The organism is Pseudonocardia sp. NPDC049154, assembly GCF_040648315.1.
Classification (GTDB): Bacteria; Actinomycetota; Actinomycetes; order Mycobacteriales; family Pseudonocardiaceae; genus Pseudonocardia.
In genome coordinates this window covers 1-45,717 of sequence record NZ_JBEZDN010000059.1, presented here as the reverse complement: position 1 = coordinate 45,717, position 45,717 = coordinate 1, and the positions used below count along the sequence as shown (strand labels likewise).

Annotated in this window: 51 protein-coding genes and 2 pseudogenes; 21 read left to right on the top strand and 32 right to left on the bottom strand. The window is 74.0% G+C overall.

Features of this window, described 5'->3' with window-relative positions:
• Positions 1-1,121 precede the first annotated feature (1,121 nt).
• Together AB0B41_RS25210 and AB0B41_RS25205 are read right to left on the bottom strand one after the other, a co-directional pair.
• The gene (locus AB0B41_RS25210; RefSeq protein WP_358207418.1) at positions 1,122-1,514 is read right to left on the bottom strand and encodes a pyridoxamine 5'-phosphate oxidase family protein; all 393 of its coding nucleotides are present in this window, start codon (positions 1,512-1,514) and stop codon (positions 1,122-1,124) included.
• 207 nt (positions 1,515-1,721) lie between these two features.
• The gene (locus AB0B41_RS25205; RefSeq protein ID WP_358207415.1) at positions 1,722-2,234 is read right to left on the bottom strand and encodes an antibiotic biosynthesis monooxygenase; all 513 of its coding nucleotides are present in this window, start codon (positions 2,232-2,234) and stop codon (positions 1,722-1,724) included.
• A gap of 180 nt (positions 2,235-2,414) precedes the next feature.
• On the opposite strand from AB0B41_RS25205, the gene AB0B41_RS25200 reads away from it, so the two are divergent.
• Positions 2,415-3,917, top strand: coding sequence for a PLP-dependent aminotransferase family protein (locus tag AB0B41_RS25200; protein WP_358207413.1), 1,503 nt, complete (start codon positions 2,415-2,417; stop codon positions 3,915-3,917).
• A 200-nt stretch (positions 3,918-4,117) separates the two neighbouring features.
• Here the strand turns inward: AB0B41_RS25200 and AB0B41_RS25195 are convergent.
• Positions 4,118-4,348 (bottom strand): annotated as a pseudogene (locus tag AB0B41_RS25195) (helix-turn-helix domain-containing protein); the annotation flags it as partial.
• Between the two features lie 58 nt (positions 4,349-4,406).
• Between AB0B41_RS25195 and AB0B41_RS25190 the strand changes: the two are divergent.
• On the top strand, positions 4,407-5,162 hold the full coding sequence (locus AB0B41_RS25190) for a class I SAM-dependent methyltransferase (RefSeq protein ID WP_358207411.1): 756 nt from the start codon (positions 4,407-4,409) through the stop codon (positions 5,160-5,162).
• A 197-nt stretch (positions 5,163-5,359) separates the two neighbouring features.
• Positions 5,360-6,091, top strand: a complete 732-nt coding sequence (locus AB0B41_RS25185; RefSeq protein ID WP_358207408.1) for an alpha/beta hydrolase — start codon at positions 5,360-5,362, stop codon at positions 6,089-6,091.
• Between the two features lie 231 nt (positions 6,092-6,322).
• Here AB0B41_RS25185 and AB0B41_RS25180 read toward each other — a convergent pair whose 3' ends face one another.
• Entirely contained in the window at positions 6,323-7,612 is a 1,290-nt protein-coding gene (locus AB0B41_RS25180; RefSeq protein ID WP_358207406.1) for a DUF222 domain-containing protein, read from the bottom strand.
• A gap of 334 nt (positions 7,613-7,946) precedes the next feature.
• On the opposite strand from AB0B41_RS25180, the gene AB0B41_RS25175 reads away from it, so the two are divergent.
• Positions 7,947-8,393 (top strand): hypothetical protein, encoded by a 447-nt coding sequence (locus AB0B41_RS25175; RefSeq protein ID WP_358207404.1) that lies wholly within the window; start codon positions 7,947-7,949, stop codon positions 8,391-8,393.
• A 279-nt stretch (positions 8,394-8,672) separates the two neighbouring features.
• Here the strand turns inward: AB0B41_RS25175 and AB0B41_RS25170 are convergent, their stop codons facing one another.
• Positions 8,673-9,347 (bottom strand): hypothetical protein, encoded by a 675-nt coding sequence (locus AB0B41_RS25170; protein ID WP_358207402.1) that lies wholly within the window; start codon positions 9,345-9,347, stop codon positions 8,673-8,675.
• Between the two features lie 214 nt (positions 9,348-9,561).
• Here AB0B41_RS25170 and AB0B41_RS25165 point away from each other — a divergent pair, with 214 nt between their 5' ends.
• Together AB0B41_RS25165 and AB0B41_RS25160 are read left to right on the top strand one after the other, a co-directional pair.
• Entirely contained in the window at positions 9,562-10,290 is a 729-nt protein-coding gene (locus tag AB0B41_RS25165; RefSeq protein WP_358207399.1) for a DUF4389 domain-containing protein, read from the top strand.
• A 17-nt stretch (positions 10,291-10,307) separates the two neighbouring features.
• Complete coding sequence (locus AB0B41_RS25160) at positions 10,308-10,544, top strand: SHOCT domain-containing protein (RefSeq protein WP_358207397.1); 237 nt, start codon at positions 10,308-10,310, stop codon at positions 10,542-10,544.
• 23 nt (positions 10,545-10,567) lie between these two features.
• Here AB0B41_RS25160 and AB0B41_RS25155 read toward each other — a convergent pair whose 3' ends face one another.
• The 14 genes from AB0B41_RS25155 to AB0B41_RS25090 all read right to left on the bottom strand — a co-directional run bounded on the left by AB0B41_RS25155 (position 10,568) and on the right by AB0B41_RS25090 (position 22,760).
• A complete protein-coding gene (locus tag AB0B41_RS25155; protein WP_358207395.1) occupies positions 10,568-11,545 on the bottom strand; it encodes an NAD(P)H nitroreductase in 978 nt (325 codons plus the stop codon).
• Positions 11,546-11,556: 11 nt separating this feature from the next.
• Positions 11,557-11,727, bottom strand: coding sequence for a hypothetical protein (locus AB0B41_RS25150; protein WP_358207392.1), 171 nt, complete (start codon positions 11,725-11,727; stop codon positions 11,557-11,559).
• A gap of 101 nt (positions 11,728-11,828) precedes the next feature.
• Entirely contained in the window at positions 11,829-12,695 is an 867-nt protein-coding gene (locus AB0B41_RS25145; protein WP_358207390.1) for a universal stress protein, read from the bottom strand.
• Between the two features lie 117 nt (positions 12,696-12,812).
• Positions 12,813-13,463 carry a hypothetical protein gene (locus AB0B41_RS25140; protein ID WP_358207388.1) on the bottom strand — a complete coding sequence of 217 codons (651 nt, stop codon included), beginning with the start codon at positions 13,461-13,463 and terminating at the stop codon, positions 12,813-12,815.
• Positions 13,464-13,566: 103 nt separating this feature from the next.
• Entirely contained in the window at positions 13,567-14,358 is a 792-nt protein-coding gene (locus AB0B41_RS25135; protein ID WP_358207386.1) for a hypothetical protein, read from the bottom strand.
• Between the two features lie 90 nt (positions 14,359-14,448).
• The gene (locus AB0B41_RS25130; RefSeq protein WP_358207384.1) at positions 14,449-14,913 is read right to left on the bottom strand and encodes a hypothetical protein; all 465 of its coding nucleotides are present in this window, start codon (positions 14,911-14,913) and stop codon (positions 14,449-14,451) included.
• Positions 14,914-15,029: 116 nt separating this feature from the next.
• Positions 15,030-15,575, bottom strand: a complete 546-nt coding sequence (nbaC, locus tag AB0B41_RS25125) for a 3-hydroxyanthranilate 3,4-dioxygenase (protein ID WP_358207382.1) — start codon at positions 15,573-15,575, stop codon at positions 15,030-15,032.
• A complete protein-coding gene (locus AB0B41_RS25120; protein WP_358207380.1) occupies positions 15,572-16,003 on the bottom strand; it encodes a RidA family protein in 432 nt (143 codons plus the stop codon). Before AB0B41_RS25120 ends, nbaC begins: the two co-directional genes overlap by 4 nt.
• Complete coding sequence (locus tag AB0B41_RS25115; RefSeq protein ID WP_358207378.1) at positions 16,000-17,337, bottom strand: NAD(P)/FAD-dependent oxidoreductase; 1,338 nt, start codon at positions 17,335-17,337, stop codon at positions 16,000-16,002. The genes AB0B41_RS25120 and AB0B41_RS25115 overlap by 4 nt, the downstream gene beginning before the upstream one ends.
• The gene (gene kynU / locus AB0B41_RS25110) at positions 17,330-18,673 is read right to left on the bottom strand and encodes a kynureninase (protein WP_358207376.1); all 1,344 of its coding nucleotides are present in this window, start codon (positions 18,671-18,673) and stop codon (positions 17,330-17,332) included. Before kynU ends, AB0B41_RS25115 begins: the two co-directional genes overlap by 8 nt.
• Positions 18,670-19,686: an amidohydrolase family protein gene (locus AB0B41_RS25105; RefSeq protein WP_358207374.1), complete on the bottom strand. Its 1,017-nt coding sequence runs from the start codon at positions 19,684-19,686 to the stop codon at positions 18,670-18,672. The genes kynU and AB0B41_RS25105 overlap by 4 nt, the downstream gene beginning before the upstream one ends.
• On the bottom strand, positions 19,683-20,543 hold the full coding sequence (locus AB0B41_RS25100) for a tryptophan 2,3-dioxygenase family protein (RefSeq protein WP_358207371.1): 861 nt from the start codon (positions 20,541-20,543) through the stop codon (positions 19,683-19,685). The genes AB0B41_RS25105 and AB0B41_RS25100 overlap by 4 nt, the downstream gene beginning before the upstream one ends.
• A 49-nt stretch (positions 20,544-20,592) precedes the next feature.
• A complete protein-coding gene (locus AB0B41_RS25095) occupies positions 20,593-20,949 on the bottom strand; it encodes an STAS domain-containing protein (protein WP_358207369.1) in 357 nt (118 codons plus the stop codon).
• Positions 20,946-22,760 (bottom strand): SpoIIE family protein phosphatase, encoded by a 1,815-nt coding sequence (locus tag AB0B41_RS25090; protein ID WP_358207366.1) that lies wholly within the window; start codon positions 22,758-22,760, stop codon positions 20,946-20,948. The genes AB0B41_RS25095 and AB0B41_RS25090 overlap by 4 nt, the downstream gene beginning before the upstream one ends.
• A gap of 194 nt (positions 22,761-22,954) precedes the next feature.
• Between AB0B41_RS25090 and AB0B41_RS25085 the strand changes: the two genes are divergently transcribed.
• Positions 22,955-23,137, top strand: a complete 183-nt coding sequence (locus AB0B41_RS25085; RefSeq protein WP_358207364.1) for a hypothetical protein — start codon at positions 22,955-22,957, stop codon at positions 23,135-23,137.
• 27 nt (positions 23,138-23,164) lie between these two features.
• Here AB0B41_RS25085 and AB0B41_RS25080 read toward each other — a convergent pair whose 3' ends face one another.
• Entirely contained in the window at positions 23,165-24,577 is a 1,413-nt protein-coding gene (locus AB0B41_RS25080; RefSeq protein WP_358207362.1) for an amidase family protein, read from the bottom strand.
• 213 nt (positions 24,578-24,790) lie between these two features.
• On the opposite strand from AB0B41_RS25080, the gene AB0B41_RS25075 reads away from it, so the two are divergent.
• Positions 24,791-25,174 carry a hypothetical protein gene (locus tag AB0B41_RS25075; RefSeq protein ID WP_358207359.1) on the top strand — a complete coding sequence of 128 codons (384 nt, stop codon included), beginning with the start codon at positions 24,791-24,793 and terminating at the stop codon, positions 25,172-25,174.
• Positions 25,175-25,178: 4 nt separating this feature from the next.
• On the opposite strand, the gene AB0B41_RS25070 is transcribed toward AB0B41_RS25075, so the two are convergent.
• Entirely contained in the window at positions 25,179-26,348 is a 1,170-nt protein-coding gene (locus AB0B41_RS25070; RefSeq protein ID WP_358207357.1) for a DUF3500 domain-containing protein, read from the bottom strand.
• Positions 26,349-26,444: 96 nt separating this feature from the next.
• Between AB0B41_RS25070 and AB0B41_RS25065 the strand changes: the two genes are divergently transcribed.
• Entirely contained in the window at positions 26,445-27,299 is an 855-nt protein-coding gene (locus AB0B41_RS25065; RefSeq protein WP_358207355.1) for a hypothetical protein, read from the top strand.
• A 6-nt stretch (positions 27,300-27,305) separates the two neighbouring features.
• Here the strand turns inward: AB0B41_RS25065 and AB0B41_RS25060 are convergent, their stop codons facing one another.
• Positions 27,306-27,698, bottom strand: coding sequence for a YccF domain-containing protein (locus tag AB0B41_RS25060; protein WP_358207353.1), 393 nt, complete (start codon positions 27,696-27,698; stop codon positions 27,306-27,308).
• A 257-nt stretch (positions 27,699-27,955) separates the two neighbouring features.
• Between AB0B41_RS25060 and AB0B41_RS25055 the strand changes: the two genes are divergently transcribed.
• On the top strand, positions 27,956-28,636 hold the full coding sequence (locus AB0B41_RS25055; protein ID WP_358207350.1) for a VOC family protein: 681 nt from the start codon (positions 27,956-27,958) through the stop codon (positions 28,634-28,636).
• Positions 28,637-28,646: 10 nt separating this feature from the next.
• On the opposite strand, the gene AB0B41_RS25050 is transcribed toward AB0B41_RS25055, so the two are convergent.
• Together AB0B41_RS25050 and AB0B41_RS25045 are read right to left on the bottom strand one after the other, a co-directional pair.
• The gene (locus AB0B41_RS25050; RefSeq protein ID WP_358207348.1) at positions 28,647-30,113 is read right to left on the bottom strand and encodes an MFS transporter; all 1,467 of its coding nucleotides are present in this window, start codon (positions 30,111-30,113) and stop codon (positions 28,647-28,649) included.
• Positions 30,114-30,191: 78 nt separating this feature from the next.
• Positions 30,192-31,112, bottom strand: a complete 921-nt coding sequence (locus tag AB0B41_RS25045; RefSeq protein ID WP_358207345.1) for an AraC family transcriptional regulator — start codon at positions 31,110-31,112, stop codon at positions 30,192-30,194.
• Positions 31,113-31,265: 153 nt separating this feature from the next.
• Between AB0B41_RS25045 and AB0B41_RS25040 the strand changes: the two genes are divergently transcribed.
• Positions 31,266-32,348, top strand: coding sequence for an aldo/keto reductase (locus AB0B41_RS25040; RefSeq protein WP_358207343.1), 1,083 nt, complete (start codon positions 31,266-31,268; stop codon positions 32,346-32,348).
• A gap of 21 nt (positions 32,349-32,369) precedes the next feature.
• On the opposite strand, the gene AB0B41_RS25035 is transcribed toward AB0B41_RS25040, so the two are convergent.
• Positions 32,370-32,744 (bottom strand): hypothetical protein, encoded by a 375-nt coding sequence (locus tag AB0B41_RS25035; RefSeq protein ID WP_358207341.1) that lies wholly within the window; start codon positions 32,742-32,744, stop codon positions 32,370-32,372.
• A 53-nt stretch (positions 32,745-32,797) separates the two neighbouring features.
• On the bottom strand, positions 32,798-33,379 hold the full coding sequence (locus AB0B41_RS25030) for an AAA family ATPase (protein ID WP_358207339.1): 582 nt from the start codon (positions 33,377-33,379) through the stop codon (positions 32,798-32,800).
• Between the two features lie 60 nt (positions 33,380-33,439).
• Here AB0B41_RS25030 and AB0B41_RS25025 point away from each other — a divergent pair, with 60 nt between their 5' ends.
• The 4 genes from AB0B41_RS25025 to AB0B41_RS25010 all read left to right on the top strand — a co-directional run bounded on the left by AB0B41_RS25025 (position 33,440) and on the right by AB0B41_RS25010 (position 37,109).
• Positions 33,440-34,909: a protein adenylyltransferase SelO gene (locus AB0B41_RS25025; RefSeq protein ID WP_358207336.1), complete on the top strand. Its 1,470-nt coding sequence runs from the start codon at positions 33,440-33,442 to the stop codon at positions 34,907-34,909.
• A gap of 12 nt (positions 34,910-34,921) precedes the next feature.
• Positions 34,922-35,098 (top strand): hypothetical protein, encoded by a 177-nt coding sequence (locus tag AB0B41_RS25020; protein ID WP_358207334.1) that lies wholly within the window; start codon positions 34,922-34,924, stop codon positions 35,096-35,098.
• A 652-nt stretch (positions 35,099-35,750) separates the two neighbouring features.
• Complete coding sequence (locus AB0B41_RS25015) at positions 35,751-36,575, top strand: lipase (protein ID WP_358207332.1); 825 nt, start codon at positions 35,751-35,753, stop codon at positions 36,573-36,575.
• 33 nt (positions 36,576-36,608) lie between these two features.
• The gene (locus AB0B41_RS25010) at positions 36,609-37,109 is read left to right on the top strand and encodes a methyltransferase domain-containing protein (protein WP_358207329.1); all 501 of its coding nucleotides are present in this window, start codon (positions 36,609-36,611) and stop codon (positions 37,107-37,109) included.
• Between the two features lie 12 nt (positions 37,110-37,121).
• On the opposite strand, the gene AB0B41_RS25005 is transcribed toward AB0B41_RS25010, so the two are convergent.
• Genes AB0B41_RS25005 through AB0B41_RS24985 form a run of 5 tightly spaced genes read right to left on the bottom strand, consistent with a single transcriptional unit; the run spans position 37,122 to position 41,849 of the window.
• A complete protein-coding gene (locus AB0B41_RS25005) occupies positions 37,122-38,492 on the bottom strand; it encodes an MFS transporter (protein ID WP_358207327.1) in 1,371 nt (456 codons plus the stop codon).
• Between the two features lie 22 nt (positions 38,493-38,514).
• Complete coding sequence (locus AB0B41_RS25000; protein WP_358207325.1) at positions 38,515-39,609, bottom strand: NtaA/DmoA family FMN-dependent monooxygenase; 1,095 nt, start codon at positions 39,607-39,609, stop codon at positions 38,515-38,517.
• On the bottom strand, positions 39,579-39,851 hold the full coding sequence (locus AB0B41_RS24995; protein WP_358207322.1) for a hypothetical protein: 273 nt from the start codon (positions 39,849-39,851) through the stop codon (positions 39,579-39,581). The genes AB0B41_RS25000 and AB0B41_RS24995 overlap by 31 nt, the downstream gene beginning before the upstream one ends.
• Positions 39,852-39,864: 13 nt before the next feature.
• Positions 39,865-41,046 carry an acyl-CoA dehydrogenase family protein gene (locus tag AB0B41_RS24990; protein ID WP_358207320.1) on the bottom strand — a complete coding sequence of 394 codons (1,182 nt, stop codon included), beginning with the start codon at positions 41,044-41,046 and terminating at the stop codon, positions 39,865-39,867.
• Positions 41,043-41,849, bottom strand: a complete 807-nt coding sequence (locus tag AB0B41_RS24985) for a haloalkane dehalogenase (RefSeq protein ID WP_358207318.1) — start codon at positions 41,847-41,849, stop codon at positions 41,043-41,045. The genes AB0B41_RS24990 and AB0B41_RS24985 overlap by 4 nt, the downstream gene beginning before the upstream one ends.
• Before the next feature lie 20 nt (positions 41,850-41,869).
• Between AB0B41_RS24985 and AB0B41_RS24980 the strand changes: the two genes are divergently transcribed.
• The 3 genes and pseudogenes from AB0B41_RS24980 (at position 41,870) to AB0B41_RS24970 (ending at position 43,466) form a co-directional block, all read left to right on the top strand.
• Complete coding sequence (locus tag AB0B41_RS24980; protein WP_358207316.1) at positions 41,870-42,235, top strand: hypothetical protein; 366 nt, start codon at positions 41,870-41,872, stop codon at positions 42,233-42,235.
• Positions 42,219-43,039: pseudogene (locus tag AB0B41_RS24975) on the top strand (ABC transporter ATP-binding protein). The gene AB0B41_RS24980 and the pseudogene AB0B41_RS24975 overlap by 17 nt, the downstream one beginning before the upstream one ends.
• 88 nt (positions 43,040-43,127) lie before the next feature.
• Positions 43,128-43,466, top strand: coding sequence for a DUF3140 domain-containing protein (locus tag AB0B41_RS24970; protein ID WP_358207313.1), 339 nt, complete (start codon positions 43,128-43,130; stop codon positions 43,464-43,466).
• An 8-nt stretch (positions 43,467-43,474) separates the two neighbouring features.
• On the opposite strand, the gene AB0B41_RS24965 is transcribed toward AB0B41_RS24970, so the two are convergent.
• Positions 43,475-43,696, bottom strand: coding sequence for a hypothetical protein (locus AB0B41_RS24965; protein WP_358207311.1), 222 nt, complete (start codon positions 43,694-43,696; stop codon positions 43,475-43,477).
• 195 nt (positions 43,697-43,891) lie between these two features.
• Between AB0B41_RS24965 and AB0B41_RS24960 the strand changes: the two genes are divergently transcribed.
• The 3 genes from AB0B41_RS24960 (at position 43,892) to AB0B41_RS24950 (ending at position 45,605) form a co-directional block, all read left to right on the top strand.
• The gene (locus AB0B41_RS24960; protein ID WP_358207308.1) at positions 43,892-44,086 is read left to right on the top strand and encodes a hypothetical protein; all 195 of its coding nucleotides are present in this window, start codon (positions 43,892-43,894) and stop codon (positions 44,084-44,086) included.
• Positions 44,087-44,225: 139 nt separating this feature from the next.
• On the top strand, positions 44,226-44,792 hold the full coding sequence (locus tag AB0B41_RS24955) for a hypothetical protein (RefSeq protein ID WP_358207306.1): 567 nt from the start codon (positions 44,226-44,228) through the stop codon (positions 44,790-44,792).
• Positions 44,793-44,939: 147 nt separating this feature from the next.
• On the top strand, positions 44,940-45,605 hold the full coding sequence (locus tag AB0B41_RS24950) for a hypothetical protein (RefSeq protein WP_358207304.1): 666 nt from the start codon (positions 44,940-44,942) through the stop codon (positions 45,603-45,605).
• Positions 45,606-45,717: the final 112 nt, after the last annotated feature.

Here is a 45,717-nt window from a genome sequence, read left to right as displayed (position 1 = left end):
CGCAGCTCGACCCGGCCGCCAACTGGTTCGCCTGGGACGCGCAGCGGAAGTTCCTCACCGCGGGCGGAACGCTCGGCGCGATGACCGCGGAGCGTCGACCACCGACTCGGATCCAACGGTAGCCGGATCATGATCGCCAGAGGGTGCGTCGATCGTGCCGAGGGGAACGTCCTTGAACACGCGAAACTCGACGGCTGCTCGGTCAGATACCCGGGAGGTGCTCGCGTCACCATGCAACGCCGGCCACCACGAGGAGCACGGGGAGCCCGTCGCGATCTCGCCCGCGCTGGTGACCGAGCTTACGTCGCCGGCCTGGTCCGGTGTTTCCCGTCGGTAGGGTCGTCGTCCTCGCAATCATCGTCCGCGCGTGCTCGAGACAGGGCTCCCTGCTGCACTCGAGCGCGCCGCGGGCCCCCGAGACGATTGACCGGCCGGCCCCCCACGAAGAGCGAGCCGCACGTGAACCTGCTGACCGCCTTCGGCGAACACGGTGGCCTGCGACGCAGGCGCACCTCGATCGACCACGTCGATCAGAGGTACGACCAGCACGCCGACGAGGTCGGCCCGCGCCTCGGCGCCGCGGTGGCCGCGGCCTGGGTCCGTGGCCGGCCATCGGAGAGACGGCCGACCGCCTCGGCAGGTGCGGTTGCGGACGCCGCCGGCGCGTCCACCACGACACCGAGGCGCTGAGGCACGTGATCATCCCCGGCGGCGCAGACTGCAGCGGGTGGCGAGTGCTCGGAGTCCCACCGATTGGTACCGACACCGTTCCGAGCGCGCGCTCTCGGCCGTGATGATGCCGCTGCCCGGCGGCCCCACCGAGCTCCGGTCGGACTCACTCACCACGCATCGTCTCGTCGTACCGATGCGCCTGGACGAGGCGGTCGACCCGGGCCCCTACGACCTAGAGGAAGGGGTAAGTCGGGCCGTCCTGCGCGGCTTCAGCCGGCCTCGGGGACTACTCACTGTCGCCAGGGTGCTCGACCTGCACGCGAATCTTGGCTGCCAAGCGCAACCGGCATCCCCCCGTGATGACGCGGCATGTCATAGATAGGTAGTCCATCTGCGACGTTCGAGGATCATCGATCGAAGTACCCTCATCACGGGCTCACGACTGCAACCTACGACAACGGGCCGACGCAACGGCCCGAAAGCTGGGTGAGTGCAATCGCGATTGTGTAGCCGTCATAGTCGGGCGCCCATGGCGGAGGGAGGCGCCCATCGAGTTCCGCGAGTCGTGCGGCTGCCGCGACGAGGTACGCTTGACCAACGCCTAGGACGCTCCACCGCGTTCGGCTCGTGAAATCGACATGGTCGACCTGGAAAGCGAACACGGCACCTCTGGATGCTGCTGTTGCCTTCGTAAGGCTGCCGGTGCGGAAGATAACCTCCTCATCTTGCAGCAGGAAGGTAACCGGATGTGCGGCAGGCATCGCACGCTCGGTGTGCACCACCCGACCAAGGTTGACAGTTGCGAGCAGCCGCAGGCAATCGGCCCGCCCGATCAACCTCATGGATGCTTCGCAGTCCGCAGATATGCGAGTCTCCGTCATGACCATTATTCGTCCTGAATATGCAGACTTCGTTTAATGCTCGAAATCGCACGGCGGGGCTCACCTCGGATATGCGGCGCTGATTCGGCACGCAGTGGGACCAAGGCAGCTCCGTCGCGACCATCGCCATTCCGGGAGCCCCCTTCCCCCGTCCCTGTCGGTGGGGTGTCACCTGGCGGCGGGTACAGACTGGGGCGCGGCACCGTTGTTCACTGCATCCGGGGAGAGGTCCTTAAACACAGCGAAGCTCGACGGCTGCTCACCCAGAACCGGGAAGTGGAACCCGCACTTCGGGCACTGCTCGGCGAGGACCGCCTGCTCCTGGGCCAGCTCGTAGGCCTTATCCTGCAGCTCGTTACAGCACGGACAGATTCGCAGGAGACGAGTCCCGACCAACTCGAAGTTGGTGATGATGTCTTCCATGATCGCGCCGTTCGCGGCCCACGCCTTGGCGTGCTTGTGATAGGTGTCCATGTGCCAGTCGTAGAGCGCTTCCTTGCTCGCCCAGAAGCTGCACTCGTTGAACCACGTCGGGTCGTCCGGGTGCTCCCACCAGGTGAGGTGCAAGAAGCCGGGCAGCTTCATCAGGTGATGGCGGGTGTCGCCGAAGACGACTTTGAACTTCTCGTAGGCGTCCGGGCTGGAGAAACGCACGCGCTGCATGCTCAGGTAGATAGGCACAGGTCAACTCCTGTTCGGGCGGAACCGGCCGCGGCCGGGCGGTCAACAGGTCGTGGGCGCAGTGCTGGCTCTCGTCGTTGCCGCTTGAGCGACTACGCTCGTCCCGACCTGTTGGCTCCTGACGCTAGCCAAGAGTGACGGGTCCACCAGAGCCAATCGCGGGACAGCTGGAGGAGCCACGTGTCATCTGCGCGAAATACAGCTGCTCGCGGCAGGGCCAATTCAAGGTCGGCCGCGGTCCCGGCGTACAAGGCCCTCTACGAGCAGCTCCGCTCTGGCATCCTCACCGGGCAGCTTGCGGCAGGGACCCGGTTGCCTCCCAGCCGTACTCTGGCCACCGAGACTGGTCTGTCGCGCAACACCGTTCTTGCCGCGTTCGAACAGCTCCAGGCAGAGGGCTACATCATCGGCCGTCAAGGCTCGGGGACCTACGTCGCCGACCTGTTGCCCGAGCAGCTGCTTGCCACCTCGGAGCCGCCGAATCGGTTGGCCGCCGCCTCACCGCCGTCGGCAGTCACGACTGCGAAGCTCTCCGCCCGCGGAGAGCGGCTCGCGCTGGCCCGTCGCGTCCCGCTACCCTCGGTGCTGGGGCGTGAGCCGCGGGGCACCTCGTTCCTCATCGGTCTGCCCGCCCTCGACGCCTTTCCGTTCGAGACCTGGGGGAAGCTCTACTGCGAGCGGCTTCGAAAGTCCGGGCCCCGGCTGATGCGGTACGACGATCCGGCCGGCTACCGACCGCTGCGCGAGGCGATCGCCGGCTACATCAGCACGGCGCGCGGCATCCATTGTCTAGCCGACCAGGTCATCGTCACCAGCGGCTCACAGCAGGCCCTCGAGTTCTGTGCCCGGATCTTGCTCGACCCCGGTGATGCAGCGTGGATCGAAGATCCCGGTTACCTCGGGGCCCGTGCGGCGCTGGTCTCGGCCAGCGCTCGGATCATCCCGGTGCCCGTCGACGAGAACGGGCTCGACGTTACGGCGGGACAGGCACTGGAGCCGAACGCTCGCCTGGCCGCGGTCACGCCCTCGCACCAGTTCCCTCTCGGCCACACGATGTCCCTGGAGCGGCGCCTCGCCCTCATCGACTGGGCTGGCCGCAACGACTCCTGGATTGTGGAGGATGACTACGATGCCGAGTTTCGCTACCTCGGCAGGCCGCACGCGGCGCTGATGGCGATCGACTCCCACCAGCGCGTGATCTATGTCGGCACCTTCAGCAAGGTGCTATTCCCGAGCCTGCGACTGGGCTACGTCATCGCACCACCCGACCTGGTCGACGGCTTCCTGGCCGCACATCTGTCGACTGATATGCACGCCCACGTCATCGACCAGGCCGTTGTCGCCGACTTCATCGAGCAGGGCCACTTCGCTCGCCATCTGCGGCGAATGCGAGTGCTACACCGCGAACGTCAACAGCAGCTGGTCCGGCTGGCCGAGCCTCTCAGCGAGAACCTGCGCCTCGCTCCCTCGGACGGCGGCCTGCACCTCGTCGGCTGGCTCGCCGACCACCGCGACGACCGAGCGGTCGCCAAGGCCACGCTGCGGCAAGGGGTGCACGTCTGGCCCTTATCAACCCACTACCTGCGGTCCGAGGCCAAGCCGGCAATTCTGCTCGGCTACGCCGGCACCACGGCCGAGGACATGCGCCGCGGCATCGCCACGTTGTCCGCGGTACTGAGCTGACCGGGCCCAGGTCCGCCGCCTGCGGCGTCGACGTGACCTGTTTTGGTCAGGATCGCCGGACCGCGACGGCCGCGGGAAGTGCGCGCCCTGACGCACAGCACGTGCGCTCGTCGCAGTGTCGCTGAGTTGCTCGGGAGGGCACGAGTCGAGGCGCACGATCGCTGATCCGACTGGCCTCCGCGTCCGAGGACACGCACCCGCTATGCCTTGCCGGCGGCCTGTGCACGCCATGCGCCGGGCGTGAGCCCTCTCTCGCGCTCGAACGCTCTGATGAACACGCCCGCATCCGGGAAGCCGACCTCATGGGCGATGTGGGAGACCGGCCAGCTGGCGTAGCGCGGGTCGGCGAGCAACAGCCTCGACCGTCGAAGTCGCTCTTCGCGGATGAAAGCCGCCGGGCTCGACTCGGCAGCGGCGAAGGCTGGACTAAGCCTCGGGCGGGACCGGTGGTCGCTCGGGCGCGGGCGTGGCGGCGGTTACGGTCGGCGGATGTCGCAGCTCCCCGATCCCGTCCGGGCGCGGTCCTTCGGGGCCAGCGCGGAGGCCCACGCGGCGCACCGCCCCGGCTACCCCGACCCTGCGGTGGACTGGGCCCTCGGCACCGTGCGGGGACGGGTGCTCGACCTGGCCGCGGGGACGGGGAAGCTGACCGCGAGCCTCGTCGGCCGGGTCCGCGAGGTGGTCGCCGTGGAACCCGATCCCGCGATGCTCGCCCTGCTCCGCACGGCCCTGCCCGATGTCGAGGCCCGCGAGGGGACCGCCGAGCGGATCCCGCTCCCGGACTCGTCGGTCGACGCCGTCCTGGTCGGGCAGGCCATCCACTGGTTCGACCCCGACCACGCGTTCCACGAGATCGCCCGGGTGCTGCGGCCGGGCGGGGTGCTCGCCGGGCTGTGGAACGCCGAGGACGGCCGCGTCGAGTGGGTCCGCGGCTACCACGAGGCCCTCGCCGACGGACGACCCGAGCAGGGGGTGCCGCGGGGAGGCGATCGGCCGGACCTCGACGCCGGCCCGGGGTTCGGCCCGGTGCACACGGCCGCCTTCGAGTACCGGCGCGCGACGACCGTCGACGGCCTGGTCGCCACCCTGAGCACGCACTCGTGGGCGCTGGTCAGCACCCCGGCGGACCGGGACGCCGCCTTCGACCGGATGCGCCGCTACCTCGCGTCGCGGCCCGAGGTGCCCGCGGGCGGGTTCGAGCTCCCGATGGTCACCCGGGTCCTGCGGACCGTGAGGCGGTGGTGATCAGCTGCTCACGGAGGCTTCCGCGAAACTCGTCGGCGACCAGGGCGAGCACTGCTAACTTCTCGGAGGCCGTGCGAGAGAACGAGGAGGTGGTACCCGTGGACGCAGTGTCGACAGGGGTGCTCCCCTCCGGGGTCACGGTCGGGCGATAGGTCGTCCGGGAGCGCCGTTCACGCGCACTCCCGAAAGGCACGACCGTGCGATTCACCTCCGAACAGCGCCTTGACGACGGCGTTCTCGAACGCGAATTCACCCTCGACGAGATCCCCGGCATCCTGTGGACGCCCGGATCCGCATCCGCACCGGCCCCGTTGATCCTGCTCGGCCACCCCGGCGGACTGCACAGGATGTACCCCCGACTGGTTGCCCGGGCCCGACACTCCGCGGCGGAAGGCTTCGCCGCGGCCACCATCGAACTCCCCGGGAGTGGTGACCGGCCCCGCTCTGCCGCTGCCGAGGAGGCCCGCGCCGACCTGCGCCGGGCGCTCGAGGCCGGGGAGCCGGTCGACGACGAGGTCGTCGACCGGCTCGTCCTCCCGTTGGTCGAGAGGGCGGTCCCGGAATGGCGGGCTGCCCTCGACGCCCTCCTCTCGCTGCCCGAGATCGGCGGCCCGGTCGGGTACGCGGGAGGGGTGATCGCCATCGGCATCCGGCTGGCGCTGGTCGAGCCGCGCATCTCGGCCGCCCTTCTGTTCGCCGGGAGTCACGTGCCCCGCAGGATGTTCGAGGAGGCCCGGCAGGTCACCATTCCGCTGCAGGTCCTGCTGCAGTGGGACGACGAAGGAAACGACCGGCTGATGGCCCTGGACCTGTTCGACGCCTTCGGCGCCAAGGAGAAGACGCTGCACGCCAATATGGGCGGGCACACCGGCGTTCCCCCGTTCGAGGGGGACGACGGGACCCGCTTCTTCGCCCGGCACCTGAGGTGAGCCCGGACCGTCAGGCCGGCAGCGGAAGGTAGGCGGTGTCGGCGAATGTCGCAACGCTCCCGACCCGATGACGGCCGCAGTGGGGTTGGGGGCGTGCTGCTCGACCAGCGCGAACTCAGCCGCTGAGTCGACCTGACGAGCGGCTGCGCAGCGGCACCACCGAGTGCGGGCAGGCAGGACTCGGCGGCTTCTCAGCCATCAGAGTTCGCACCTTGCCAGAACAGCAGCGGTTCATCCCACCGGTGTCAGTACCGGTGGTGGTCGTCGGCGGGGTGTGCGGCTGCGGTCGATCCAGCTCGGCGGGAGGAACTCGGGTAGGCCGTCGGGCATCCGGATCTCCCAGTGGGAGTGGTGGATGAGCCGGTGGTGGACGGTGCAGAGCATGACCAGGTTGCGCAGGCTCGTCGGGCCGCCGTGTTGCCATTCGCGCACATGATGGATCTCGCACCAGGAGGGTGGGCGGTCGCAGCCGGGGAAGGCGCAGCCGCCGTCGCGGACGGTGACCGCGCGGCGCAGCCCGTCGGGGACGATGCGGCCGATCCGGCCGACGTCGAGCGGGACGCCGGTGCCGTCGAGCACGACCGGGATGACCCCAGCGTCGCAGGCCAACTGGCGCAGGGTCTGCGGGGTGAGCCGGCCGCCGAACTCCAGGGACGCCGAGGACGCGCGCCGCTCCAGGTCTTCGAGGCGGACGGTGACGGTGAGCTGCGGGCGGCGGCCGCCGGTCTCGGGCAACCGCCCGCGGGACAGCACCTGCACACACACCTCGGCGAGCGCTTCGGCCTGCCGTTCGGCGGTGGTGCGCTGGTCGTCGGTGTCGCGGGGGGCGGCGCCGGCGTCGACCGCGGCGGCGATGGCGTCGAACATCGCCGCGTCGTCGAAGCGGCCGCTCACCTTGCCGCCCGATCTGGTGCGGAAGCGGGAGATGCGGAGTTCGTTGAGCTGCGCGGGCGGGGAGTCGTCGGGCTCGGGCCCGTCCTGGTCGAGGATCTCGATCAGCTGCGTGCCCCAGGTGTGCAGCTCGGAGGGCGTGTAGATCCCGGCTTTGCCGGCGAGCTGGACCTCCGCGCCGGCCCAGGTCTCCGGATCGAGGCGGCGGGCCGGCCCGCTGGCCAGTAGCCGGGCGATGACTTCGACGTGCCGCAGGCCGGCCTCGCCGCAGGCGAACACGGTCGCGGTGGCCGGCAGCCGGGCCGGCGATGCCGTCCCGTCGAGGCCGATCTGGGCGCAGACGTTCTCGGCGGCGAGCACCCGGCGGCGGGCCTCGAAGCGTTCCCAGCCGAGCAGGTCGGCGAGCGCGCCGGTGGGGGAGCGGTAGCCGCGTTCGGCGAACACACCGCGCCGCTGGAGATCGGCGGTGGCGTTGACCACGGCCCGGTCCAGGAAGCGTCGGGCCTCTTCGTAGGCGCGGACCGCGTCGATGACCTCGTCGGCCGTGGCGGTGGGTCCGGCGGCGTCGACCAGCTGCGCGATGGCCTGCTGAAGGCGGTCGCGCCCGGTGCCGACGGCCCCTGTGTCCATGCCCCGATCATACTCGAACCGATGTTCGAAAGATGGGCCATCGTCGCAGGCCAGTGACCGTTCGCCGCGTGGTGACGATGTCTTCCGAGCAGGGACTCGGGTGGCGCGACCGCTCGTCATGCTTCACTCACCGCTCGCTGCGAGAAGATCCACGTCTCGGCCCGCCCGCACAGCAGCCCCGGCCGCGCCCCCGGCGAGAACTCGACCTGGCCCCCGAGACACGACGGGCCTGTACGTACCTCTCCGTATTGGGCGAGCCGCGGGGCGCGCCCACCCTGTCCGGTGCGCCCCGGCCGGCCGACCGGGGCACGGACGCACCACGAGGAGGCGCACCATGCTGGGTGATCGACTGGGCGAGTCCGCCGGCAAGATCACGAGCGTCCGCATCCTCCCCTCGGAGGGGGAGCAGGTCTGGCTCGAGGTGTCCTTCCAGGGCCGCGGGAACCTGCTGGGCCAGGAGATCACGGACACCGGGACCTACCGCCAGACGATCCGGCGCGGCGGGGTCCTCTACGGCGAGGGCCACGTCCTGATGATGTCGCCGGCCGGTGATCTCGTCGACTGGGTCGGCGGTGGCGTGGGCCGGCCGACCGGTCCGGGCTACAAGGCGAGCTACGGCGTCTTCGGTACCGCGCAGACCAGGTCGGAGAAGCTCGGGCGGCTCGGCGAGGTCGCAGACGTGATCGAGTACGAGGTCGAGGAGGACGGGAGCTACCGCTGGACCATGTGGGAGTGGACCGGCGGCGGACTGACCGAGTCGCAGGCCGCGGCGGCCCGGTAGCCGCGAGGACGAGGGCCGGGACGTGTGCGCGTCCCGGCCCGCTCCACGCCTGAGGTGAGGTCACCCGACGTACCCGCACATCTCCCCAGTGGTGGTCACGACGGTCTACGCCGCACTCGACGCTGGCGATCTCGAGCCCCTTCGGTCGCCGGCGGCACGGGCGACGCCGTGACCGCGGGCGTCGGAACGGGTGCGGTCCGCTCGGCCATCCGCCAAGGCAGGTCCTGCGACGGCAGGAGCGGGAGTCGTGACGACCGCGCCGCCGCAGGCGGGCGGTCCTCAGGCCCGCCGGACGACGGCGGCGATCCCGGCGACCAGCGCGAAGAGCGGGAAGACCAGGGAGCTGCTGTAGGGCAGGCCGATCGCCAGGGTGGCGACGAGCGAGGCCCCGGCCAGGACCAGGGCGACGATCCCGACCGCCTTGGGCAGTAGCGCGCCGCGCAGCGACAGCACGCCGGCCGCGGCCATCACGCCCAGCGCGGGCAGGTAGGTGCCGGTGGAGATCTGGTCGGCGAGGACCGCGGCGGTCGCGCTCGCCTCGGTCGTGTACATCGACTGGTCCATGGCGCCCGGGGCACCGCCCGCGGCCACGTACCGCATCAGGACACCGACCGACGTGGTCGCCAGCAGGGCGATCGACGACCAGCGCAGCGCCTCCACCCAGCCCGGACGCGCCGGCGCCGTCGCGGCGGCCCGGCGGCAGAGGCCGAGGGTGAACAGCGTCGTCGCGATCACGGCGACCAGGCCGAGCCCGGCGCCGAGCCGGATCAGCAGCTCCGGGTTCATGTTCTCGACGATGAACGCCCCGGGCTTGACCACCTGGTCGGTGAAGGTTCCGGGGCCCTGCGCGAGGAACGCCGTGGCGCCGCCCGCCGTCAGCGCGGCGACGATGCCGGCCCACCCCCAGCCGGTGGTGCGGGCGGTGGTCGCGGGGGCGGCGAGGGTGCTGGTCATGGCGGGTTCTCCCTGGTCCGGAGGGTGTCTCGGGGTCGTGACCACACTGTCCGAACCGGGACCGCCCACCCAGGGCGCCAACTCTTCGATCTTGTGCGGCCAGCCTTCACCGCCGGGTGGTGGTGGCCTCACCCCGACCGCGGGTCCTCCGGCCCCGCGAGCCGGGTCCGCGGTCCCTGCCGGGGGAGCCCGCACCGCGCCGACGCTGGCCGCCATGACGGACACCGTGTACCCGGTCCGGGTCACCGGGCGGCTCGAGGGCGAGCCGTCGCGCTGGCTGTGGCTGCTCAAGTGGCTGCTGCTCGTGCCGCACGTGATCGTGCTGGCCGTGCTGGTGTTCGCGTGCTGGGTCGTGACGGTGATCGCGTTCGTCGCGATTCTCGTGTCCGGCCGGTACCCGCGGGCGCTCTTCGACTTCTCCGTCGGGGTGCTGCGCTGGGGGTGGCGGGTCGCGTACTACGGCTACGGCGCCAACGGCACCGACCGCTATCCGCCGTTCACGCTCGCCGACCGCCCCGACTACCCGGCCCGGCTGGAGATCGACCCGCCCGAGCGGCTGTCCCGCGGGCTCGTGCTGGTGAAGTGGTGGCTGCTGGCGCTCCCGCACTATCTCGTGCTGTTCTTCCTGGTCGGGGGCGGCGGCACGGTCGTGTGGCGGGTCGGCACCACCGCCCCGACGCAGTTCGACGGCGGCCTGCTGACCGTGCTCGTCCTCGTCGCCGTCCTGGCGCTGCTGGTCACCGGGCGCTACCCGCGCGGGCTGTTCGACCTCGTGGTCGGCTTCGACCGCTGGGTGCTGCGCGTCGCGGCCTACGCGGCCCTGCTGACGGACGCCTATCCGCCCTTCCGCCTCGACCAGGGTGAGACGGAGCCCGCCGTGCCGTCGGACACCACGGCCGAGCCGCCCACGTCGTCGGTCCCGCCGGCGGGAGCGGTCCGATGATGTGGGGGATGTGGGGCATGACGACGATCTGGCTGGTCGCCGTGATCCTCGTGCTGGTCGCTGCCGCCGCGGGGGCCGCCGTGGGCGCGGTCCTCGTGGCACGGCGCGGGATCACCGCCGACGACACCGATCCCGACCGGGCCCGCCGCATCCTCGACGAGCGGCTGGCGGCGGGGGAGATCGACGTCGCCGAGCACGAGCGCATCCGCACGGCCCTCGAGCACCACGAGCACCGCGAGCCCAGCGGCTCCTGACCACCGTCCCGGGGCCCCGGAGCTCACGGGTGCATCAGAACCGACCGCAGCGGGCGGCGCGGTGTGGGCTCGAGCGGTGGCGCGCCCGGCGCCGGGAAGCCCAGCCGGATCACGAGCTGCGGGTGCTCCGCGAGCCTCAGCGCGGCGCGCAGGCCCGCCCGCGCCGCCGGCATCTCGACGGCCTGGCTGAGCGGGTCCGTGGCCAGGCCGCCGCGGGTGGCGGTGAGCAGCACGGCACTGGTCGCCTCCCCGGCCGCCAGCCGCGCCGCGGTGTCGTCCTCCGGCGTCGCCAGCACCATGAGCAGGCCGCCGTCCGGGCCGAGGCCCCGGCCGGGGGACAGCGTGCCGGACGGGAAGCGCTGCAGCTGCGGCTCGTCCCACTGCCCGGTCCGGACGGGCACCGCGGTGGGCGGCACCCCGTCGCCGGCGTCGGCGTAGCGGCGGGTCCACATCAGCAGCTCGGCGAGGTAGCCCGGCTCGTGGCGCTGCTCCCGGGCGGCCCGGCCCAGGACGTCGGTCATCCTGGTGAGGACGGCGGGGTCGGTCACCGGCACCGCCACGACACCGAGGTCGCCGGCGCGTTCGACGAGCGCCGCCACGTGCGGCTCGGGCACGGGCTCCGGGGAGTACCGGCGCCGGTCGGTGTGCCGCCGCGTGAGCTGGCCGAACAGCGCGGCCGCGGCCCGGTCCGGCTGACCCTCGACGAGCCGGACCGTGGCCAGGTGCCAGGTGTGGTCGGGGTCGGGCAGCCGGTCGATCTCGACGGCGCCGCCGAACCCCGCCGCGGCGACCCGCAGGTGGTGGAGGGCCGCGCCGCAGCTGATCACGAGGTCCCGGCGGTCGGGGTCCGTGCCGGACAGGTGCCGCGCGGGATCGGCGTGCAGCTCGACCTCACGCGCGCGCAGCCGCCAGCGCCAGGGCTGGGTGTTGTGCACCGAGGGCGCCCGGAGCGCGAGCTGGACGGCCCGCTCGAGCAGGCCGGCGGCGACGTCCGTGGACATGGCGAGCCCGGTCAGGAGACGACGCGGCCGAGCCGGCGCCCGGCGAAGTCGACGGCGACGCCGTCGGCCCGGGCGGATCCGATGCGGACGCGGGCGAAGTCGTGCACCTGCCCGTTCCCGTCCACGGTCCCGATGCGGACGCCGCTGTCGTCGACGACGATCGCGGCGGAGGTGGTGGGCATGGTCGCTCCTGGGGGCGTCGAGGTGCCGAACGCCTCCACCGTCGTCGAGATCCGCCCTGGTCACCAGGGCCGAACGGAGAGCTCCCGGCGGCCCTCGGTCCCTAGGAGTCCCGGGCGCTCGACGGGTCGTCCGGCTCGGGCACGGCGACGAGCACCGGACACCCCGCGAGCCGGATCGCGGTGCGGGTGGTGGACCCGAGCAGGTGCCGCCGCCCCCGCCCGGCCCCGACGACGAGCAGGCTCGCCCGGTCCGAGCACTCGACCACGGCCTCGTACTTCCGCTCGGGCACCACCCGCAGGGTCGTGGCGACGCCGGGTCGAGAGGCCTCGAGGGTCCGCAGGAGGCGTTCGAGGGCGTCGCGGACCTCGGCGGCCTCGGCGGGGTTGCGGGCCGCGTGGAGGATCTCGAGCCCGACGCGGCGCCGCGCCGCGGCGCGGTGGGCCTGGGTGAGCACGACGACGTCGGCGGCGGGATCCCCCACGGCCGCGACGACCGGGCCGCCCACCGTCCCCGTCCGTGGGACGACCACGACGGGACCGCCGGCCCGCGAGGCGAGGTCCAGGGCGAGCGACCCGACCAGCGCGTCCGTCGGGTGTCCGGTCCCGGCGAGCCCGACGACGAGGAGCCCGCCGAGCCGGCCGGTGTCCCGCGACGTCGCGACGAGGGCGGCGAGCGGTTCGTCCTCCAGCAGGACCGTCCGGGCCTGCACGGACGGGGCGTGCCGGTGGGCGACGGTGTAGGCGCGGGCGAGGATCCGCCACGCGTGGGCGTGCAGGGACCCCGTCGACCCCGCCGCGTAGGGCGCGGCGTGCAGGAGCGTGAGCCCCGCACGGCGGGCGGCGGCCTCGGCGGCCGCCCAGCGGACGGCCCGCAGGCCCGCGTCGGTGCCGTCGACGGCGACCGTGACGCCGTTGCGTTCGGCCGTGGGCCCGGGAAGGGGCTGGGGTGCGGTCATGGGGGCGGTCATCGGTGCTCCTCCCGGGTCGCCGAGGCGTCGTTCCTCCGTGGGAGCCTCCGGCGGGAGCCGTCCGCCGACCAGCGTCCAAGGTCCCGGCGCCCCGGGGTGTTCGTCCCCCGGCGCGGTTCAGCCCGCGGCGCCGGCGATCCTGCCGGTGACCTTGTCCGGGTAGCGCGCCGTGAAGCGGACCGCGACGACGATCGCCACGATCGGGACGACCCAGTTCAGCAGCAGGTCCAGCAGGTACTGGCTGTCGGTCCCGTCGGCCTGCGCGTCGAGCGCGGCGACCGCCACCGAGGCGACGCCCATCACCAGGAGGGCGACGCCCCAGACCGCCGAGATGGTCCGGTTGATCTTCATGAAGGTGGGGGAGCTCCAGTACTCGCGCGGCGTCGACTGCCGGGCGTACTCGGCCGTGAACGGCGAGAACGGCGCGGAGACCAGGATCAGCAGCCCGAGCACCACCCCGACCAGGGGCCGACCCCAGTCGTACAGCCACTGGTCGACCCCCGGGCCGCCCACGAAGCCGACCACCGCCATCACGCCGAAGAGGCCGAGCGAGTACAGGTTCAGCCGGGTGGGGGCGTGCCTGCGGTGCCCGTGGACCAGCGCGATCACGGTCATGGCCACCGCGATCAGCGCGCTCCAGGCGACCCCGTTCGCGGCCAGCCGCGTCGCGATCACGGAGAAGACGATCCAGGGGACGAAGCCCGCGACGATCGAGAGCAGGGTGATCGGGTTCTTGTCGTGCTGCGGGCCGGCGGCGTGCTCGGACATGCGACGGTCCTCCAGGGCTGTGGGAGGTCGATCGGTGGCGGGAGCGTGCCGGTGCCCGCTCCAGAACGACGCCGACGCGGCGTCTCGCCTGGTGGAGGAGCCGTCACGGGCGTACCTGGACCAGGAGGTCGGGGTCGATCGCGAAGTACCCGGTGAACGGCGCTCCCTGGGCGACCAGGAGCGTCAGGGCGATGGCCATGGCGGTGGCGAGGAGCGCCAGGGCGGTCGCGGCCCGGCGCAGCCGGTCGGCCTGGACACAGGCCATGGCGGCGAGCGTCGTCACCGCCACGAGGTACAACGCCGTCAGCCGCAGGGGGTCGATGGACGACGTGCTCAGCACCAGGCGGGTGCGGCGGGCCTCCAGCGCCCGGTCGATCGAGGTCTCGAGGCGGTCCTGGGCCACGCGCTGTCCCTCCGACTGCACGGGCAGGCCGAGGACGATGCCCTGCACCTCGACGAGCAGCGCGGGCGCGAGGGTCAGCGTGGCCCGCCCGTGCCCCATCTCGGGCCACTCGACGGCGACGTAACCGTCGATCTGGTCGCGCAACAGCTGCCGGATCCGGGGCTGCTCGACCGGGAACGCGCCGGTCAGCAGATCGATGTCCCGCAGGGCGCTGGCCTCCTGGCTCACGGCGGCGGCGGCCTTGTCACGGTCGGCCCACACTTCGGCCACGAGGAACCCGACCAGGAGCCCGAAGATGAGCCCGAGCGGGGAGAGCAACCCCGGGCTCAGCGGGCCCACCGCATCGGCGTGCCCGGCCCGGTGCAGGAGGTGGAGCACCAGGAGGATCACGCCCGACGCCAGGTACAGCGCGAGGAAGATCGTCGCGGTCAGCAGCGCGATCGAGGTGTCGACCAGCCACGGGATCACACTGCCCTGCTCGCACGTGATCATGGTGGGATTACCTCGGGGTGCGCCCTTCACGTGGTGGCGCTCGAGGCCCGGTGACGGCGGCACCGCGGCGCCGGTGTCGGCGCCGGCGGGTCACCACCGCGGGATCACGCGGCTGAGCATGCTGATCGTCGCGCCCGGTCCGGCGACGACCTCGTCCATCAGCTCGTGGAGCGGCGACGGGTCCGGCCCGGCCGGGACCTCGCCACCGGCGGCGACGACGATCCGCAGCCGTCGCGTCCGGCGCGTCGAGATCTCGGTCGTCCCGATCCGCAGCCCGTCGAGTGCGGGCCCGGGGACGGGGGCGTCGCGGCTCCGGTCCAGCGCGTCGACGGCCTCCGCCACGGCATCGAGGACCAGCGAGGTCTGCGTCCGCGGCCAGTCGAGGGTCCGCAGCCACTCCCGGAGGAGGGTGCGGACCTGGTCCGACGACGGTGGGGCCGCACCGGGCGGCGTCGTGAGCCGCCACTCCCCGGCGTTCGCCGTCACCGTGAAGCGGGGTCCGGAGGGGAGGTCCGGGATCGCCGCTCGGGTCGGCGCACTGCTCTGTTCCAGCATTCGGCCTGCTCCAGTTGCTGTCGTCTCAACAACCCCGGCCGAACCCTCCGGCCGCCGTGCGTCGGCCGGGTTCCCCGCCCGGCCACCGGCTGAACCTCTCGCGGGTGCGGTTCTGCTCACCCCGCCGGGGACAGCGCCTCCCGGGAGAGGGGCGCGCCGTCGGCGTCGGTCAGGGTGGGCAGCGTCTTCTCGTAGAACTCGGCGAACACCGGCGGCAGGTCCGCACGGATGTCGCCGACCTGCAGCTCGACCTCGTGCACGAGGGTCGCGGAGCCGGCGGTGTGGGCGTACCACTGGAACTTCTCCAGCGTCCCCGCCTTGCGGACCTGCTCGACGACGAGCCCGATCGAGCCCTCCTGCGGCCGCTGCGGCGAGTGCGGGACCCCGGCCGGGAGCAGCCACGACTCGCCCTCCCGGATGTGCACCGTGCGCGGGCCCTCGTCCGTGACCAGGTGGACGTGGATGTCGCCCTTGATCTGGAAGAACCACTCCTCGTAGGGGTCGACGTGGTAGTCCTGGCGCTGGTTCGGCCCGCCGACGACCATCACGATCAGGTCCTGGGCCCCCTCGTGCAGCTGCTTGTTGCCCACCGGTGGCCGCAGCAGGTGGCGGTGCTCGTCGATCCAGCCGTCGAACCGGACGGGCTCGCTGATCTCGGTCATGTGTCCTCTCTCGGTTCGGGGCGGTACGCCACGGCGGAGATCTCGATCAGCAGGTGGGGATGGGGGAGCTGGTGCACGGCGACCGTCGTGCGCGCCGGGCCGGACTCGTCGAAGTACTCGGCGTAGACCGCGTTGTAGCCGCCGAAGTCGTTCATGTTCACCAGGTAGCTGGTGATCGAGACGAGGTCCTCCAGCCCGGCGCCGGCCGCCGCGAGGATCTCGCGGACGTTCTCGATCACGGCGCGGGTCTGGACACGGATGTCCAGCGTCGTGGTGCCGAGCTCGTCGGCCTCGGCGCCCGCGAACGTGCCGTCCGGGAGGCGGCTGCTCGTCCCGGAGACGTAGATCAGGTCGCCGGCGCGGCGGGCGTGCGGGTACCGGCCGCGGGGGCGGGCCCGGCCCGCGACCAGGTAGGCGTCGTCGCTCATGACCGCACCCTCCTCAGCGTGGCCGCCGCGGCGGCCGCGCCGGCGGCTGCGCCCAGCGCGACCGCGCCGGCGACCCGGTCCTGTCGCCGGATCCGTCCGTCGATCTCGGAGTAGGGCAGCGTGGTGAAGGAGACGAGCTCGTAGCGGGAGACGTACCCCGGCACGACCCGCTCCAGCGCGTGCCGGGCCCGCGTGGTCCAGCGGAAGACCGGCGAGTTCACGCGGTCGCTCATCTCGACGAAGTTCTCCAGCGCCATGTCCGCGATCGCCTCGGCGTTGGCCTTGCGCCGCTGCTGGTACCGCGGCAGCGCGACGGCCAGGTCCCCGCCGGCCGCGTCGAGGCACCGGTCGAGCTCCACGCAGTCCTCGAACGCGCAGTTCGCGCCCTGCCCGAAGAACGGGACGATGGCGTGCGCCGCGTCGCCGAGCAGCGCGACCCGGCCCCGCACCCACGGCGCGCAGCGGATCGTGACCAGCGAGCCGACCGGGTTGCGCAGGAAGTCCTCGACGAGCCGCGGCATCAGCGGCACGGCGTCGGGGTACTGCGCGGCGAAGTACGCGGTGACCGTCTCGGGGGTGTCGAGCGCGGCGAACCCGCCGGGCCCCTCCCTCGGCCAGAACAGCGTGCAGGTGAAGGAGCGGTCGGTGTTCGGCAGCGCGATCATCATCGACGACCCGCGCGGCCAGATGTGCAACGAGCCGGGGTCGAGCGCGAAGTCCCCGCCCGGGGCGGGCGGGATCTCCAGCTCCTTGTACCCGTGCGGGAGGAAGTCCTGCCGGAAGTCGAACCCCTCGCTGAACTGCAGCGACCGGCGAACGGCCGACCAGGCGCCGTCGGCCCCGATCACGACGTCGGCGTGTCGCCTGCCGCCCTCGGCGAAGGTCAGCGTGCCGGTGTCCGGGTCGACGGCGGTGAGCCGGTGCTCGAAGTGCAGGGCCACGTCGGCGGTCTTCTCGGCGCAGTCCAGCAGGGCGTGGTTGAGCCGGGCCCGGCCGATCGAGTTGATCGCCCGGGCCCCGTCCGCGGAGTAGGACTGGAACCCCAGCGCGCCCCGGACCGGGTGCAGGGTCCGCCCACGCATCGGGAGGGCCTCGCCCAGGGCCTGGTCGGCGAGCCCGACCCGGTCGAGCGCGTCGAGCCCGCGGGCGGAGATCGCGAGGTTGATCGAGCGGCCGCGCTCGGCGCCGGCGGTGCGGGGGTCCGCGCGCCGCTCGTAGAGGTCGACGGCGATGCCGCGCCGGCCGAGCAGGGCCGCGAGCAGGCAGCCGGCCAGCCCTGCCCCCACCACGGCGACCCGCTCGACGGGTGCGCCCGCCCAGGTCGGATCAGCCATCGCGCCGCTCCCCGGGTCCGGACGGGGTGCCGGACGACGGGGGTCCGGACGACAGGACGGCGGCCAGCGCCGTCGCGGCCCGCCAGGCGTCGTGGTGGGTGCAGTAGAGCGGGACCGGCGCGAACCGGACGACGTCGGGCGGGCGGGCGTCGGCGATCACCCCGTGCTCGTGGCGCAGGCGTGCGCAGACCTCCGCGGCCGTGGTCCCGGCGATGCGGACGGACAGCTGGCAGCCGCGGCGCTCCGGGTCGGCCGGGGTGATCACCCGCGCGGGCAGGTCCGCGCAGACCGTGGTCAGCAGGTCGGCGAGGTAGCCGGTGAGCCGGACGCTGCGCTCCCGCAGGGCCGCGATCCCGACCTCGTCGAACAGGCCCAGGGAGACCAGGACCGGAGCCATCGCGAGGATCGGCGGGTTGGACAGCTGCCACGAGTCGGCCGTGTCGACGGGATCGACGTCGGGGCCCATCGCGAAGCGGGTCGCGGGGTCGGTGCTCCACCAGCCCTGGAGCTTCGGCAGGCCGCGGTCCGCGAGGTGCCGCTCGTGCACGAAGCACCCGGCGACGGCGCCCGGCCCGGCGTTGACGTACTTGTAGTGGCACCACGCGGCCCAGTCGACACCCCACTCGTGCAGGCGCAGCGGGACGTTGCCGACGGCGTGCGCCAGGTCCCAGCCCACGACGGCGCCGGCCGCCCGGCCGGCCGCGGTGATCGCGGGGATGTCCATCAGCTCGCCGGTCAGGTAGTTGACCCCGCCGAGCAGCACCAGCGCGACCCGGTGGCCCTCGCGGCGCAGGAACGCCACCACGTCCTCGGTGCGCAGGCAGTCCTCGCCCGGCCGCGGGCGGAGCCGGACGACCGCCTCGGCGGGGTCGAGCCCGTGCAGCCGGGCCTGGCTCTGCACGGCGTAGGAGTCCGACGGGAACGTGCTGTCCTCGACGACGATCGCGTACCGCTCCGGGCCCGGCCGGTAGAAGCTGATCATCATCAGGTGCAGGTCGACGGTCAGCGAGTTCATCACGACGGTCTCGGCGGGCAGGGCGCCGATGAGCCGGGCGGCCGGGCCGCGCAGGAGCTCGTGGTACGGCTTCCACGGCCGCGCGGCCTCGACGTGGCCCTCGACCCCGAGCCGCGCCCAGTCGGCCAGCTCCTGCTCGAGCGCCGCCCGGGTGGCGCGCGGCTGGAGCCCGAGCGAGTTGCCGGCCAGGTAGGCGGTCTCGGTGAAGGCGCCGGCGGTGGCCGGCGGCACGTGGAAGTCGGCCCGCCGCGGGGGCAGCGGGTCGACGGCGTCGAGGTGGAGCGCGTGCGCCTCGTCGACGGGGCGCACGACGGTGCTCATCCCACCCCCTCGTGCGCACGCAGGCCGAGGAACTCCTCGGCGTTGCCGCCCAGCAGGAGGTCCCGCTGGGCCGCGGTGAGGAAGGAGGCGCCGCGGATCAGCGACCCGGGCTGCTGCTCTCCGAGCGGGTACGGGTAGTCGGTGCCGAGCAGGACGCGCTCGGCGCCGACGGTGTCGACCAGCAGCCGCAGCGCCCGCTCGTCGAACACCACCGAGTCGACCAGGAACCGGTCGAGGTAGCCCGAGGGCGGCAGCGCCGAGGTGCCGACGACGTCGTGCCGCTCGCGCCAGGCGTTGTCCATCCGGCCGATCCAGAAGGGGAACGACCCGCCGCCGTGGGCGAAGCAGATCCGCAGCTCCGGGCCGATCCGGTCGAACACCCCGCCCAGCACCAGCGCCAGCAGCGACAGGTGCGTCTCGGCGGGCATCCCGACCAGCCACTGCGCCATCCACCGGCCTGTCCGCGGCGACTCCGGCATGTCCCAGGGGTGCACGAACACCGGGACGCCGAGGGCGCCGGCGTGCTGCAGGAACGTCACGACGCCGGCGTCGTCGAGGTCGCGGTCGCCGACGTGGTTGCCGATCTCGACGCCCACGTGCCCGGCCGCCACGGCCCGGTCCAGCTCGCGGCACGCCGCGTCCGTGTCCTGCAGCGGGACCTGGCAGAAGGGCAGCAGCCGGCCCGGCGCCCCGGCGGCGATCTCCAGCGCGAGGTCGTTGAACACCGCGGCGATGCCGGCCGCGGCGCCGGCCTCCTGGTCGTAGGAGAAGAACACCGGCGTGGGGGAGAGGACCTGCCGGTCCACGCCGTGGGCGTCCATGTGGGCCAGCCGCACGTCGGCGTTCCAGGCCGAGTCCGTGATCGCGCGGAACGGGCGCTCGCCGAGCAGGATCGTCGCGGTGGCGGGGCCGTCGACCCGCAGCGACGGCCGCGGGCCGGTGCCGGGCAGGGCGGGCCAGCCCCGCGGGACGTAGTGGGTGTGGACGTCCGTCACCGGGGCCACGCGCGTCATCGCCCGATCTCGGTGCGGACGGCGTAGAGCTCCGGGAAGAAGGTCAGCGACAGGGCCTCCCGCAGGAACGCGACACCACTCGACCCCCCGGTGCCCCGCTTGAACCCGATCGTCCGCTCGACGGTCTTGAGGTGGCGGAAGCGCCAGAGCTGGAAGTTCTCCTCGATGTCGACCAGCTCCTCGCACGTCTCGTACTCGGCCCAGTGGTCGTGCGGCGCCTCGTAGACCCGCCGGAACACCTCGACCAGGCCTTCGTCGAAGGTGTGGGCCTGCCGGAGGTCGCGCTCGAGGAGGTGCACGGGGACCGCGTGGCCCCGCCGGGCGAGGTAGCGGAGGAACTCGTCGTAGAGGCTGGGCGCCTCGAGCAGCTCCTGCAGCAGCGCGCGGGCGTCCGGGTCGTGCCCGAACACCTCGATGATCTCGGCGTTCTTGTTGCCGAGCGCGAACTCCACCGCGCGGTACTGGTGGGACTGGAAGCCCGACGACGGGCCGAGCACCGGCCGGAACTCGGCGTACTCGGCGGGGGTCAGGGTGGCCAGCACGGACCACTGGTCGGTGAGCGTGCGCTGCACGTGCTTGATGCGGGCGAGCTGCTTGAGGGCGAGGGCCAGGTCGTCCGCCGCGATGTTGTGCATCGCGGCGCGCAGCTCGTGCAGGACGAGCTTCAGCCACAGCTCCGAGGTCTGGTGCTGGATGATGAACAACATCTCGTCGTGGTGCGGCGGGTCGCTCAACGGGTGCTGCGCGTCGAGCAGCCGGTCGAGGCACAGGTAGGAGCGGTAGGAGGTCGTCGACCGGAGGTCCCGGACGATGTCCGCCTCCAGCGACCTGGTGTTGCCCGCCGGTGGCGACGTCATCGGTGCTCCCCGGGGTGGTGGTCCGGCGCCGCGCGCCGGGCCGTGGCGGTCAGGTCCGTGGGCCGGGCGCGGTCTCGCCGACGGGCGGCGGCGGGAGCACGTCGAGCTTCTCCACCAGGCCGAGGGCCTGGAACACGCGCAGCGCGGGCCCGGTGCCCAGCCGCACCGCGACCCGCCGCCCCTCGGCACGGGCGCGCTCCTGGGCGAGGAGCACCAGCCGCACCCCCGACGAGTCGACGAACCCGAGCTGCGAGAGGTCGACGACGAGCAGCCGGGGCCGGTCCCGCTCGGCCTCCTCGACCCGGTGCATCGCGTGGTCGAGGGTGGCGATGTCGAGCTCGCCGTCGAGCACCACCTCGGCGACGGCGGGGCCCTGCGGGTCCCGCCCGTCCCGGCCGGGGTTCACGGGGCCACCTCGACGACGAGCAGTGCCACGTCGTCCCGCAGCACGCCCTGCTGGAAGGTCACGATGTCCGTGAGCAGCGCGTCGGCGAGCGCGGCGGCGTCCCACGGGCCGGGCGCGCCGGCGACCGCGGTCAGGCGTTCCACGCCGTAGAAGCCGTCCACCCCTCGGGCCTCCGTCACGCCGTCGGTGTACAGCACCAGTATGTCCCCCGGGTCCAGCCGGAGCGTGGTCTCGCGCAGCACCGGGTCGGGGAAGATGCCGAGCAGCGTCCCGGACAGCGGGACGAGCTCGACGGCGTCGGCGCGGCGCACCAGCGCCGGCGGGTGACCGGCCCCGACCAACGTGACCGTGGCCCCGCCCGCGGGCTCGACGGCGATCCGGGCGTGCGCGACGGTGGCGAACCGGCCGTCGGCGCGGGCCTCGCGCAGCATCGCGGCGTTGAGCCGCCGGAGCGCGTCGACCGGGCCGAGGCCGTGGGCGACCTCGGCCCGCAGGGTGTGCCGGATCAGGGCGGTGAGCGCGGCGGCGTCCGGGCCCTTGCCGCAGACGTCGGCCACCACCGCGGCCCACCGGCCCGGTTCCGGGGTGGCCACCACGTCGTAGACGTCCCCGCCGACCTGGACGTCCGTGCGCTCGTCGGTCTGCGGCCGGTACCGGGCCGCCAGCCGCAGCCCCGGCGCGTCGGGCAGGACCGACGGGAGCAGGGCCGCCTGCAGCGTGTGCGCGATCCGCCGTTGCTGCTGGTAGAGCCGTGCGTTGTCCAGCGCGACCGCCGCCGTGGCCGCGATGCGCTGGACGAAGGCGAGATCGAGCTCGGTGAACCGCCGGCCGGACTCGGCGTGCACGAGGGTCAGCGCGCCGAGGCTGTGCCCGCGCACCACCAGCGGCACCACGACCGCCGAGCGCATGCCGATCGAGCGGATCAGCTCCAGGTGCTCCTCGTCGACGGCCCCGGCGACGAGGAGCTCGTCGGGGATCTCGGGGAGGAAGGCCGGCGTGCCGCTGCGGCTCACCTCGAACGCGCCGCTCCGCGCGGACGGGTCCGGCGGGTAGCGCTCCTGCAGCCGCAGCACGAAGTCGAGCCGGGCGGGATCGTCGTGCGCGACGGCGACCTGCTCCACCTCGTTGCCGCGCACGAGGTGCACGGCGCACCAGTCCGCCAGGTCGGGCACCATCAGGTCGGCCAGCCGCTGGAGGCGCTCCTCGACCGACAGCGGCTCCTCCATCAGCCCCGCCGTGTGCGCGAGGACCTCCATGCGGTCGCGCTCCCGCTCGGCGTCGGCGCGGGCGCGACGCTCGACCGCGAGCAGCCGGGCGCGGTCGAGGGCCTGCGCGCACAGGGCGGCGACGGCCTCGAGGTAGGCCCGCTCGTCGGGCAGGAAGGCGTGCGGGGTGTCGAAGCTGAACACGATCGCGCCGAGGTCGCGGTCCTCGACCCGCAGCGGCAGGCACGCCGAGGCCTCCCGGTTGCCCGCGGTGCCGATCGGCGCCATCTCCGGGTAGCGGGCCCGCCACTGCCCGGAGTCCTCGAGCCACACCGGGGTGCGGTCGAGCACCGCGTCGGACAGCGGGCGCCCCCGGTGCAGCTCCAGGTGCCGGTACGGCGCCTCGAGCTCGGCGGGCCAGCCGATGCTGAACAGCGAGGTCAGCGTGCGGGCGTCGGCGCGGTCGTAGAGGACGCCGGCGTCGGCGCCCAGCATCTGGACCGAGACGGTGACCGCGACCTGCCCGATCGCCTCGGGTGTGACGGCGCCGAGGAGGGCGACGGCGAGCCGCTGCAGGGCGGTGCCGTGGGCGCGCGTGGTGTTCACCGGACGGCCTCCGCGGCTCTCGTCGAGCGGTCAGTGTGACAGGTCGACCGTCGTCGGTGACCTTTTCGTGCGTCCGGCGCGTGACGGCGTCGACCCGACCTACGCCGGACACCGGACGAGACGGCGCCGGGCCCTGGCGTGTCGGCCGGTCCTCGGTTTGACTGCACGGGACCGATTTCCAGGGGGTGGACGGTGTGGCGGTGGTACCGGGTACGTGGCTCTCGCGGTCATCGCGGCCGGAGGACGTCACGACCGCGGTGCTGGACCTGATCCGGGACCTCGTCCCGTTCGTCCAGACCGGGATCAAGGCGGCCGACGAGCTGCGCGACCGCGCGGTCCTCGCGCTGCGGCGCAGGACGCGGGGGCCGCGGGACTGAAACGCCCGGGTCGGGCCGGCGGGCGCCTCAGCCCGCGGGCCGGGCCCGGTCGGCCGCGCGCAGCGCCTCCCCGACCCCCGGCGCGTCCTCGACCCCCAGCGCCTCCTCCACCCGCTGCGCCGCGGCGAGCAGCGCCGCGTCCTCGCCGGTCAGGGCCTCGAGGGAGATCCCGATCGGCAGGCCGCTCGTGGACCGTCCGGCCGGGAGCGAGATCGCCGGCATGCCCGCCGCGGAGCCGGGCGCGGTGTTGCGGACGTTGGTGAGGAAGGTCGGGACGTCCCGGCCGTTGTGCGGCGTGGTGGCGTCGTGCCCCAGCGGGGCGGGCGGCAGCGGCACCGTGGGGTAGACGAGGGCGTCGAGCCGCTGCCCGTCCGGTCCGCGCAGCGCCTTCGCGTAGGCCTCGCGCAGGTCCTCGCGCACGGCGAGGGCGTCGCGGTAGGCGTCGTCCGGGACGGGATCGGCCATCGCGCCCTCCAGGATCGCGCGCACGTCGGGCGAGGCGACCTGCCCGACGACGTCGTCGAGACGCAGGTCGCGTTCCGGCCCGGGCAGCGTCGCCAGGTACCGGGGGAGGTCCCGGACCACCTCGTACAGCACGATCGGGAACCCGCAGCGGGCGTCGAGCTCGTGGGCGGCGGCGAAGTCGACCTCGACGAGCTCGGCGCCCGCGTCGGCGAGCCGGTCGAGGACCTCCGCGCCGCACCGGGCGACGTCGGGATCGAGGTCGTCCCAGAACCCCGTCCGCGGGATGCCCAGCCGGAGCCGACGGTCCGGCTCCCCGCCCGCCGCGGCGGTGCCGGTGACGACCCGGTCGACGAGCGCCGCGTCGGCGACGGTGCCGGCGAACACCCCGACCGTGTCGCGGGTCGAGGACAGCGGCACCACCCGCCCCGAGCCCCAGCGGCCGACGGTCGGCCGGAAGCCGACGACGCCGCAGTGCGCGGCGGGCACGCGCATCGACCCGCCGGTGTCGCTGCCCATCGCGACCGGCACGACGCCCGTCGCGACGGCCACCGCGGACCCGCCCGAGGAGCCGCCGGCGATCCGGTCGGGGTCGTACGGGTTGCGCACCGGGCCGGTGTGCGCGTTGTTGCAGGTGATGCCGAAGGCGAGCTCGTGCAGGTTCGTCTTGCCCACCACGACCGCGCCGGCCGCGCGCAGCCGGGCGACGGCGACGTGGTCGCGGCCGGGCCGGGAGCCCGCGAGGGCCGCCGTGGCGCCGGTGGTGGGCAGGTCGGCGGTGTCGATGTTGTCCTTCACGGCGACCGGGACGCCGGCCAGCGGCCCGGCCCCGCCGTCCCGCTCCCCGTCGGCCAGGGCGAGGAAGGCGCCCAGGTGGGCGAGCTCGTCGGCCCGGCGCCGCGACTCCTCGAGGACCCCGGCCGGGGAGCCGGACGCGATCCGGGACAGCGTGCGGGGGATGTCGTGGTCGCTCGTCATTCCTGCCTCCGCTCTGTGCAGGGGTGCTCGTCCGGCCCCTCGCGTCCGGGGCCCGCGGCGTGAGGTGTGTCCGGTGTCCACCGATCGACCGACGGGCGGCTCGTGCGCCGGACCGGGTGGTCGACGGATGGGGCCGGACCGGCGTCGGCGGGACCGTCGTGGGGTCGCCGACCACCCGGTCGACCGGCCCCGACGCAGCGAAGGACACCCGCCATGACCGCCCCCGCCCTGGCCCCGCTCGAGAACTCCCTCGACGACACCTGCTACCCGCGCCGCTTCCAGATCCTCAATCTCGCCGCCGGCCGCGACCTCGCGATCGTGGCGTACGAGTCGGGCGAATGGGAGAGCCGACCGGCCGTCGGTGCGGTCCTGCACCCGGACCAGGCGTGGGAGTTCGAGGTCGGCCACCACTTCGGCCGGGAGAACAAGGCGGACCTGTGCCTGGAGGTCCCGGCGGACACCGGTGCCCGGCACGTCGACGTCGAGTTCGACGTCGACGCCTTCGGCACGCCGTGGGCCTCGGCGAGCGCGTCGCCCGGGGTCGAGGTGACGGTGAGCGGCTCGACCGTGATCGTCACGTCCGGCTCGGCCCGGTAGCGCCTCAGGTGTGGTGCCGGGCCCGGTGCGCGGCGAGGACGTCGATGCCGAAGTCCGTGGTCGGGTCGCGCCACACCGAGTGGGCGTGGTTGGCCCCGCGCTGGGTGTTGTCCCACTCGACGAGCAGGCGCGGCCCCTGCAGCCGGTAGTAGTGCGGCTCGCCCGGCTCGGTGGGGCCCGCCCAGGCGACGTGCACCTCGTCGAGGGCCCGGTCGTCGTCGTACCGCGCGAGGGGCGTGACCTCGGCGGGGACCCGGTCGAGGTAGGTCCCGAGCAGGGCGCGGAGCAGCTCCCGCTGCCCGGCGTCGAGCTCGGCCCCGGGGACGCCCTTCGGCGCGGTGGTGATCGCGACGGCCTCGTGGTCGGCGCCGTCGAGCCCGCTCGCCTCGTCGATGGCGTCGCTCATGGCCTGGAGGCGCTGCTGCTCCCCGGCGTCGGCGAAGCGGCCGCGCCAGATGCCGGCGAGCGGGATCACCCGGTCGCCCTCCGCGACCCGCGTGCGGTTGCCCGCCACGATGTCCGACGGTGCCCGCGGCAGCAGCGTCGCCCGCGCCGCGAGGTCCGGGCGCAGCGACCGGACCAGCTCCCGCGCCAGGTCCTCGACGCGGGCGAGCGGGCGCTGCTCGGCCCCGCCGAGCAGTGCGGAGCGGGCCGGGTCGGCGCCGAGGAAGCACGGCGTGCAGGCGACGAATGCGCCGCCGACGACCAGGTTGTTCAGCGAGACGTGGTGGCCGCCGAAGCGCCACCCCCACGGCCCCGGGCCGGCGGGGTCGCCGAACACGCGCAGGTAGTACATCCCCGGGTCGCGGCCGCGCTCCCGGTCGAACCGCGCGACGAACCCCTCGGTGTGGTCGAGGACGTTCTCCAGGCCCATCACCGTCGCGACGGTGACGTAGGCCGGGGTGGACAGGCCGGACGCGACGAGTCTCATGGCGGCCCGCTGCTGCGCGGGCCGCTGCTCGTGCATCGTCAGGCCGCCGTGGTCGGTGGGGGTGTAGAACCAGCGCCGCCGCTCGGCGTCGGTGTCCTCCTGCGCGGTGGGCGCGGCACCGGTCGCCGTGGCCCGCTGCGCGGGATCGAGGAGGTCCAGCCATGCGGCCGCGGCCTCGGCCATCCGCATGGCGACCTCCCGCGCGCCCGCCCCGGCCTTCGCCGTCGAGCCCAGGTCAGCCATCGCCCGACCGTACCGAGCGGATGCGCTCCGGGTAACACCTCCGCTGCACTCCGCGAGCGTGTCAGGAGTCCTGCCGTCCCATGCTCAGGGGGAGCGATGACGGGAGCAGCGCCGCAGGTCGACCAGCCGACCCCGCCGCCGGACGCGGCGCCGGACCCCGCACCGGGTGCGGCTCCGGGAGCGGCACAGGGGGCGGCGCCGGGCCCTGCATCGGGCGCGGCTCCGGGCGGTGGCGTGGGCGGGCAGGGCGGCGGGGACGGCAAGCGCCCCGGGGCCGACGTCATGTTCCCGAGCGGCCGGACGGCCCTCGCCGTCTTCGTCGCCCTCACGTACTGGGTGACCGTCTACAGCCTGCCCGAGCCCCCGGTCGGGCCGACGTCACCGCACTTCGGATGGCTGTTCGCCGGGATCGCGGTCTTCGGCCTGTCGCTGTCACTGCTCGCGGTCGGCCACCGGCGGGTGAGCCGCGTGGCCGCGGTGTGCGTCGTCGCCTACGTGCTGCTGCTCGACTGGCTGCTGGTCTCGGCGTTCTTCGCCGTGGTGCCCTACTCGCCCGAGCTGAAGTTCACCCTGGCCATCGGCGGGATCGCCCTCGCGTCGTTCATCGTGGGCATCGTCGTCTTCGACACGCTGCGGGTGGCGGCGTCGCTGCCGATCGTCATCCTCATCATCGGGCTGGCGACGGCGCCGTCGGGCTTCCTCGGGGGCAGCGACCTCCGCGGCCAGCTGATCATGTGGATGGGCATCATCCTCGGGGCGAGCGCCGTGGCCGAGGGCGTCAACCAGGGCGCGAAGATCATCGGCGCCTCCCGGGTGACGCAGGCGATCGCCGCCGCCCAGACCGACGCCGACAAGGCCGGCGCGCTCCAGCGGTCGCTCGCGCCGCGCGTGGCGCACATCGGCGGCGACCTCGGGCCCGCGCTCGGCGACCCCACGGCCCCGCCGCGCTGACGACCGTCAGGACGACGCGGCCACGGACCGGCTGTCGACGATCACCCGGCCCAGCGGGACCAGCGACACCGGGATGAGCTTCAGGTTCGCCAGGGCCAGCGGGATCCCGATGATCGTGATGGCCAGTGCGACCGCGGTGACGAGGTGCGCGAGGGCCAGCCACCAGCCCGCGAAGATGATCCAGACGACGTTGCCGATGACCGAGGGCGCGCCCGCGTCGGCCCGGCGGACCAGCTCGCGGCCGAAGGGCCACAGCGCGAAGTCGGCGATCCGGAACGACGCCAGGCCGAACGGGATCGTCACGATCAGGATGCAGCAGACGATCCCGGCGAGCACGTAGCCGATCGCGAGCCAGATCCCGCACAGCAGGAGCCAGATGATGTTGAGCAGGGTCCGCATGGTTCCTCCCGTCGCCGCACCCCGATCCTGCACGCGGCGCCGCGGTCGGGGCTCACCCCGCACGGACGACGGCGCGTGCAGACCCGTCGGGGAACAGGTCGTCACCCGGCCCGGATGCGTTCCAGGAGCGAGGGGCCCGGCCTCCGGGAGCCGGACGGCCCTACCTCGCCGGGCCCCTGGCCCCGACGGTGACGGAACAGGTGCACCCGCGGCGGCGGAACACCCCGTCGAACGCCGCCCGGCCCGAGGAGGCAGCGATGAGCACGACGGACGTCCGGAGCGACGAGGCGCGCGGCCCGGCGGGTGCCGCGACCGTCGACCTCAAGCTCGAGGTGATCGTCATCCCCGTCGCGGACGTCGACCGCGCCAAGGAGTTCTACGCGCGGCTCGGGTGGCGGCTCGACGCCGACCTCAGCTTCGACAACGGCTTCCGGGCCCTCCAGTTCACCCCGCCCGGCTCGGCCTGCTCGATCCAGTTCGGCATCGACATGACGCCGGCGGCGCCGGGTTCGGCCCAGGGCCTCTACCTGGTCGTCCCGGACATCGGGGCGGTGCGCGCGGACCTGGTCGCCCGCGGCGTCGAGGTCTCCGAGGTGTTCCACCCCGGGACGCCCGGCGCGCAGTTCCGGCCCGACGGCACGGGTCTGCGGGTCGGCGAGCCCGGCCCCGGGCACACCAGCTACCGCTCCTTCGCCACCTTCCGCGACCCCGACGGCAACGGCTGGCTGCTCCAGGAGATCACCACGCGGCTCCCGGGCCGGGTCGACATCGCCGAGACGACCTTCACCTCGACCGCGGACCTGGCCGGCGCGCTGCGCCGGGCCGAGGCCGCGCACGGCGAGCACGAGAGGCGGACCGGGCGGCGCGACGAGAACTGGCCGTCCTGGTACGCCGCCTACATGGTGGCCGAGCAGGTGGGGGCGGCCCTGCCGCGCTGAGCGGTCCGGTTCAGCCCGCCGGGACCTGCTGCCGGGGCTTGCGGGGGATGAGCAGCGCGGCGATCCACCCGAGCACCGCGAAGGCGCCCACGATGACCAGCGCCGAGAAGTACTGCCCGCCGCCCGGGATCGCGCCGGCGACGAGCGAGCCGGCGACCGCCACACCCAGCGAGGAGCCCAGGTTCGAGACGCTGCGCGAGACGCCGGAGATGTCGCCCTGCACCTCCTCCGGCCAGGCCGACTGCACGAGGTTGACCGAGGCCGTGAGCATGATGCCCACGCCGAGGCCCATGAGGAACAGGCCGGGGACGAAGCTCCAGACGCTGGGGCTGGTGCCACCCAGCGCGAGCAGCAGGACCAGCCCGAGGGTGGTGACGAAGAAGCCGAAGCGGATCAGCCGGCGCTGGCTGTGCCGGCGGGCCATCCGGGGTGCGGCCGCCGAGGACAGCAGCAGGCCGACCGTCGCGGGCATCAGCAGCAGGCCCGTCTGGATCGCCGAGAACCCGCGGACCTGCTGCAGGAACACCGAGATCACGAAGAACGCGCCCTGCAGGACCAGCCACTGCAGGTTCTGGGTCAGCAGGCCGAGGTTGGAGGTCAGGTTGGCGAACAGCCGGACCGAGACCAGCGGGGTGCGGCCGTGCTTCTCGCGGGCCCACGCGACGGCGGCGAACAGGGCGAGGACCACCACGCCGAGCCCGACGTAGATCCACACCGGGGACACCCCGCCCTGCTGGACGATCACGACGCCGCCGACGGTGTAGTCCTTCGTCGCCCTGCCCCATCCGTAGGCCCCGCTCTGCAGGACGCCGAACACCACCAGGAACAGACCCAGCGCCGAGAGCACCGCCCCGACCCAGTCGAAGGCGGGGCGACGTGCCGCCAGTGGCGGGTCGGCGATGCCGCGCCCGAGCCAGGCGATCGCGGCCACGATCACGACCTGCAGCAGGAACGACGCCCGCCAGCTGACGTAGCTGGTGATCAGGCCGCCGATGAGCGGCCCGGCCGCGGCGCCGATGCCGGCCGCCCCGCTGACCACGCCGAAGTAGCGGGCGCGGGTCGTCGTGTCGTCGAACAGGACCGTGATGAGGATGTAGATCGGCGGGATCAGCAGCGCCGACCCGACGCCCTCGAGCAGCGAGTAGCCGATCATGAGCAGCGGCAGCCCCTGCGCGAACGCGGCGAGCAGGGCGCCGGCGCCGTAGACGAGCAGCCCCAGCAGGAAGCAGAACTTGCGGCCCCAGATGTCGGTGAGCTTGCTGCCCGGGATCATCAACGCCGCCATGGTCAGCGTGAACAGCGTGATCGTGGTCTGGATCCCGGTGACGGAGGTGCCGAGGTCGTCGGCGATCGAGGTGATCGCGACGTTCATGTTCGACGCCGCGTAGCTCGCCACGAACTGCGCCAGTGCCAGCGGCAGCACGGCCGCCTTCGCGGTCGCCAGCGCGCCGCCGCCGGCCTTCCCGGTCCTCGTCATGGTCGTCAGCCTGCGGGCCGCCGCGCGGGCGGCACCTCGCCTGGACCAGGTGACCGGGACGGCCGCCGGGGGACGGGCTCAGGGCAGGCGGGCGCCGTCGGGCGGGGCGGCGTAGCGGAGGCGGGTGGCGTCCTGTCCGGGCGGCAGGCCGAAGAGGCGGCGGTACTCCCGGCTGAACTGGGACGGGCTGTCGTAGCCGACGAGGTGCCCGACGCCGGCGACGTCGTCCGGCCGCGCGACCAGCAGCGAACGGGCCTCCTGCAGCCGGATGCGCTTCTGGAACTGGATCGGGCTGAGCGCGGTGATCGCGCGGAAGTGCCGGTGGAAGGTCGACGGGCTCATCCCGGCGCGGGCGGCGAGGTCCTCGATCCGCACCGGCTCGGCGTAGTTCTCGCGCAGCCACGCGATCGCGCGTCCGACGTACCAGAGGCTGCTGCGGGTCTGCCCGATCTCGCGGAGCACCTCGCCGTGCGGGCCGGTCAGCACCCGCCAGAGGATCTCGCGCTCGATCAGCGGGGCGAGCACCGGCGCGTCGGCGGGGTGGTCGAGCAGGCGCAGCATCCGAGCGGCGGCGTCGAGCAGGTCGACGCCGGCCGGCCCGGTCGCGATGGCCGGCTGTGGGGTGTCCCGCCGCGCCCGTAGCGGGGCCGGGGCATCCAGCGACAGCGACGCGATCAGCGACGGGCGCAGCACGAGCGCCAGGGCCAGCGCGGGCGTCTCGGGCGTCGCGTCGAAGAAGTGGCCGGTCACCGGCAGGGTGGCGGTGACCAGCAGGAGGTCGCCCGCCCGGTACTCGTGCACCCGGTCGCCGAGCAGCAGGCGCTTGCCGCCCCGCGCCATGATCACCAGCAGCGGCTCGGTGAGGCTGTGGTCCGGCTCCGGGCCGCCGTCCGCGCGGCCCAGCAGCAGGCCGTCGACCGTGGTCGTGACGGCGGACCCGGCGTGCGCGTCGAGGAGCGCGCACAGCTCGGCGAGGAGCTCCGGGGCCGTGTGCCGCATGCCGACACGCAAGCACCCCGGACCGCGCGGCGGCAACCCGATCCCGCCGCGATCGAGCGGATCGTGCACGAGGTGGGTGGGATCGGTCTACCGCGCGGAGCCCCGCGGCGGCTTCCCTGGACGGCATCGTCCCGACGACCTCCGGAGGCCCCCGTGCCACTCGACCACTACGTCACCCTCGGCCGCTCTGGGCTTCGGGTCAGCCCGTTCGCGCTCGGCGCCATGACCTTCGGCGAGGACCCCGGCGGCGCCGGGTGCAGCGTCGAGGAGTCGGAGAAGATCCTCGACCTCTACACCGACCACGGCGGCAACTTCGTGGACACCGCGAACTTCTACACGAACGGCCATTCCGAGAAGATCCTCGGCGACTGGCTGGCCGCGGTGCCCGGGCGGCGGGACCGCGTCGTCGTCGCCTCGAAGTTCTTCACCAACCTCTTCCCCGGCAACCCCAACGGCGGCGGCGCCGGCCGGTCCGCGATCCTCGCCCAGCTCGACGAGTCCCTGCGCCGCCTGCGCACCGACCACCTCGACCTGTACTGGCTGCACAACTGGGACCGGCACACGCCGATCGAGGAGACGATGCGGACCCTCGACGACGTCGTGCGGGCGGGGAAGGTCCGCTACCTCGGTTTCTCCAACGTGCCGGCCTGGGTGACCGCCCAGGCGCAGACGCGGGCGCTGCTCGCGGGCTGGACGCCGCTGATCGCGCTGCAGGTCGAGTACTCGCTGCTCGCCCGGACCGTCGAGGGCGAGATCGCCCCGTTCGCGCAGGACCAGGGCCTGGCGCTGGTGCCGTGGAGTCCGCTGCGCAACGGCTTCCTGTCCGGCAAGTACCGCCGCGGCGCCGCGGTCGGCGACTCCGCGCGCACCGCCTTCGTCGGGCAGCCGGACGAGCGGGAGTACGAGGTGATCGAGGCGGTCGCGGCCGTCGCCGAGGAGCTCGGCACCACGTCCGCCGCGGTCGCCCTCGCCTGGCTGCGCACCCGGCCCGGCACAGTCGTGCCGATCCTCGGGGCGCGCCGGATCGGGCACCTCGAGCAGAACCTCGCGGGGCTCGACGTCGAGCTCACGGCGGCGCAGCGCACGCTGCTCGACGAGCTGTCGGCGCCGGCGCTCGACTACCCCGCGCCGCTGCACGGCCCGCTGCGGGCGATGCTGCAGTTCGCCGGCACGACGGTCGACGGCGAGGCGTCCGAGGTCTACCCGCCGCTCCTGCAGAGCGACGTGCGGTACTGATGTGCGGCCGTGACCGGCTGATCAGGTGGGGGCGGACTCAGCGACCCCGAGGTCGGTGACGACGTCGGCGAGCGTGAGCCGCTCACCGTCGGCCTGCGCCCGCAGCACCTCGGCCCCGGTCAACGCACCCGTCGCGCGGTCGAACAGGTCGGGCGTGCTCGGGACCACGGGCCAGCGCAGGCCGTTGCGCAGCGCCTGGGTGCGGGCCGCCGCGTAGAGCCGGACGGCGGTGAGCGGCTCGCCGGCCAGGGCCGCGAGGGTGGCCCGCAGCACCAGGGCGACCGGACCGTCGGACACGCCGAGGACCAGCCGGTGCGTGATCATGCGGTCGGACCAGGCGAGGCCCGCGGCGAGGTCGCCGCCGCGGATGGCGGCGAGCACCGCGACCCCGGACACGATCAGCGCGACGTGCCGGTTCCCCGCGTCCCGCGCGCGGTCGTGCAGCTCGTTCAGCGAACATGCCGGAGCTGCACCAGCCGACGCCGGAGGAACGCCGTCGCCCGGGGCTCGCGGGGACGCCGCAGCTCCAGACCGGCCGCGTCGGCGACCGCCTCCACCACCTCGTCGACCGTCCGGACGTCCGTGTCGACGTGGGTGGCGAAACGGGGAGCGGCGAGGGCGGCGGTGCACCGCTCGAGCTGCTGGAGGGCCCAGAGGTCCCGAACCGGCCCGCCCCGCGAGCGCAGCCGCCGTCGCACCGTCTCCGGGCGCGCGGTCAGCGTGACGTGCCGCAGGTCGAGGTCCGCCAGTCCGCCGAGGATCTCGTCGGCATAGGCGTCGACGACCAGTGTCATCGGGACGAGAACGGGCTCGTCGAGCCGGTGGGCCAGGTCGCGCAGCACCTCCCGGAGGGCGTGCCGCCAGACCGGGTCGTCCTGGAAGTCCCGGCGCAGCGCCGGCGGGCGCATGCGGTGGACGGCGAACCCGAGCAGCTCCGGATCGGCGACCCAGCCGCGGCCCAGCCGTCGGCGCAGCTCATGGGTGACCTGCGTCTTCCCCACCCCGAAGGTCCCGTTCACCCAGACGATCACGTGCCGCATCCTGCCGGGCGCGACCGGCGCCCGGGCGGACCCGGGGTTAGCCTCGGTCCCATGAGTCTCGCGCTCGGGTCGCTGTTCACGTTCGACAACTCCTACGTCCGCGACCTGGGCGAGCTGTGCGTGCCGTGGGAGGCCGCGCCCGCCCCGGAGCCCTCCCTCGTCGTGCTCAACGACGAGCTCGCCGCCGAGCTGGGCGTCGACGCCGAGGCGCTGCGGACGCCCGAGGGCGTCGCCGTCCTGGCCGGGAACGCCCGGCCGGAGGGCGCCGCGTCGGTGGCGATGGCCTACGCCGGCCACCAGTTCGGCGGGTACGTGCCGCGCCTCGGCGACGGGCGCGCGCTGCTGCTCGGCGAGGTGCTCGACACCCGCGGACGGCGCCGCGACCTGCACCTCAAGGGATCCGGGCGCACGCCGTTCGCGCGCGGGGGCGACGGCAAGGCGCCGCTCGGGCCGATGCTGCGCGAGTACCTGATCGGCGAGGCCATGGAGGCGCTGGGGATCCCGACCACGCGTGCGCTCGCCGTCGTCGGGACCGGGGAGCAGGTCGTGCGGGACCGGATGGAGCCCGGCGCGGTGCTGACCAGGGTCGCGGCGAGCCACATCCGGGTCGGCACCTTCCAGTTCGCGGCGGCGACCCGGGACACCGACCTGCTGCGCCGGCTCGCCGACCACGCGATCGCCCGCCACCACCCGGCCGCGGCCGGGGCGGACAACCCCTACCTCGCGCTCTACACGAGCGTGGTCGAGGCGCAGGCGGAGCTGCTCGCGCGCTGGATGCTCGTCGGGTTCGTCCACGGCGTGATGAACACCGACAACATGACGATCTCCGGCGAGACCATCGACTACGGCCCGTGCGCGTTCATGGACGCCTACGACCCCGCCACGGTGTTCAGCTCGATCGACCACGGCGGCCGCTACGCCTACGGCAACCAGCCCGCGATCGCGCAATGGAACCTCGCCCGGTTCGCCGAGGCGCTGCTCCCGCTGCTCGGCGAGGACACCGATGCCGCGATCACGGCCGCCACCGAGGTGCTCCTGACCTTCGGCGACCGCTACGACCGGCACTGGCGGGCGGGCATGCACGCGAAGCTCGGGCTGACCGACGGCGTGGGGGAGGACACCGCGCTCGTCGACGACCTGCTCGCCCTGCTCCACGAGCGGAAGGTCGACTTCACCTCGTTCTTCCGGGCGCTGGCGAAGGCGGCGGCCGGCGAACCGGAGCCGGTGCGGGCGCTGGTCGGGGAGGGGTTCGACGCCTGGGCCGAGCGGTGGCGCGCGCTCCTGCCGGCGCTGGCGGGGACCGAGGTCGCCGCGGCGATGGACCGGGTCAACCCGATCTACGTCCCGCGCAACCACCTCGTCGACGAGGCGCTGACGGCCGCCGTCGGCGGTGACCGCGCGCCGCTGGACCGCCTGCTCGCGGTGCTCGCGCGCCCGTTCGAGGAGCGGCCCGGGCTGGAGGCCTACGCCCTCCCGGCCCCGCCGAGCTTCGGTGCCTTCCGCACGTTCTGCGGCACGTGAGGTTCGTCCTGTATGCGTGAATCGGCGGTGCTCGGGGTATCCGGGGGCATGCCGATCGTCGAACGAGTCAAGCGTTTCCTCCAGAGCCCCAGCGGCCGCCGGCTCACCGACCAGGGCCGCCGCATGGCCGCCGACCCCCGCAACCGTGAGCGCGCTCGCGGCATGCTGACCCGCTTCCGCCGCCGCTGAGCCGACCCGCGCGGGGTAGTGGCCGGGCCGGCGGCTGCCCTGCTGCGGCAGCGGCCCCGGCCTGGTCGCGTCATGATCGCTGGTTGTGGAGCGGATCCTGCGCTCACCGCGGATCTCGATCCACAACCCACGATCATGCTCTGCTCCTGTAGATGATGATCATGGTGCCGGCGGGATCGTGGTGGGACCACGGAGTGGTTCGGCAGGTCGCCACCTTCGACGACAACCAGTACTACGTCTACGGCTGCAAGGACCCGCGCAGCCGCGTCCTCGGCGAGCTCGGCTTCACCGTCCCGCCCGTCGTCGACGAGCTGGCCGGCGAGGAGTTCGGGGCGACCGTGAGCCTCGAGCGCAGCGACGTCCTCGACGTCGACGCGGTCGTCTGGCTCGACGCAGGCGGCGAGGCGTCCAGCAGTCCGTGCTGGGGCAGCCCTCCTACACGGCGCGGGCGGTGCACAGCGAGGGACGGGACCTCTTCGTCTCCGACGACGCGGCACCACGCTGGACCCGATCGGCGGCTTCGTCACCGTGCTGAGCCTCCCGGTGCTCCTCGGCGCCCTGCCGGACCAGCTGGCGGCGGTGTCCGCCGACCACCCGGCCGGGGAGCATCCGGGCCCTCCGGCCGCTCGTTGATCAGCTGATCGGCCGGGCGATGGCCGAGTTCTCCTGGAACTACGCCAGGGCGTTCGCGGCGGAGGGCCGGCCGTTCTGCACCGTCGCGCTGCCGGACAAGGGCATGGGCGACATCCAGGTCGCGGCCGAGTACGTCGTGTCCGCGGTGCGGACCATGAGCGATCGGGCCGGCGGCCCGGTCGACGTCGTCGGGCACAGCCAGGGCGGCATGATCACGCGCTGGGCGCTCAAGTTCTGGCCGGACACCCGCGACGCCGTGGACGACCTGGTCGGGCTGGCCCCGTCCAACCACGGCACGGTCGTCGCGAACGGCATCTGTCTCGCGCCGGGCGGCTGCGCCCCCGCGATCCAGCAGCAGCGGGCCGACGCGCGGTTCATCGCGACCCTCAACGCCGGCCGGGAGACCTGGGACGAGGTCGACTACACCGTGGCCTACACCGACTTCGACGAGGTCGAGGTGCCCGACGTCGAGACGCCGCCGCTGCTGCCCGACGCCGCCCCGCCGGCCAGCTCCGCGCTGCGCGACAGCGGGGGCAACGTCCGCAACGTCTCGTTGCAGGCGATCTGCCCCGCGCACCCCGCCGACCACCTCACCATCGGGACCAGCGACGCCGTCTCCTACGCGCTGGTCGTCGACGCGCTCGACCACGACGGCCCCGCCGACCCGGACCGGATCGACCGCGCCGTCTGCCTGCAGCCCTTCCAGCCGGGCGTGGACCCGGTGACCTTCCCGACCGACTTCGCGCAGGTCCTCACCACGGTCGCCGACGCCCTCGCCACGACCCCGCCGGTGGCGACCGAGCCGCCGCTGCAGCCCTACGCCGAGGCCGCCGGATCCGCCTGACGGGCTCCGGCTGCACCGGGCAGGATGTCCGGTGTGTCCGTTCCCGAGCGCGTCGCGTGGGCCGTCGACCTGCTGGACCCGCGGCCCGGTGAGCGGATCCTGGAGATCGGGCCGGGGCCGGGGGTGGCCGCGGACCTGGTGTGCCGGCGCGGCGCGCGGCTGCTCGCCGTGGACCGTTCCGCCGTCGCCGCCGAGCGGACCCTGCGGCGCAATGCGGCGCACGTCGGGGCCGGTCTCCTCGAGGTCCGCACCGCCGAGCTCGCCGCCCTCGACCTTCCGGCCGCGGAGTTCGACGGTGCGTTCTCGGTGAACGTCAACGTGTTCTGGACCCGCTCACCGGCCCGTGAGCTCGCCGTCCTCCGCGAGGCGCTCCGCCCGGGCGGGCGCCTGCACGTCTGCTTCGGACCCGCCGGGCCCCAGCCCCCGGACCGGATCACCACCGCCGTCGGCGGTGCCCTGCGGGCGGCCGGGTTCGACGACGTCGGTGTGCGGTCCGAGTCCGCCGGCCTCGCGATCTCCGCGGTGCGGCCCTGACCGGTCGGCGGGTCAGCGACCGGTGACGGCGTCGCCCGCGTCCCGGGCCAGGAGGAGCGCCGACACCGCCGGGAGCGCGAGGACGACCGCGAGCAGCACGAACGCGACGCGGTACGGCCCCGCCGCACCGGTGACGGCCGGGACCGCCTCACCGAGCCGCACGAGCAGGGCGCCGACCGCGACGCCGAGCCCCGCACCCAGTTCCTGCAACGTGGAGAGCAGCGTGTTGGCGTGGTTCATGCGGCCGGCCTCGACATCCGCGAACGCGACGCTGTTGTAGGCGGTGAACCCGGTCGACCGCGCGATGCCGCTGACCAGCAGCAGGGCGACCAGCAGCGGCAGCGGCGTCGTGGGCTGCAGGAACGCCATCCCGACGAGGCACGCCGCACCCACGGCGATCGAGGCCAGCAGCACCGTCCGGATGCCGAAGCGGCGCATCATCGGGGTCGTCGCGGGCTTGATCGCGACGTTGCCGACGAACAGCGCGATCACCACCGCGCCGGCCTGCGCGGCGGACCAGCCGAACCCGACCTGGAACAGCAGCGGCAGCAGGAACGGGATCGCGGTGATCACCGCGCGGTACACCGAGCCGCTCGCGGCCGTGACCCGGTACGTCGCGACCCGCAGGATCCGCAGGTCGACGAGCGGGCGCTCGGCACGCAGCAGGTGCCGCACCGCCAGCCCGGTGCCGACCACGGCGACCGCCAGTGCCGTGAGCGTCCCGGGGGAGAAGCCGGAGCCCAGGCCCTCCAGCCCGACGATCAGCGCCGCGACCCCGAGGGCGGTGAGCGCGAAGCCGGCCCGGTCGAGCGGGGGTGGGGTGTCCGCCCGCAGCCCGGGCACGACCCGCAGCGCCACCACCAGCGCGACCAGCCCGAGCGGCACGTTGATCACGAAGATCCACCGCCAGGAGGCGTACTCGGCCAGCACCCCGCCGACGACCGGGGCGAGCACGGGCGCGAGCAGGGCGGGCCAGGTCAGGTAGGCGATGGCCCGCACCAGGTCGGTCTTCGCGGTGGTCCGCAGCACGACCAGCCGGCCGACGGGCACCATCATCGCCCCGCCCGCGCCCTGCGCCACGCGGGCGGCGGTCAGCGCACCGAGGTTCGGCGCGAGCGCGCAGCCCGCCGAGGCCAGGACGAAGATCGCCAGCGCCGCGCAGAACACCCGGCGCGCCCCGAACCGGTCGGCCAGCCACCCGCTGACCGGGATGAGCACGCCGAGGGTCAGCACGTACCCGGTGATCGCCACGTTGACGTCGACCGGGGCCACGCCCAGGTCCGCCGCGATGTGCGGGGCCGCCGGGGCGATCACGGTCCCGTCGAGGATCTCCATGAAGAACGCCCCGGCGACGAGCAACGCCAGGCCCCGCTGCACAGCCACGGGGGAACCGTAACCGGCCGGCTCAGCCGGGAGGCTCCACGTGCCGGTTGCCGGGGCGGGGGAGGCCGAGGTGCTCCCGCAGCGTGTGTCCGGTGTAGCCCTCCCGGAACAGCCCCCGCTCCCGCAGGATCGGCACGACCGTACCGGTGAAGGTCTCGAGGCCGCCCGGCAGGTACGGCGGCATGACGTTGAAGCCGTCGGCCGCGCCCTGGACGAACCACTCCTCCATGGCGTCGGCCACCTGCTCGGGGGTGCCGACGACCACGCGGTGCCCGCGCGCCCCGGCCAGCCGGTGCAGCAGCTGCCGCAGGGTCGGCCGCTCCCGCTCGACGATCCCCGCGACGACCTGGCGACGGCTCCAGGTGTTGTCGTCGACGTTCCCGGCGCCGGCGAACAGCTCCAGTGGCACGGGCTCGTCGAGACCCGCCGGGTCGGCCTTGGCCCCGGCGAAGTCCTCCAGCTGGATCAGCCCGAACTCCACGCTGGTCAGCTCGTTGAACTCGCGTTCGAGAGCTTTCGCCTCGGTCTCGGTGCTCCCGATGAACGGGCTGATCCCGGGCAGGATCTTCACGTGCTCGGGGTCGCGCCCGGCGTCCGCCGTCCGCTTCTTGATGTCGGTGAAGAAGCGCTGGGCGTCCTCCAGCTGCTGCTGGGCGGTGAAGATCGCCTCGGCGTAGGTCGCCGCGAACGCCCGGCCCGGATTGGACGACCCCGCCTGGACGAGCACCGGGTAGCCCTGCGGCGGGCGCGGGCTGGTCAGCGGCCCCTCGACCGTCACGAAGCGGCCGTCGACGCGCGGCGGATGGATCTTCGCCGGGTCGACGTACCGGCCCGCCCCCCGGTCGAGCCGGATCGCGTCGTCCTCCCAGCTGTCCCACAGCCGCAGCACGGCGTCGACGTACTCGTCCGCCCGCTGGTACCGGGTCGCGGGGTCCGGGCTCTCGTCCAGCCCGTGGTTGCGGGCCGCGGCGCGCGGGGCCGTGGTGACGATGTTCCAGCCCGCACGTCCGCGGGACAGGTGGTCCAGCGTGCCGAGCGCACGGGCGAGGCTCCACGGGTACGAGTACGTGGTCGACGCCGTGGCGATCAGCCCGATCCGCTCGGTCGCCGCGGCCACCGATGCCAGGACGAGGAGCGGGTCGAGCCGCCCGCGGCGTTGAACTCGACGTTGTCGTCGAGCTTCGGGATGTCCGCGAGGAAGATCGCGTCGAACGCCGCCGCCTCCGCCGTGCGGGCGAGGTCCTGGTAGAACGCGGCGTCGAACATCCGCTCGGGCGTCGACGCCGGGTACCGCCACGAGGCCTCGTGGTGCCCGGAGGACAGCAGGAAGGCGTTCAGGTGCATCCGCCGCGCGGACATGCGGGATCTCCGATCAGAAGTAGGTGTTGTCCGGCAGGGGCGTGCCGTTCACGAGGTGCTCGCCGACCGCCCGGCTCTTGAACCGCGCCGGGTTGTGCGAGGCGACGGTGCGGATGTTGCGCCAGTGCCGGTCCCGGTTGAAGGGGCGCCGGGTCGCCGACGCGCCGCCCACCTCGAACAGCAGGTCCGCGGCCTCGAGCCCCAGCGCGTCCACGGTGATCTGGGCCTGGCTGACGCGCAGCGCGGCCTCGTGGACCTGCTCGTCCGTGTCGAGCGCGTCCAGCAGGCCCGCGGTCTCCAGCACGACCGCCTCCGTCGCGAACGCCAGCGCCGAGATCTCGCCGACCACCGCCTGCAGCACCGGGTCCTCACGCGGCAGGTCCGCCGAGCCGTGGGTGAAGCTGCGGGTCCGGCTCCGGAGCAGGGCGATGGCGTCGTCGAGCACGGCCCGCACGTTCCCGGCGACGACGGCGTTGAGGTAGTGCTGGTAGAAGGGCCCGAGCCGCCACCGCGGCAGCGCCACGCCCTCGGGGACGACGGTGATCTCGTCCGGCTCCACCCGCACCGCGACCAGCCGGGTGGTCCCGGTGGCCGTGAGGTGCTGGCCGAAGCCGTCCCAGTCGTCCTCGAGCGTGACGCCCTCCCGGTCCACGGGGAGCAGCGCGAACGCCGGCCGCCCGGTGTCGGTGGCGCCGGTGACGAAGGAGTAGTCGGCGTAGAGCGTGCCGGTGGAGTAGTACTTCGTGCCGGTCACGGTGTACGCGCCGTCCGGCTGTGCGGTGAAGACCGTCGAGGACTGCCCGGCCGGCAGTGCGGACCCGATCTCGTTGTTGCCGTTGCCGAACAGGGCGCCGCCGACGATCCGCTCGATCCACCGCGTGCGGGTCTCCGACGGCGGGCCGGCGACGATGTCCTCGGTGGTGCCGTAGTGCGCGCGCAGCAGGTGGCCGACGTTGGAGTCGGCGTGGCTGAGCCGGACGATCACGTCGAACAGCTCACGGGCGGACGCGCCGCCACCACCCTCCGTCGCGGGCACGCGCAGCGCACCGAGGCCGGACTCCTTGATCCAGCGGATCTGCTCGTACGGCGCGACATCGTCCCGCTCGCGCTCGAAGGCGCCCTCGGCGATCCGGGCGATCAGGTCGTCCAGCTCCGGGGTGCCGTAGCGGACGACAGTGCGCTCGACGGTCGTCACCGGACCCGTCCCAGCAGCGCGACGACGGCCTCGGCGATCGCCTCGGGCTGCTCCTCCTGGACGAAGTGCGCGCCCGCCCCGGCAGCCTTCACCTCGAGCTCGGCGATGTTCTGCCGCGCCCAGGCCAGCACGTCCGGCGTGGTCAGGAAGCCCGGCTCGAAGGTGAGCAGGGTCTTCGGCACCGGGCTGGTGCGCAGCCACTCGGTGTTCCGGTCGAGGTACTCCACCGTCGAGGCGGGGTCGCCGTCGACCGGGAGGTTCCGCGGGAAGTAGAGCACCGGCTTCCGCGACTCCGGGGTCGGGAAGGGGCGGTTGTACTCGGCGAGCACGTCGTCCGCCGGGCGCTCCAGGAACGTCGCGGGGAACAGCTCGTCGAGGAACCGGTTGTCCTCCAGCACGAACTTCTCGCCCTCCCCGGGCGTGCGGACGAGCGCGCGGGTCTGCACGAACGCGTCCGGCAGCGCCGAGGACTCGATGGGCCGCAGCACCGGCTCGGCCAGCAGCAGCGCCTTCACGCGGTCGGGGTGCCGGGCCGCCCAGGAGACGCCGAACGCCGCGCCGTAGTCCTGCAGCACCAGCGTGACGTTCCGCAGGTCGAGGGCCTCGAACCAGGCGTCGAGGTAGCGCCCGTGGTCGGCGAGGGAGTACTCGACGTCCGGCTTGCCGGAGTCGCCGAACCCGATCAGGTCGGCGGCGAGCAGGCGGCCGTGACCGGCCAGGTTCCGGACGACGTGCCGCCACAGGAACGAGCTGGTCGGGTTGCCGTGGAGGAAGACGATCGGATCGCCGGTCCCGGACTCCAAAGCCGACACTGGACCTCGGCGTGGTGTCGGCGACCTTCGCCCAGCAGCACCCCGACGTCGTCGACACCTGGCGCAAGGTCGAGGCCCGCGCGCTGGACACGATCAAGTCCGACCCGGCGGGGGCCGCGGACGCGATCGCCAAGGAGATCGGCATCACGCCCGAGGACGCCGCGAACCAGCTGAAGCAGGGCGTGTACCTGACCCCGCAGGAGCTGACGTCGGCCGAGTGGCTGGGCACCGACGGGACGCCGGGCAACGTGGCGCAGAACCTGCAGAGCGCCGCGCAGTTCCTCGCCGAGCAGGGCCAGATCCCGGCGGCGCCGGACCTGGCGACCTTCCAGAAGGGCCTCTACACGAAGGGACTGCCGAATGTCCTCCAGGGCTGAGGCCGCCTCCCCGGAGGCCGCGACGGGCGCGCCCGGCGTCGAGGGCGGTATCTCGGTCCGGGGCATCGCGCACTCCTACCCGGGCCGCCGCGAGCGGGTCCAGGCGCTGGGGCCGCTGGACCTCGACGTCGAGCCGGGGGAGTTCCTCGTGCTCGTCGGCGCGTCGGGCTGCGGCAAGAGCACGCTGCTGCGGCTCATCGCGGGCTTCGAGCGGCCGACCGAGGGCACGCTGACGGTCTCCGGGGCGCCGCCGCAGCCGGGGGCGAGCGCGGCGTGGTGTTCCAGCAGCCGCGGCTGTTCCCGTGGCGGTCCGTGGGCGGCAACGTGGACCTGGCGCTGAAGGACGCGGGCGTCGACACGGCGGACCGGGCCGTCGCGCGCGAGGGCCTGATGAAGCGCGTCGGGCTGCAGGGCACGGCCGACCGGAAGATCTGGGAGATCTCCGGCGGCCAGCAGCAGCGTGTGGCGATCGCCCGCGCGCTGGCGGCACACACGCCGCTGCTGCTGCTCGACGAGCCGTTCGCCGCGCTCGACGCCCTCACCCGGGAGCGGCTGCAGGAGGACGTCCGGGCGGTGAGCCACGAGACCGGCCGGACCAGCGTGTTCGTCACGCACAGCGCCGACGAGGCGGTCTTCCTCGGCTCGCGGATCGTGGTGCTCACCGCGCGCCCGGGCCGGATCGCCCTCGACCTGAAGGTCGACCTGCCGCGCTCCGGTGTCGACCCGGACGAGCTGCGCGGCTCGCCGGAGTACGCCGAGCTGCGGGCCCGGGTCGGCCACGAGGTGAAGGCCGCCGCGGCCTGACGGCGGGCCGGGGGCGCGGCGTGTGATCCCGCGTCCCCGGGTCCCGCCGGCCCCGTGTGAGCCGGGGCGCGCGGGGTAGACCCGGGACATGGCCGAACACGTCGACGACACCCTCTGGAACGAGTTCCACCGCGTCGTGAACATGACGTCCCGCGAGCTGGAGGACTGGCTGCGGACCGACTCCGCGGCGGTCGACTCGGAGGTGGAGCCCGACCACGCCGGCACCTCCACGGGCCGCGAGGTGCTGGCCATCCTGCGCAAGCGCCGCGAGGACCTCACCGCCGCCGACGCCGACTGCATGCGCCGCGTCGTCGACCGGGTCCTGTCCCAGCGCCGCGACGACCTCGAGCCCACCGCCGGCCAGGCGGCCTGGCGGCACAAGCTCATGCGCCTGGGCCACGACCCGCTCAAGCCCGTCGGCGCCTGAGGGCGGGGTCAGGTCCCGAGCGCGGTGCGCCGGCGGCGCCGCCGGGCGGTGTACGGCAGCGTGAACAGGTAGAGACCGCTGAGGAGCAGTACGGCCAGCGGGAGCAGCGGCACGTAGAACACCCAGAAGGGCAGCACCCCGCTCACGGCGACGACGCAGACGATCACGGTGACCGTGAAGACGAGGGACGTCCAGCGGTGTAGCTGCCGGATCACGGTGTTGCGGTTCATCGGGGCCTCCTCGGCGGACGGACGTGTGCGGCCTGCGACCTGCAGGCACGAGGGCGTCCGGGCGATCGGACGGACGGTGCTGTCGACGGCGACGACGCTACGAGCGACCCGATGCCGGGGGCTTCTCGATTCCTGACCGCTTCGCCGACCGGTCCCGCAGCGGTTGCCCTCGCCACCAGCGGGTAGGACGCCCGCATGACCCGACCTGACGAGACCGGCGGCCGCGACCACGGGGACGACACCGTGCTGTCCGGCCAAGAGATCCTGCACGGCGACGAGGTGCTGGAGGGCGAGGGCCCGCAGAGCGGCGCGGGGGAGGGGCCCGATCCCGAGGACGCCGGCGGACCGGGCAGCGTGAGCGGGGCCGGCCCCGGCAGCGTCGGTTCCTGACCGCGGGGTCCCCCGGACTTCCGCAGCGTCAGCCCGGTGTGCGCCCGGACCTTCCGGGTAGCCGGGCGGGGACGCCGGTCCGCGACCACGACGCGGGACCGGGTGCCCGACATCCCACGCACAGCTCCGGAGCGACCCGATGACCCAGCGCAACACCGTCTTCCGCACCCTGCACGAGCTGGGCGTCGCCGCCTGGTTCGGGGGCACCCTGGCCGGTGCCGTCGCCGTCAACGGCACCGCGGCGCAGGCCTCCGACCCGCGCGAGCGGCTCCGGATCGCGAACGCCGGCTGGGCCCGCTGGACCCCGGTGAACCTCGCCGCGATCGGCGCCCATCTCGTCGGGACGACCGGCGTCGGCTGGGGCAACAAGGGCCGGATCGTGGCGCAGAAGGGGGTCGCGGCGTCGAGCGCGGCCATGACCGGCCTGACAGTGGCCGCGCTCGCCGTGACGGCCTACAGCCGGATGCTCGGCAAGAAGCTGGAGGCCGCGGAGGGACAGCCCGTCGAGGGGACGACCGAGCCCGCCGCCGGGACCGCCGAGCCCGCGAGCGCGGCGCAGCGGCGGCTCCGCGTCTGCCAGTGGGTGATCCCGGCCCTCACGGGCGGGCTGGTGGTCGTGAACGCGCTGCACGGCGAGCAGCAGCGGCCCGGTCAACAGCTGCCCGGCCTGCTGGCCCGGCCGGCGCAGGTGCTCGGCCTGACCTGACCCGGCCTCCCGTGGCGTCCGCCGTCCGGCTCCGGCGCCGCCTCAGCCGGCGGGCCGCTCCCGCCGCCACCCCGTAGTACCACCGGAGCCGCCGTCCGTGCCCGGAACGCCGGTTTCCCCCCGTCCGGGGGTGGGCATCTCCCCGCAGTGATCAGGACGGTGTTCCGCGGCCTCGCGCGGCTGCGGGGGAGGCCGGCGTTCCACCCGCGCGGCGTGCTGCTCGGCGGCGAGCTGCAGATCGACGACGCCAGGTCGGCCGTCGGGGCGGCGCTCGGGCCGGGCCCGCACCGGGTGCTGGTGCGGCTGTCGAAGGGCGCCGGCACGCCGGGAGCGCTGCCCGACCTGCTCGGCGTGGCCGTCCGCGTCGAGCCGGACGGGACGCGCGACGCCGTCGACCTGCTGTTCACGAGCTCGACCGCCGGGGGCGTGCTGCTCGCCCCGGCCCGCGGCTGGCGGACCGCGACCTACAGCACCCTGCTGCCCTACGACACGGCGGCGGGCCGGGTGCGGCTGCTCGTCGAGCCGGAGCCGCGGGAGCCGGACCCGCCGGCCGACCCGCGCGCCGTGCCCGACGCCGTGCGGGCCCGGTCGCTGCGGTTCCGGCTGGTCGAGGCCCGGCCGCGGGACCGCCGGGCGGTGGCCACGCTCGTGCTCGGTGAGGAGCGGACCGGGCCGGTGGCGTTCGACCCGGTGCTGCACCAGCACCCGCGGCTGCGCCCGGTGCGGTTGCTCGCCGGCCTGCGCGCCCGGGCCTACTCCGGGTCGCGCCGCGGCCGGCACGCCGCACCGGCCGAGCTGGTGCGCAGCCCGTAGCTACCGGCCGTCGCTCCGGCCCGGTCCGGCGTGGACCGGCGGCAGCGCGCCGCCGGGGTAGGACCGGCCACGCCCCTCGCGCGTCAGCCGGAGCCCGGGGCCGGGCCCGCCA

Coding starts and splice junctions, on each gene's coding strand:
- AB0B41_RS25065 (WP_358207355.1), top strand. CDS start 26,445: ATGACGGGAGCAGCGCCGCAGGTCGACCAGCCGACCCCGCCGCCGGAC.
- AB0B41_RS25015 (WP_358207332.1), top strand. CDS start 35,751: ATGGCCGAGTTCTCCTGGAACTACGCCAGGGCGTTCGCGGCGGAGGGC.
- AB0B41_RS25070 (WP_358207357.1), bottom strand. CDS start 26,348: ATGGCTGACCTGGGCTCGACGGCGAAGGCCGGGGCGGGCGCGCGGGAG.
- AB0B41_RS24960 (WP_358207308.1), top strand. CDS start 43,892: ATGACCCGACCTGACGAGACCGGCGGCCGCGACCACGGGGACGACACC.
- AB0B41_RS24995 (WP_358207322.1), bottom strand. CDS start 39,851: ATGTCCGCGCGGCGGATGCACCTGAACGCCTTCCTGCTGTCCTCCGGG.
- AB0B41_RS25140 (WP_358207388.1), bottom strand. CDS start 13,463: ATGTCCGAGCACGCCGCCGGCCCGCAGCACGACAAGAACCCGATCACC.
- AB0B41_RS25175 (WP_358207404.1), top strand. CDS start 7,947: ATGCTGGGTGATCGACTGGGCGAGTCCGCCGGCAAGATCACGAGCGTC.
- kynU (WP_358207376.1), bottom strand. CDS start 18,673: ATGAGCACCGTCGTGCGCCCCGTCGACGAGGCGCACGCGCTCCACCTC.
- AB0B41_RS25100 (WP_358207371.1), bottom strand. CDS start 20,543: ATGACGTCGCCACCGGCGGGCAACACCAGGTCGCTGGAGGCGGACATC.
- AB0B41_RS25160 (WP_358207397.1), top strand. CDS start 10,308: ATGACGACGATCTGGCTGGTCGCCGTGATCCTCGTGCTGGTCGCTGCC.
- AB0B41_RS25045 (WP_358207345.1), bottom strand. CDS start 31,112: ATGCGGCACACGGCCCCGGAGCTCCTCGCCGAGCTGTGCGCGCTCCTC.
- AB0B41_RS25120 (WP_358207380.1), bottom strand. CDS start 16,003: ATGAGCGACGACGCCTACCTGGTCGCGGGCCGGGCCCGCCCCCGCGGC.
- AB0B41_RS25130 (WP_358207384.1), bottom strand. CDS start 14,913: ATGCTGGAACAGAGCAGTGCGCCGACCCGAGCGGCGATCCCGGACCTC.
- AB0B41_RS25180 (WP_358207406.1), bottom strand. CDS start 7,612: ATGGACACAGGGGCCGTCGGCACCGGGCGCGACCGCCTTCAGCAGGCC.
- AB0B41_RS24970 (WP_358207313.1), top strand. CDS start 43,128: ATGGCCGAACACGTCGACGACACCCTCTGGAACGAGTTCCACCGCGTC.
- AB0B41_RS25060 (WP_358207353.1), bottom strand. CDS start 27,698: ATGCGGACCCTGCTCAACATCATCTGGCTCCTGCTGTGCGGGATCTGG.
- AB0B41_RS25105 (WP_358207374.1), bottom strand. CDS start 19,686: ATGACGCGCGTGGCCCCGGTGACGGACGTCCACACCCACTACGTCCCG.
- AB0B41_RS25020 (WP_358207334.1), top strand. CDS start 34,922: ATGCGTGAATCGGCGGTGCTCGGGGTATCCGGGGGCATGCCGATCGTC.
- AB0B41_RS25025 (WP_358207336.1), top strand. CDS start 33,440: ATGAGTCTCGCGCTCGGGTCGCTGTTCACGTTCGACAACTCCTACGTC.
- AB0B41_RS25190 (WP_358207411.1), top strand. CDS start 4,407: ATGTCGCAGCTCCCCGATCCCGTCCGGGCGCGGTCCTTCGGGGCCAGC.
- AB0B41_RS25170 (WP_358207402.1), bottom strand. CDS start 9,347: ATGACCAGCACCCTCGCCGCCCCCGCGACCACCGCCCGCACCACCGGC.
- AB0B41_RS25115 (WP_358207378.1), bottom strand. CDS start 17,337: ATGGCTGATCCGACCTGGGCGGGCGCACCCGTCGAGCGGGTCGCCGTG.
- AB0B41_RS25055 (WP_358207350.1), top strand. CDS start 27,956: ATGAGCACGACGGACGTCCGGAGCGACGAGGCGCGCGGCCCGGCGGGT.
- AB0B41_RS25075 (WP_358207359.1), top strand. CDS start 24,791: ATGACCGCCCCCGCCCTGGCCCCGCTCGAGAACTCCCTCGACGACACC.
- nbaC (WP_358207382.1), bottom strand. CDS start 15,575: ATGACCGAGATCAGCGAGCCCGTCCGGTTCGACGGCTGGATCGACGAG.
- AB0B41_RS25165 (WP_358207399.1), top strand. CDS start 9,562: ATGACGGACACCGTGTACCCGGTCCGGGTCACCGGGCGGCTCGAGGGC.
- AB0B41_RS25050 (WP_358207348.1), bottom strand. CDS start 30,113: ATGACGAGGACCGGGAAGGCCGGCGGCGGCGCGCTGGCGACCGCGAAG.
- AB0B41_RS25080 (WP_358207362.1), bottom strand. CDS start 24,577: ATGACGAGCGACCACGACATCCCCCGCACGCTGTCCCGGATCGCGTCC.
- AB0B41_RS25150 (WP_358207392.1), bottom strand. CDS start 11,727: ATGCCCACCACCTCCGCCGCGATCGTCGTCGACGACAGCGGCGTCCGC.
- AB0B41_RS25145 (WP_358207390.1), bottom strand. CDS start 12,695: ATGACCGCCCCCATGACCGCACCCCAGCCCCTTCCCGGGCCCACGGCC.
- AB0B41_RS25155 (WP_358207395.1), bottom strand. CDS start 11,545: ATGTCCACGGACGTCGCCGCCGGCCTGCTCGAGCGGGCCGTCCAGCTC.
- AB0B41_RS25135 (WP_358207386.1), bottom strand. CDS start 14,358: ATGATCACGTGCGAGCAGGGCAGTGTGATCCCGTGGCTGGTCGACACC.
- AB0B41_RS25210 (WP_358207418.1), bottom strand. CDS start 1,514: ATGAGGTTGATCGGGCGGGCCGATTGCCTGCGGCTGCTCGCAACTGTC.
- AB0B41_RS24965 (WP_358207311.1), bottom strand. CDS start 43,696: ATGAACCGCAACACCGTGATCCGGCAGCTACACCGCTGGACGTCCCTC.
- AB0B41_RS24955 (WP_358207306.1), top strand. CDS start 44,226: ATGACCCAGCGCAACACCGTCTTCCGCACCCTGCACGAGCTGGGCGTC.